The sequence below is a fragment of the Allobosea sp. 117 genome (assembly GCF_000702305.1).
Lineage (GTDB): Bacteria > Pseudomonadota > Alphaproteobacteria > Rhizobiales > Xanthobacteraceae > Ancylobacter.
On sequence record NZ_JNLC01000010.1, the window covers coordinates 788964 to 846634 of the forward strand.

The 57671-nt window shown below is 68.1% G+C and carries 50 protein-coding genes and 1 pseudogene (2 of these 51 cut by a window edge); 17 read left to right on the top strand and 34 right to left on the bottom strand.

The genetic code is table 11. The annotated features are described in order from the left end of the window. The 8 genes from U742_RS0105810 to U742_RS0105845 all read right to left on the bottom strand — a co-directional run. Positions 1–1158, bottom strand: the 5' portion of a protein-coding gene (locus U742_RS0105810) for an amidase family protein (RefSeq protein ID WP_197028182.1). The gene continues 270 nt to the left of window position 1, outside the view; the window shows 1158 of its 1428 coding nt (coding positions 1–1158); its start codon is at positions 1156–1158; its stop codon lies off the left edge, out of view. A 4-nt stretch (positions 1159–1162) separates the two neighbouring features. Beyond that, positions 1163–2548 carry a glutamine synthetase family protein gene (locus U742_RS0105815; RefSeq protein ID WP_029350956.1) on the bottom strand — a complete coding sequence of 462 codons (1386 nt, stop codon included), beginning with the start codon at positions 2546–2548 and terminating at the stop codon, positions 1163–1165. A gap of 33 nt (positions 2549–2581) precedes the next feature. Next, a complete protein-coding gene (locus U742_RS0105820; RefSeq protein WP_029350958.1) occupies positions 2582–3319 on the bottom strand; it encodes a type 1 glutamine amidotransferase in 738 nt (245 codons plus the stop codon). 64 nt (positions 3320–3383) lie between these two features. After that, entirely contained in the window at positions 3384–4493 is a 1110-nt protein-coding gene (locus U742_RS0105825; RefSeq protein WP_051660885.1) for an ABC transporter ATP-binding protein, read from the bottom strand. Continuing rightward, positions 4490–5605, bottom strand: coding sequence for an ABC transporter ATP-binding protein (locus tag U742_RS0105830; RefSeq protein ID WP_029350963.1), 1116 nt, complete (start codon positions 5603–5605; stop codon positions 4490–4492). Before U742_RS0105830 ends, U742_RS0105825 begins: the two co-directional genes overlap by 4 nt. Then, the gene (locus tag U742_RS0105835) at positions 5602–6462 is read right to left on the bottom strand and encodes a carbohydrate ABC transporter permease (RefSeq protein ID WP_029350965.1); all 861 of its coding nucleotides are present in this window, start codon (positions 6460–6462) and stop codon (positions 5602–5604) included. The genes U742_RS0105830 and U742_RS0105835 overlap by 4 nt, the downstream gene beginning before the upstream one ends. Beyond that, positions 6462–7352 carry a carbohydrate ABC transporter permease gene (locus U742_RS0105840; RefSeq protein WP_248310268.1) on the bottom strand — a complete coding sequence of 297 codons (891 nt, stop codon included), beginning with the start codon at positions 7350–7352 and terminating at the stop codon, positions 6462–6464. Before U742_RS0105840 ends, U742_RS0105835 begins: the two co-directional genes overlap by 1 nt. A 335-nt stretch (positions 7353–7687) precedes the next feature. Next, positions 7688–9256 carry an ABC transporter substrate-binding protein gene (locus U742_RS0105845; protein WP_029350969.1) on the bottom strand — a complete coding sequence of 523 codons (1569 nt, stop codon included), beginning with the start codon at positions 9254–9256 and terminating at the stop codon, positions 7688–7690. A gap of 287 nt (positions 9257–9543) precedes the next feature. Here U742_RS0105845 and U742_RS0105850 point away from each other — a divergent pair, with 287 nt between their 5' ends. After that, positions 9544–11073 (top strand): MocR-like pyridoxine biosynthesis transcription factor PdxR, encoded by a 1530-nt coding sequence (locus tag U742_RS0105850; RefSeq protein ID WP_051660886.1) that lies wholly within the window; start codon positions 9544–9546, stop codon positions 11071–11073. Between the two features lie 13 nt (positions 11074–11086). Here the strand turns inward: U742_RS0105850 and U742_RS0105855 are convergent, their stop codons facing one another. Further along, positions 11087–12001 (bottom strand): LysR family transcriptional regulator, encoded by a 915-nt coding sequence (locus tag U742_RS0105855; protein ID WP_029350973.1) that lies wholly within the window; start codon positions 11999–12001, stop codon positions 11087–11089. A 213-nt stretch (positions 12002–12214) separates the two neighbouring features. Here U742_RS0105855 and U742_RS0105860 point away from each other — a divergent pair, with 213 nt between their 5' ends. Next, positions 12215–13291, top strand: a complete 1077-nt coding sequence (locus U742_RS0105860) for a tartrate dehydrogenase (protein ID WP_029350975.1) — start codon at positions 12215–12217, stop codon at positions 13289–13291. 50 nt (positions 13292–13341) lie between these two features. On the opposite strand, the gene U742_RS0105865 is transcribed toward U742_RS0105860, so the two are convergent. From U742_RS0105865 to U742_RS0105875, 3 genes are all read right to left on the bottom strand, one after another. Next, positions 13342–14472 carry an acyl-CoA dehydrogenase family protein gene (locus U742_RS0105865; RefSeq protein ID WP_029350976.1) on the bottom strand — a complete coding sequence of 377 codons (1131 nt, stop codon included), beginning with the start codon at positions 14470–14472 and terminating at the stop codon, positions 13342–13344. A gap of 71 nt (positions 14473–14543) precedes the next feature. Then, positions 14544–15362: a shikimate dehydrogenase family protein gene (locus U742_RS0105870; RefSeq protein WP_029350977.1), complete on the bottom strand. Its 819-nt coding sequence runs from the start codon at positions 15360–15362 to the stop codon at positions 14544–14546. 50 nt (positions 15363–15412) lie between these two features. Continuing rightward, positions 15413–16216 carry a 3-ketoacyl-ACP reductase gene (locus U742_RS0105875; RefSeq protein ID WP_029350979.1) on the bottom strand — a complete coding sequence of 268 codons (804 nt, stop codon included), beginning with the start codon at positions 16214–16216 and terminating at the stop codon, positions 15413–15415. A gap of 652 nt (positions 16217–16868) precedes the next feature. On the opposite strand from U742_RS0105875, the gene U742_RS0105880 reads away from it, so the two are divergent. Genes U742_RS0105880 through U742_RS0105890 form a run of 3 tightly spaced genes read left to right on the top strand, consistent with a single transcriptional unit; the run spans position 16869 to position 19737 of the window. Beyond that, positions 16869–17867, top strand: a complete 999-nt coding sequence (locus U742_RS0105880; RefSeq protein WP_029350981.1) for a TRAP transporter substrate-binding protein — start codon at positions 16869–16871, stop codon at positions 17865–17867. 60 nt (positions 17868–17927) lie between these two features. After that, a complete protein-coding gene (locus U742_RS0105885) occupies positions 17928–18446 on the top strand; it encodes a TRAP transporter small permease (RefSeq protein ID WP_029350983.1) in 519 nt (172 codons plus the stop codon). Next, positions 18433–19737, top strand: a complete 1305-nt coding sequence (locus U742_RS0105890) for a TRAP transporter large permease (protein WP_029350985.1) — start codon at positions 18433–18435, stop codon at positions 19735–19737. Before U742_RS0105885 ends, U742_RS0105890 begins: the two co-directional genes overlap by 14 nt. A 52-nt stretch (positions 19738–19789) precedes the next feature. Here U742_RS0105890 and U742_RS0105895 read toward each other — a convergent pair whose 3' ends face one another. Continuing rightward, positions 19790–20815, bottom strand: a complete 1026-nt coding sequence (locus U742_RS0105895) for a LacI family DNA-binding transcriptional regulator (RefSeq protein WP_029350986.1) — start codon at positions 20813–20815, stop codon at positions 19790–19792. A 9-nt stretch (positions 20816–20824) separates the two neighbouring features. After that, positions 20825–21694, bottom strand: coding sequence for an enoyl-CoA hydratase/isomerase family protein (locus tag U742_RS0105900; RefSeq protein WP_248310269.1), 870 nt, complete (start codon positions 21692–21694; stop codon positions 20825–20827). Between the two features lie 74 nt (positions 21695–21768). On the opposite strand from U742_RS0105900, the gene U742_RS0105905 reads away from it, so the two are divergent. Genes U742_RS0105905 through U742_RS0105915 form a run of 3 tightly spaced genes read left to right on the top strand, consistent with a single transcriptional unit; the run spans position 21769 to position 24983 of the window. Continuing rightward, entirely contained in the window at positions 21769–23319 is a 1551-nt protein-coding gene (locus tag U742_RS0105905) for an acyl CoA:acetate/3-ketoacid CoA transferase (protein WP_029350990.1), read from the top strand. Between the two features lie 21 nt (positions 23320–23340). Then, complete coding sequence (locus tag U742_RS0105910) at positions 23341–24534, top strand: dihydrodipicolinate synthase family protein (RefSeq protein ID WP_029350992.1); 1194 nt, start codon at positions 23341–23343, stop codon at positions 24532–24534. A gap of 11 nt (positions 24535–24545) precedes the next feature. Next, positions 24546–24983, top strand: a complete 438-nt coding sequence (locus U742_RS0105915) for a MaoC family dehydratase (protein ID WP_029350994.1) — start codon at positions 24546–24548, stop codon at positions 24981–24983. 30 nt (positions 24984–25013) lie between these two features. Here U742_RS0105915 and U742_RS0105920 read toward each other — a convergent pair whose 3' ends face one another. The 17 genes and pseudogenes from U742_RS0105920 to U742_RS0106010 form a co-directional block, all read right to left on the bottom strand. Beyond that, positions 25014–25697, bottom strand: coding sequence for a response regulator (locus U742_RS0105920; RefSeq protein WP_029350997.1), 684 nt, complete (start codon positions 25695–25697; stop codon positions 25014–25016). Further along, entirely contained in the window at positions 25694–28390 is a 2697-nt protein-coding gene (locus U742_RS0105925; RefSeq protein ID WP_029350999.1) for a sensor histidine kinase, read from the bottom strand. The genes U742_RS0105920 and U742_RS0105925 overlap by 4 nt, the downstream gene beginning before the upstream one ends. A gap of 12 nt (positions 28391–28402) precedes the next feature. Beyond that, positions 28403–29029 (bottom strand): potassium-transporting ATPase subunit KdpC, encoded by a 627-nt coding sequence (gene kdpC / locus U742_RS0105930; protein WP_029351001.1) that lies wholly within the window; start codon positions 29027–29029, stop codon positions 28403–28405. A gap of 11 nt (positions 29030–29040) precedes the next feature. Then, a complete protein-coding gene (kdpB, locus tag U742_RS0105935) occupies positions 29041–31110 on the bottom strand; it encodes a potassium-transporting ATPase subunit KdpB (protein WP_029351003.1) in 2070 nt (689 codons plus the stop codon). Between the two features lie 21 nt (positions 31111–31131). Continuing rightward, positions 31132–32841: a potassium-transporting ATPase subunit KdpA gene (kdpA, locus tag U742_RS0105940; RefSeq protein WP_029351005.1), complete on the bottom strand. Its 1710-nt coding sequence runs from the start codon at positions 32839–32841 to the stop codon at positions 31132–31134. A gap of 358 nt (positions 32842–33199) precedes the next feature. Then, positions 33200–35764, bottom strand: coding sequence for a magnesium-translocating P-type ATPase (gene mgtA / locus U742_RS0105955; protein ID WP_029351007.1), 2565 nt, complete (start codon positions 35762–35764; stop codon positions 33200–33202). A gap of 148 nt (positions 35765–35912) precedes the next feature. Further along, the gene (locus U742_RS0105960) at positions 35913–36773 is read right to left on the bottom strand and encodes a D-amino-acid transaminase (RefSeq protein WP_029351009.1); all 861 of its coding nucleotides are present in this window, start codon (positions 36771–36773) and stop codon (positions 35913–35915) included. A 78-nt stretch (positions 36774–36851) separates the two neighbouring features. After that, a pseudogene (locus U742_RS0105965) lies at positions 36852–37058 on the bottom strand (4-oxalocrotonate tautomerase); the annotation flags it as partial. A 96-nt stretch (positions 37059–37154) separates the two neighbouring features. Continuing rightward, entirely contained in the window at positions 37155–38195 is a 1041-nt protein-coding gene (locus U742_RS0105970) for a DUF3616 domain-containing protein (protein WP_081852867.1), read from the bottom strand. A gap of 226 nt (positions 38196–38421) precedes the next feature. Beyond that, on the bottom strand, positions 38422–40245 hold the full coding sequence (locus U742_RS0105975) for a DUF3857 domain-containing protein (RefSeq protein ID WP_029351015.1): 1824 nt from the start codon (positions 40243–40245) through the stop codon (positions 38422–38424). A 224-nt stretch (positions 40246–40469) separates the two neighbouring features. After that, the gene (locus U742_RS0105980; protein WP_029351017.1) at positions 40470–41240 is read right to left on the bottom strand and encodes an SDR family NAD(P)-dependent oxidoreductase; all 771 of its coding nucleotides are present in this window, start codon (positions 41238–41240) and stop codon (positions 40470–40472) included. A 39-nt stretch (positions 41241–41279) separates the two neighbouring features. Further along, complete coding sequence (locus U742_RS0105985) at positions 41280–41963, bottom strand: ABC transporter ATP-binding protein (RefSeq protein WP_081852846.1); 684 nt, start codon at positions 41961–41963, stop codon at positions 41280–41282. Continuing rightward, the gene (locus U742_RS0105990; protein ID WP_029351021.1) at positions 41935–42774 is read right to left on the bottom strand and encodes an ABC transporter ATP-binding protein; all 840 of its coding nucleotides are present in this window, start codon (positions 42772–42774) and stop codon (positions 41935–41937) included. Before U742_RS0105990 ends, U742_RS0105985 begins: the two co-directional genes overlap by 29 nt. Further along, positions 42774–43772: a branched-chain amino acid ABC transporter permease gene (locus U742_RS0105995; RefSeq protein WP_248310270.1), complete on the bottom strand. Its 999-nt coding sequence runs from the start codon at positions 43770–43772 to the stop codon at positions 42774–42776. Before U742_RS0105995 ends, U742_RS0105990 begins: the two co-directional genes overlap by 1 nt. Continuing rightward, entirely contained in the window at positions 43762–44703 is a 942-nt protein-coding gene (locus U742_RS0106000; RefSeq protein ID WP_029351026.1) for a branched-chain amino acid ABC transporter permease, read from the bottom strand. Before U742_RS0106000 ends, U742_RS0105995 begins: the two co-directional genes overlap by 11 nt. Positions 44704–44860: 157 nt before the next feature. Continuing rightward, positions 44861–45967 carry a branched-chain amino acid ABC transporter substrate-binding protein gene (locus U742_RS0106005; protein ID WP_029351028.1) on the bottom strand — a complete coding sequence of 369 codons (1107 nt, stop codon included), beginning with the start codon at positions 45965–45967 and terminating at the stop codon, positions 44861–44863. 72 nt (positions 45968–46039) lie between these two features. Further along, complete coding sequence (locus tag U742_RS0106010) at positions 46040–46714, bottom strand: GntR family transcriptional regulator (RefSeq protein ID WP_029351029.1); 675 nt, start codon at positions 46712–46714, stop codon at positions 46040–46042. 184 nt (positions 46715–46898) lie between these two features. Here U742_RS0106010 and U742_RS0106015 point away from each other — a divergent pair, with 184 nt between their 5' ends. From U742_RS0106015 to U742_RS0106055, 9 genes are all read left to right on the top strand, one after another. Further along, entirely contained in the window at positions 46899–47426 is a 528-nt protein-coding gene (locus tag U742_RS0106015; RefSeq protein ID WP_029351031.1) for a cupin domain-containing protein, read from the top strand. 57 nt (positions 47427–47483) lie between these two features. Then, a complete protein-coding gene (locus tag U742_RS0106020; protein WP_029351033.1) occupies positions 47484–48251 on the top strand; it encodes an SDR family oxidoreductase in 768 nt (255 codons plus the stop codon). A 70-nt stretch (positions 48252–48321) separates the two neighbouring features. After that, a complete protein-coding gene (locus U742_RS0106025; protein WP_038360475.1) occupies positions 48322–49137 on the top strand; it encodes an aspartate dehydrogenase in 816 nt (271 codons plus the stop codon). 18 nt (positions 49138–49155) lie between these two features. Next, positions 49156–50382, top strand: a complete 1227-nt coding sequence (locus tag U742_RS0106030; RefSeq protein ID WP_029351037.1) for an NAD(P)/FAD-dependent oxidoreductase — start codon at positions 49156–49158, stop codon at positions 50380–50382. A gap of 11 nt (positions 50383–50393) precedes the next feature. Continuing rightward, a complete protein-coding gene (locus tag U742_RS0106035) occupies positions 50394–51395 on the top strand; it encodes a 4-hydroxyproline epimerase (RefSeq protein ID WP_029351038.1) in 1002 nt (333 codons plus the stop codon). 10 nt (positions 51396–51405) lie between these two features. Continuing rightward, complete coding sequence (locus U742_RS0106040; protein ID WP_029351039.1) at positions 51406–51720, top strand: NIPSNAP family protein; 315 nt, start codon at positions 51406–51408, stop codon at positions 51718–51720. 15 nt (positions 51721–51735) lie between these two features. Next, positions 51736–53517 (top strand): cobalamin-dependent protein, encoded by a 1782-nt coding sequence (locus U742_RS0106045; protein WP_029351040.1) that lies wholly within the window; start codon positions 51736–51738, stop codon positions 53515–53517. A 17-nt stretch (positions 53518–53534) separates the two neighbouring features. Next, the gene (locus U742_RS0106050) at positions 53535–54584 is read left to right on the top strand and encodes a proline racemase family protein (protein ID WP_029351041.1); all 1050 of its coding nucleotides are present in this window, start codon (positions 53535–53537) and stop codon (positions 54582–54584) included. A gap of 11 nt (positions 54585–54595) precedes the next feature. Continuing rightward, entirely contained in the window at positions 54596–55393 is a 798-nt protein-coding gene (locus tag U742_RS0106055) for an alpha/beta fold hydrolase (RefSeq protein WP_029351043.1), read from the top strand. A 131-nt stretch (positions 55394–55524) separates the two neighbouring features. Here the strand turns inward: U742_RS0106055 and U742_RS0106060 are convergent, their stop codons facing one another. The 3 genes in view from U742_RS0106060 to U742_RS0106070 are tightly spaced (at most 9 nt apart) and all read right to left on the bottom strand, a layout consistent with a single transcriptional unit that may run on beyond the window. Continuing rightward, a complete protein-coding gene (locus U742_RS0106060) occupies positions 55525–56229 on the bottom strand; it encodes a fumarylacetoacetate hydrolase family protein (protein ID WP_029351045.1) in 705 nt (234 codons plus the stop codon). Then, the gene (locus U742_RS0106065) at positions 56229–56981 is read right to left on the bottom strand and encodes an ABC transporter permease (RefSeq protein ID WP_029351047.1); all 753 of its coding nucleotides are present in this window, start codon (positions 56979–56981) and stop codon (positions 56229–56231) included. Before U742_RS0106065 ends, U742_RS0106060 begins: the two co-directional genes overlap by 1 nt. A 9-nt stretch (positions 56982–56990) precedes the next feature. After that, positions 56991–57671 carry the 3' portion of an ABC transporter ATP-binding protein gene (locus tag U742_RS0106070; protein WP_029351049.1) on the bottom strand. The gene runs 129 nt beyond the window's last position, so only the last 681 of its 810 coding nucleotides appear in the window; its start codon lies off the right edge, out of view; the stop codon is at positions 56991–56993.

A 57671-nucleotide genomic window follows, 5' to 3' on the forward strand; every position in this document is an offset into this window, starting at 1 on the left:
TCCGACCAGCAGGTCGTAGCGGGTGAAGAACGCCTTCGAGGCGGCCGCGATCGCCATCCGCTGTTCCATCGCCCGCATATAAGCGGTGAGCGACACCCGTGCGCCCGTGGCGCCGACCTGGAGGATCAGCGGATCGAGCAGCCGGCGCTTCTCTGCCGGCGTTCCCTCGACGCAGGCGAGGCAGGCGGTCTCCCAGAACACCCTGAAGGGCAGGAACGGGTCGACCGGCCACGCCGGTGCGGCCTCTTCGACCACCGCCCCGGCATCGGCGAGCAGCGGCGTAGCCTGCGCGACCAACGCGTCGCTTTCGGCATCGACGAGCGGCGCGGTGCAGCCGAGCCGGGCCGAAAACGCGATCCGCAGGTCCGACAGATCCGGCATCGCGAGATCCGCCGGCGGTGTGAACGGCACCGGCCACATATAGGGATCGCGCGGTTCCGGCTGGCTGATCACCGCGAGCATGATTGCCGCGTCCCGCACCGTCCGAGCCATCGGCCCGACCACCGAATGCGGCATGTCGATGTCCGGCGGGAAGGCCGGCACCCGGCCGAAGCCGGGCTTGAGGCCAAACAGGTTGGTGTAGGCGGCAGGGATGCGGATCGAGCCCGCCCCGTCGCTGCCCAGCGCCACCGGGCCGAAGCCCAGCGCCAGCGCCGCCGCCGCCCCACCCGAGGAGCCGCCCGGCGTCCGGGTGAGGTCATAAGGGTTGGCCGTGACCCCGTGAACCGGGCTGCGCGTCACCACCTTGCAGCCGGCTTCCGGCGTCGCGGTCTTGGCGAGGAACACCGCGCCGGCCTCGCGCATCCGCGCGACGCAGGGCGTGTCCTCGCCCACCGGCTCGCTGCCGAAGGCGAGCGAGCCGCGGCGCTTCGGCATGCCGGCGACGGCGGACAGGTCCTTGATGGTCACCGGCACGCCGTCCATGGCGGAGAGGGGGCGCCCCTCGCGCCAGCGCGCGAGCGAAGCCTCGGCCATCGCCAGCGTGTAGGCCTCGTCCAGATGGACGATGGCGTTCACGACTGGGTCGAGCATGCGGATGCGCGCGATCAGCGCCCGCGCCACCTCGATCGGCGACAGCGCGCCCGTCCGATAGCCGGCCGTGAGCTGGTCGATGGAGAGCCAGCAGACATCCGCGCCCGGATGGCCGGTCTGGCTCACGGGCTCAGTAGTACTCGAAATATTCATTGATTTCCGCCGCCGGGATTTCGTCGCGCAGCCGCGCCGTCTCCTGCCGCTTCATGGCGAGATAGACCTTCACGAACTCCTCGCCGAGCAGGTCGCGCAGCGCGGTGTCGGCCTCGAAGGCATCGAGCGCGTCGTCGATCTCGGTCGGAAGCTTGGCGTAGCTCGCATCGTCCTCCTTCGGGCCGCTGCCGGAGGGCATGAGCTCGCGCTGCTGCATCAGGCCGAGCAGGCCGGAGGCGATGACCGACGCGGCGACGAGATAGGGGTTGGACATGGCGGCGGGAACGCGCACCTCCATGTGGGTGGACTTGTCCCGGCTCGCCTTCACCCGCACCGAAGCCGAGCGGTCCTGAATGGCCCAGGAGATGTTGGAGGGCGCGTAGGTGCGCGGGCGGATGCGGCGGTAGCAGTTCGGCGTCGGGCTCCAGATCGCCATCGAGCCGCGCGCATGGTCGAGCACGCCCTGGATGAAGCTCTTGAAGGTGCCGGACAGGCCGTCCGGGTCGTTCAGATCAAGAAAGGCGTTCTCGCCCGTCTCCTTGTCGAGCAGCGAGATGTGGAAGTGCGAGCAGCTTCCGGACAGGCCCTTGTAGGGCTTGGTCATGAAGGTCGCGAGCAGTCCGTGCCGGGCCAGATACTCCTTCACCGTGCTTTTGAACACGAAGGCCCGGTCGGCCGCCTCGACGCCGACCATGGCGGAGTAGTTGATCTCGACCTGGCCCGGGCCGTGCTCGACATTGTAGGTGATGATGTCGATGCCCTGCGCCTGCAGGACCTTCACCAGTTCCTCGATCGCCGGATGCTGATGGGTGCGGGCGGTCGCGAAGATCGGCTGGCCGCCGAAGATGGGCTGTCTCGTCTGCGCGTCGACCACGTAGAACTCGTATTCGTGGCCCATCATCACCTTGAAGCCGAAGGTTTCGGCAACCGACAGCATCTTCTTGAGCAGCATGCGCGGGGCGGCGAGCTGCACCTCGTTGCTGTACCACATGGTGTCGCAGATCACCCGGCCGGTCTTCTCCAGCCACGGCACAGGGGAAAGCGTGTCCTGGTCGACGACCATCACGCAATCCTGGTAGTTCATCTCCTCATTATAGCCGGAATTGCGCACCGGGATCGAATAGCTGTCGAGCGCGACCGTGCCGCCGTAGAGATTGAGGCCGGATCTCATGTAGCCGGCGACATGGTTGAGCGGAATGGTCTTGCCCCGGCTCATGCCGGCCATGTCGGGCAGTTCGAAGCGCAGGAACTCGTAGCCTGCCGCCTTGACCTTCTCGACGAAAGCCTCGGCTTCGGCCCGCGTCGCCAGCTCCAACGGCGGTACGTGACGCCGCTGCGTACCTTCGTCAAATACCTTCAGCATATTGCAACCTCTCTGGTTTTCTTGGCGCGTCGATCAGGCCGCGGTGCGGCCGGGACGAGGCGCGAGGATCGTCGTGAAATTGGCGTGGAGCGCCCGCGCGGTGGCGGCGAAGGCGCCCAGCCGGGGCGCGACCGTGGCGCCGAGACGCGCGGCCTCGGTGCGGCCGAGCGCGACCTCGAGGCTCGCCCGGTAGGCGGGAATGGCTTCCCAATCGGCCACCGTTGTCGGGGTGATCTCGACATGGAACTGCACGCCATAGGCATGCCGCCCCCAGCGGATCGCCTGCGTTCCACAGGCCGCATTGCCGGCGAGCGTGATCGCGCCCTCGGGAAGGGTGGCGATCTCGGCGCCGTGCCACTGGAAGGTCGTCATGCCGGTGCCGAGCCCGGCGAAGATCGGGTCGGCGCGTCCCTCGGCAGTGAAAGCCACATCGGCGAGCCCGACCTCCGGTGCCCGCATGGGGGCGACCTTGCCGCCCAGCGCCTCGGCGAGTAGCTGATGGCCGAGGCACACGCCGAGATAGGGCCGGCCGAGCTCGACCACCCACCGCCGGATCGCCGCCTTCTCCGGCGCGAGCCAGGGATGGATGCCCTCCTCCCACACATCCATCGGACCGCCCATGACCACCATCAGCTCATAGTCGTCGAGCGGCGGGATTGGGTCGCCGGCATCGAGCTCGACGACGTCCCAGCTATGGCCGTCCTCCCGCCAGAACTCCCGGAAGATGCCGGGATGCTCCACGGCCAGATGCTGGAAGACCAGAATGCGCATGTCGTTTCCTCAATGTGACGGGGCAGATCGCCCAACTCCGTGCGCCTGATTCCGTGCGCGGTCGTCAGGCAAGACGCGTTCCGCTGCGGGGATCGAAGGCGGTGATCCGCTCGGCGGCGATGGAGAGACCGACTTTGGTGCCGGGGGCGAGCGAGGCGAGGTCGGCCGCACCGGCCACCAGCCGCAGCTCCGCTTCGCCGGCCGTGACGGTGACGGCGGCCTGCGCGCCGAGCGGCTCGATGTCGGACACGGTGCCGGAGATCGGCGCGGCGTCAGCTGGAGCAAGGCCTATGGCTTCCGGCCGGATGCCGGCCTCGACCGCGACCGGCCCGGAGCCGGCCAGCGCCGCCAGCCGGTCGGGCAGCGGCAGCACGCCGCCGGCGATATGGAGACCGTGCCCCGGCTCGATCCGCGCGGGAACGAGATTGATCTCCGGCGCGCCGACGAAACGCGCGGCGTCGCGGTCGACGGGGGCGTCGTAGAGCGTCTGCGGATCGGCAATCTGCACGATCCTGCCGGCTCGAAGCAGGATCACCGTATCGGCGATCGCCATCGCCTCGGCGAAATCGGGCGTCGCCATCAGGAAGGTGTAGCCGAGCTCGCGCTGCAGCCGGCGCAGCTCCGCGCGCAGCTCGATGCGCAGCATGGCATCGAGGCTCGACAGCGGCTCGTCGAGCAGGAACAGCGACGGGGTGCGGACCAGTGCGCGTCCGAGCGCCACGCGCTGGCGCTCGCCGCCGCTCATTGTCTTCGGCTTGCGCGCCAGTATGTGGCTGATCCTCAGCCGCGCCGCGACCTCCTTCACCGCCGTCTCGATCTCCGCGCGGCTGTCGCCGCGGATTCGCAGCGGGCTGGCGATGTTGTCGAAGCCGGTCTTGTCCGGGTAGAGCGCGAGATTGTCGAAGATCATCGCGAGGTTGCGGTCCTTCGGCTCACGGCCGGCGACATCCCTGCCGCCGAGCAGGATCCGGCCGCGATCGGGCTGCTCGAGGCCTGCAATGCTCCGCAGCAGAGTGGTCTTTCCCGCTCCCGCGGCGCCGAGCACCACGGTGAGCGCACCCTTCGGCACCATGAAGCTCACGTCGTCCAGCGCCGGCTGGTGGCGAAAGCTCTTGGTCAGATGCTCCATCGCGAGGGTGGGCACCTCGATCGTCGCGTGCATCAGCGCGTTCATGCCGCCTCCTTCCCGCGGAGCGGCAGGCGCAGGTCGGTGCGGCCGCTGAACAGCACGAGCGTCATCGGGTCGACCGCGATGTTGACCTCGGCGCCTTCCTCGGGGCGTCCATGAGCGGGAACGACGGCCTTGAGCGGCTGGCGCGCGCAATCGAGCGTCACCACCGCATCGGGCCCGCGCGGCTCGACCAGCCGCACCCTCGCGGCGAGGGTCGTCGCGCTCGCGGGCGCGAGCCGGATCGCTTCCGGCCGGATGCCGAGGATCACCGGCCCGGCGGCATCATTGGCGCCGATGGCGGCGTGTTCCGGCAGTGCCAGCGAGAAGCCGTCGCTCACGAAGCGCAGGCCCGTGCCGTCATGCCGGAGTGCGCCGCGCACGAGGTTCATCGGCGGCGATCCCATGAAGCTCGCCACGAAGATGTGGCCCGGCCATTCGCAGATTGCGGAGGCGCGCTCCACCTGGCGGATCTTGCCCGCACTCATCACCGCGATGCGGTCGGCGAGCGAGAGGGCCTCGACCTGGTCATGCGTCACATAGATGATGGTGAGGCCGGCCTCCTTCTGCAGCCGCCGCAGCTCCTTGCGCATGGCGAGCCGTGCCGCCGCCTCGAGATTGGAGAGCGGCTCGTCCAGCAGCAGGATGTCGGGCTTGGTGACGAGCGTCCGGCCGATGGCGACGCGCTGCAGCTCCGAGCCGCCGAGGTCCTTCGCCCTCGCGTCGAGCCTGTCGCTCATGCCGAGCAGCTCGGCGACCTCGCCGACGGCGCGCGTGATCTCCCCCCTGCCGATCCCGCGTACCGCGAGGCCGAAGGCGAGGTTCTGTCGCACCGACATGGAGGTGAAGACGGCGTAGTCCTGGAATACGAGGCCGACATTGCGCCGACCCGGCGGCACGCCGATCACCGAGCGCCCGTCGATGCGGATGTCGCCGGAGGTCGGCTCTTCCAGGCCGACGATCATGTTCAGCGTCGTCGACTTGCCGCAGCCGGACGAGCCGAGCAGCGCGACGGTCTCCCCCGCCGCCACGGTGAGGTCGATGCCGTCCACGGCGGCGACGGACCCGTCGGCGAACTCCTTGTGGAGGCTGACCAGCTCGAGCTTCGGCGTGCTCATCGCTTCACCGCTCCGAAGGTCATGCCGCGGGCGAGATGGGACTGGATCATGAAGCCGCCGATGACGAGGGGCAGCATGGCCAGCACGGCGAGCGCGGCCTGCACGCCATAGAGCGTGCCGGCGGTCGCGGTGACGTATTTGGCGAGCTGCACCGGGATGGTGGTGACGTTGGTGTAGGACAGCACCAGCGCGAACATGAATTCCGACCAGTTGAGGATGAAGATGAGCATGGTGGTGGCGAACAGGCCGCCGCGGATCAGCGGGATGGTCACGGTGAGGTGCGCCATCAGCCGCGAGCGCCCGTCGATCATCGCCGCCTCCTCGATCTCGCGCGGAAGGTCGTCGACGAAACTCTTCAGCATCCAGGTGGAGAAGGGCAGCGTGACCGCGACATAGATGGCGATCAGGCCGCTATAGGTGTCGATGACGTTGGTCGCTGAGAAGATGATCACAAAGGGCACGGCGATCGCCGCCGGCGGGAACATGCGGCCGGAGAGGATGACGAGCGGTGTCGCCTTGCTCATGGTGGCGTAGCGCGACAGTCCGATGGCGGCGAAGAGGCCGATCAGGATCGAGAAGAACGTCGCCGTCACCGAGGCGAAGATCGAGCCGAGCACCGATGCCGTCGCCGCCTGGCTGACGCCGCCGACGCCGTATTCGCGGATGGCGTTCGGGTCGAACAGCGTGCGGAAATTCACCAGCGTCGGCTCGTGCGGGATCCAGATCGCCGGGGCGGCGTTCCAGTCGGTCGGCGGCTTGATCGCCGTCATCACGATCCAGAACACCGGGAACAACGTAAATACGAGCGCCAGCGCCATGAGAAACGCGAGCGGCCAGGTGAGCTTGCGGACGAGCATCAGCGTCGCGCCTCCAGAAGCTGGTCGCGGACCGGGAGCAGCATGAAGTTGATGATGACCAGCGTGCCGATGAGGACGAGGAAGGCGGCCGCCGCGCCATAGGCGAGCTGGAAGTCGTTGAAGGCGAGCTTGTAGATGTACAGGCTGATCGTCTCGGTGGCGGTGCCGGGGCCGCCGCGCGTCAGCATGAACACCTCGTCAAACAGCTTGATCACCTCCATGCCGCGGATGACGAAGGCGACGATGATCACCGGCTTCAGCATGGGCAGCACGACGCGCCAGAACACCTGCCGCGGCGAGGCGCCGAGGATGACCGCGGCGCGCACGGGGTTCTCCGGCACCGCGTTGAGCCCGGACAGCAGGATGAGGAAGAACAGCGGGGTCCAGTGCCACACCTCGGTGACGATCACGGTGGCGATCGCGAGCGGCGCGCTGCGGAACCATTCCGGCATGGCGCCCTCGCCGGCGACGAGCGCGATCACCTGGTTGATCGGCCCGTTCGACTGGAACAGCATCCAGAACGTGTAGCCGACCACCACCGGCAGGATCATCATCGGCGTGAGGAACGCCGAGAACAGGATCGCCTTGCCGCGGAACTCGCGCAGGAACAGCACGGCGAGGCCGAGGCCGAGCGTGAATTCGAACGCGAGGCACACCACCGAGATCAGCACCGTGCGCGTCACCGCCTCGAGGAAGCGGCTGTCATAGATCAGCAGCTCGCTGTAATTCTCGAAGCCCACAAAGGACGCGTCGAGCAGCGAGCCGCGCGTCGGCGTCCAGTCGGTGAAGCTCATATAGAGCGCCACCAGCAGCGGCATCACCAGCACCAGCACGGAGACGATCTGGCCCGGCACCGCGAAGAAGCGGGCAAGGCCCAGATTGCCCCTCATGGGAGCACCGGGACGTGCCGGGGCGTGCGCGCCCAGCATTCTGTCTTCGGTTTCCGTCTGGCCGTCCCGTGAGAGCCGGGTGAGCGCGGCATCGGCAGAAGAGGTCATCGGGTTCTCGTTGCAGGCTGCGGCTCGCCGCCGGCGCGGGACGAGCCCGGCGCGATGGCGGCGGTGAGGGGAGCGGCGGAGCCGGGGAGGGCGCCGCCGCTGCGCTGGCGGGGCTAGAGCCCTTTCCGATCAGGTGGAATCACCTGATCGATAAGAAAGTGCCCTCGATTCAATTGGCTGGAGCATTTTCTGATCGCGAAAGTCTCTCAACTTTCGCGGAAAATGCTCTAGCCCCACTGATCGGCGCCGGATGCCTTCTTGATCGGCTCGGCGAGGTTCTTGGCGAGGACCAGCCAGGACTTCTGGACCTTTTCCCTGCCGACGCGGCGGGTGATGCGGTCGAAGGACCGCGCCGCGTCGTCCAGCGCCTTCTTGGGCGCCTTCTCGCCGGTCATGCAGGCGTGGATTTCCTTGTCGAGCGCGTCCTGATATTCGAAGCCGCCCGGCAGGCAGAAGTCCGGCACCGTGTTGACGATGTTGTTGTACAGCGTCTCCAGATACTCCGGAGAATAGGTGTCGATCATCCGCTGGGTCGGCTGCTTCATGTGGTTGATCCGGTAGGGATCGGAATAGCCGCCGAGATAGGGGATAGCATCCATCGAGATGGTCGGAGAGGTCATCCACTGCGCATAGGCATAGGCCAGCTCGGGATTGGCCGAATACTTCGAGACGGCGTAGCCGTAGCCCCAGCAGAACATGCCGGCATAGAGCAGCGTGCCGTCCTTGAGCTTGTCGGCAGGCATCACGGTGGCGGCGATCTTGCCGCTGGTGGCGGGACCCGTGGACGGTGCCTTGGAGTATTTGAAGCCCGAGGGCCAGCAGATGTTCATGAAGCCTTCGCCGCGGCCGAAGGCGTTGTAGTTCGACGACCAGGTGAAGGAGAACGCATCCGGATGGAGGTACTTGTTCATCTCCATCATGTCGTCCAGCACCGCCAGCCCTTCGTCGGAATTGAAGGTGGGGTTCATGTCCTTGTCGAACCACAGCCGTCCCTTGGAGGCGAGGCGCTGCATGAACATCCACTTCACATAGTAGCGGGAGCGATATTCGAGGCTGCCGAAGAACTTGTTCGCGGGATCGTGCATGAAGGCCGCGATATCGCGGTACTGGCTCCAGGTCTTCGGCGTGGAGAGCGCATAGCCGTGCTTGTCGGCGAAGGCCTTCGCCTTGTCGGGATTCCTGATGTAGTCGTCGCGACAGAGCAGGGTGATCTGGTCGCCGTCGCACAGCAGGCCCGCGACACGGCCGTTATAGAGCTGGGCGTGGTGGCTGGCGGGGAATACGACGCCCCATTGCGGGTCGAAGATGTCCGGCTGGTACTTCTCGGTCCAGGGCGTGAGATCGTAGATGACGCCGGCGTCGATCCAGTCCGGATAGGACATGGCGGTCGGCATCAGCACGTCATAGGCGCCGGTCTTGGCGACGGCTTCCTGCATGCCCTTGGTGTGGACGACCTCGTCCGGCTCCTCGATGAAGGTGATGTCGATGCCGAGCTCGTTCTTCCACTTGCCGACATAGGGCGTCATGTTGCCGATGGAGCCGGTCGGGATCAGCACGGTCAGGCTCTTCTTGGTGGCCTTGGCCGCCGCTTCCTTGGCGAGCGCCCAGGCGCGTTCTTCCGAGCCCATGATGGCGGCGAAGGCCTGGCGGGCGCCGAATGGCGACTGCACGATGATGTTCGCGACGGCGGCCGATACCCCGAATGCGGCCATGCGGCGAAGAAAGCCACGACGGCTGACGCCGCCTGCGTCGAAATCGGTCAGAAGGGATTCGATCTCGGTTCTATTGTTCTTCATGGTGACCCTGGAAGGTTGTTGTTGAGTTACAAAACCTCACGAATTGACGTAGAGGTTGTAAATTTTAGGCAATCGTCTGCTTTCCAAGATTGTTGATAAATCTTGAATTGCTTGGGTCGATGGCGAATTTGTCTAGTTTATGTGAAGAATTATTTTGCTTATTGACGATAGGCGGACCATATTGGCGTCGTTAGTGCCATTTTGAATTTTTCCGGAGTACCAATTCCGATTGGCACCATTGCCGCCGGACGAGGTGCGAGGATTTCGGGCAGGCCGAGGGAATATCGATGCCGAAGACCGCCATCACCGGCTCGCTTGTCGCGGTCGAGTTCGACAAGTCGTCCGATGTCCCGATCTACCGGCAGATCACGGAGGCAATGAAAAGCGCGATCCTCTCGGGCCGCCTCGCCGTCGGCAGCAAGCTGCCGTCCACGCGCATTTTCGCGAACGAACTCGGCGTGTCACGCAACACGATCGTGCAGGTTTTCGAGGTACTTACGGAGGAGGGGCTGCTGGCGAGCCGGGTCGGTGCCGGCACCTTCGTGGTCGATGCCGCGCCGCGACGGGACGCGATGTCGGCGCCGACGATGACGGAGGATCAGCCCAATGGCAGCTACCCCTTCCGCTCGCTGTCGCGCCGCGGGAAAAGCCTAGTGGTCTCCTCGACCGGCGAATTCTCCGAGCGGCCGACGCCCTTCATGCCCGACCTGCCGGACCTGCGCGAATTTCCGATCCGCACCTGGCTGCGGCTGCTCAACGAGACCTCCGGCCGGCTGACCGGGCAGATTCTCGCCGAGGCCTCCAGCGCCGGCTACGAACCGCTGCGCCGCGCGGTGGCGCAGCATCTCAGCGCCTCGCGCGGGGTGGTGTGCAGCTATGAGCAGGTGATCATTACCACCGGCTCGCAGCAGGGGCTCGACCTCGTCTGCCGTATGCTGCTCGACGCCGGCGACCCCGTCTGGCTCGAGGAGCCGAGCTATGTCGGCACCCGCTCGGTGATCCGCGCCAATGGCGGCGTGGTCTGCCCCGTGCCGGTCGACGAGCGGGGCGGGCGCTTCGACGAGGCCATCTCGCTTCACCCGGCGCCGCGGCTGATCTTCACCTCGCCGGCCCGCCATTATCCGCTCGGCAGTCAGCTCGCGCCGGAGCGCCGGGACGCGCTCGTCGCCATCGCCAGCCGCTGCGGGTCGTGGATTCTCGAGGACGACTACGACCACGAGTTCATCTACGACCCCAATCTGGCGATGCGCTCGCTCCATGCGCAGGATGGCGACCAGCGCACCATCCACATGGGCACCTTCTCCAAGACGCTTCTGCCGTCGTTCCGGCTCGGCTATCTTGTGGTGCCGGCCGATCTCGGCGAGCATTTCGCCAAGGCGCGCGCCGTGGTGGACCGGCATGCCTCGCTGATCGAGCAGATGGTCCTGTCCGAATTCATGAACCGCGGCCTGTTCGTCTCCCACATCCGCCGCATGCGCAATCTCTACCACAGCCGCAGGACGCAACTCGTCACCGGTCTGGAGGATATCTTCGGCCGGGACTGCTGCCGACCGATGACGCTCGGGGGCACGCACGTCATCCTGCCCCTCGCCGAGACGGCGAGGGATCAGGTCGTCGCCCGGCGGGCGGCCGAGAGGGGGCTCGTCTTGCGGCCCCTCTCGCCCTACTACATGACCGGCAGCCGGGCGCAGGGCCTTCTGGTGGGCTTCTCGGCCTTCAACAGCCACGAGATCGCGCGCGGGCTGGAGGTCATTTCCGCCATGCGGGACCATATCGGCGTGGAGATCGCCCGGCCGGAACCCGCGCTGCCGGCGTGATGGGTTTCCCGCCTCACGCCTCGCTGCGATAGGCGGGCAGGCGCTCCGCCAGAAGGGCGAGCATGGCGTCGCGGGCGGGATCGCGCGATCCCCGCATCCAGGCGGCGGCGAGCGGGAGCACGTTGAGTTCCTCGGCGCCCGAGACGGAAACCGGGACATAGCGCACCCCGGAGACGGACATGCGGGCGGTCCACCGCGGGACCAGCGCCACCCCCAGACCCGCCGCAACGAGACCCACGATCGTCTGCTTCTCGCCGGCGATCTGCGCGATGGCTGGCTGCAGGCCCGCCTGCGCGAACAGCTTGGTCGTCAGATCGTGGCTGTGGGGACGGGAGCGGCGGTCCGGGACGATGAGCGGCTCGTCCGCGAGATCGGCGACGGTGACAGACCGGCGCCGCGCAAGGCGGTGGCCGCTCTGAACCGCGACGACCACGCTTTCATGGAAGAGGGGCAGCAGCTCGACCTGCCGCCCGATCTCGGCGGGAGGGCGGATGATAGCGAGATCGAGCCGGCCGGACAGCAGGCGGGGCAGCAGGCGATTGGTCTTGTCCTCCACCAGTTCGACGGTGATCCCGAGGTGCTGCGCGCGGAAATCGTGCAGCAGGAGCGGGACCAGCCCGGCGGCCGCAGTGTCCACGGCACCGAGCCGCAGCGTCGTCGCCCTGGTGCGCGTGCGCTCGCGGAAGCGCTGGGCCAGCCCATCGGCCGTGGCGAGCAGCGCCTGGGCTTCCGGCACCAGTGCCGCTCCTTCCTCCGTCAGGGTGACGCTGCGCGTGGTCCGCGCGAACAGCCGGCCGCCGAGCGACTCTTCGAGCTGCTGCACCTGCCGGCCGAGCGCCGACGGCATCAGCTCGAGCCGCCGGGCGGCGCGGCCGAAATGCAGCTCCTCGGCGACGGCGAGGAAGCACCGTAGTTGGTAGAGGTCCACGCGGATCACCCGGCGTCGTGCGAGGAGAGCATTCCCGCTTCGGAGCTCACTCTGCATTATTCTATTTTTTTATACAATTGGCTGAGATTGGTTTCGCGCAAGCTTGCCCCTACGGTCTGCCGCCATTGCGCTGGCGCGCTCGTCCGGCCTGATCCGGTCGCAAGGCAGGCGCCTCCCGCTCCCGAGCCATCTCAACCCATCCGGAGACTTGCCATGAAGACCTACAAGATTGCCGCGATCCCGGGGGACGGTATTGGCGGCGAGGTGATATCCGCCGGCGTCGAGGTTCTGCACGCCCTTGCGAGCCGCGACGGCAAATTCTCCTTCTCCGTCGACGAATTCGACTGGGGCGGCGAATATTACAAGAAGCACGGCCGGATGATGCCGGAGAATGGCCGCGACCTGATCCGCGACCATGACGCCATCCTGTTCGGCTCGGCCGGGCACCCGGAAATTCCGGACCACATCACCCTGTGGGGTCTTCGGCTCGCCATCTGCCAGCCCTTCGACCAATACGCCAATGTACGCCCCACCCGTATCCTGCCCGGCATCACCTCGCCGCTGCGCCGGGTGGACGGTCCCGAGCTCGACTGGGTCATCGTTCGCGAGAATTCGGAGGGCGAGTATGCGGGCGTCGGCGGCCGCGCGCATCAGGGTCATCCGATCGAGGTCGCGACGGATGTGGCGATGTTCACTCGCACCGGCGTGGAGCGCATCATCCGCTTCGCCTTCCGGCTGGCTCAGTCCCGCCCGCGCAAGCACCTCACCGTGGTGACGAAGTCCAACGCCCAGCGCCACGCGATGGTAATGTGGGACGAGGTGGCGACCCAGGTCGCCGCCGAGTTCCCTGATGTCACCTGGGACAAGATGCTGGTGGATGCCATGACCGTGCGCATGGTGATGAAGCCGGAAAGCCTCGACACCATTGTCGCCACCAACCTGCACGCCGACATTCTCTCGGACCTCGCGGCGGCGCTCGCCGGCTCGCTCGGCATCGCCCCGACCGCGAACCTCAATCCCGAGCGCGCCTATCCCTCGATGTTCGAGCCGATCCACGGCTCGGCCTTCGACATCATCGGCAAGGGCATCGCCAACCCGGTCGGCACCTTCTGGTCCTCGGTGATGATGCTGGATCACCTCGGCGAGAAGCCGGCCGCGAACCGGTTGATGGCCGCCATCGAGCGGGTGACGGGCGACCGGCGGTTCCATACGCCGGACCTCGGCGGCACCGCGCGCACCGCGGACGTCACCGCCGGCGTGATCGACGCCATCCACGGCGCCAATGCCTGAGGTAGTTCTGCCGCCGTCCGCTCCTCCGGGGAGGTGGCGGCGGAGGGCTCCTACCGCAGCAGTTCGCGGGCGATGATCGTGCGCTGGATCTGGTTGGTGCCCTCATAGATCTGGGTGATCTTCGCATCCCGGTAGAGCCGCTCGACCTCGAAGCCGCGGATATAGCCGCTGCCGCCGAAGATCTGCACCGCGTTGGCGGTCTGGGCGACGGCGATGTCCGAGGCGAAGCACTTGGCCATGGAGCAGGCCATGGTCGCGGATTCGCCGGTATCGAACCGCTGTGCGGCATCGTGGATGAGCAGGCGCGCGGCAGCGATGTCCTTGGCCATGTCGGCGAGCATCCACTGGATGCCCTGGAAATCGGCGATCGCCTGGCCGAACTGCTTGCGGGTCTTCGCATAGTCCAGGCTGGCGTCGAGGCCGGCCTGGGCGATGCCGAGGGCGAGGGCGGCGATGCCGATGCGCCCCTTGTCGAGCACGCTCATCATGATGTGGAAGCCGCGCCCTTCCGTGCCGAGCACCGCGTTGGCCGGCAGCCGGACATTGTCGAAGGTGAGCCCGCCGACCTGGGAGGCGCGCTGGCCCATCTTGTGCTCCTTCGGCCCGCGCGTGACGCCCGGCAGGGAGAGGTCGACGACGAAGATGCTCATGCCGCGCTTGCCGGCGCTCTTGTCGGTGCGCGCCAGCACGAAGCCGACCTCGGCGAGCGGCGCGTTCTGGATCCAGAGCTTGCCGCCATTGAGCACCCAGCCGTCCTCGGTCCGGTCCGCCGTGGTGCGGATGCCGGAGACGTCGGTGCCGGCCTCGGCCTCGGTGATGCAGTAGGCGACGCGCTTGCGCCCCGCCATGACGTCGGTGAGCCAGGTGGCGCGCTGGGCCTGCGTGCCGTGCACCGAGAGCAGGGTGCAGCCGAGCTCGACGAGGCCGCACTGGTCGGCGACGGAGGCATATCCGCGCGAGAGCTCCTCCATGACGAGCGCGTAGCCCAGCGCGTCGAGGCCGGACCCGCCATGCTCGACCGGCACGGTGATGCCGAACAGGCCGAGCTGCCCCATCTCCTCATAGATCTCGGCCGGAAAACGCTCGTCCCGGTCGAGTTCCTCGGCGAGCGGACGCACCACCTCGCTGGCGAAGCGGCGCGCCATGTCGCGGATCTGGGCATGGGTTTCGGATAAGGACATGGCGGTCTCCCGACGGTTCGTTCGCGATCAAGGGGCGGCCGCCTGTCGAGCCAGGCGGCCGCATCGGGCTGTCAGTTGAAACCGAAGAAGCTGAAGTTCGCCTCGGCCTGGCCGACCAGTGCCTGATAACCGACCTGGATCGGGCAGCCCTTCTTCTCCGCCGCCTGCAGCAGCGGCGTGACCGGCGGCTTCATGATCATGTCGGTCACCAGCTGGCCGGGCACCAGCGTCTCCGGATCGATCGGATAGGGGTCTCCCGCCGCCATGCCGAGCGGCGTCGCGTTGGCGACGATGTCGAACTCGGCCGGCACCACCGCACCGGTGTCGATCGCGATGGCGGGATAGGCGCCCTGCACCGCCGCCACCACGCGTTCCGCCTTCGCCGTCTCGACATCGACGACCCGCAGGCGCGCGGCGCCCGCCTCGGCCAGCGCCACGGCGATGGCGGCACCCGCGCCGCCGGCGCCGACGAGCAGCACCGAGCGCCCCTTCGGGTCGCGATTGGCGGTGACGAGACCGTTCACATAGCCGACGCCGTCGAAGGTGTCGCCGACCCAGGTCCCGTCCGGCTCGACGCGGATCGAATTGACCGCACCGACGAGCCGGGCCCGCGGCTCGACCTTGTCGACCACGTCCATCATGCGCGGCTTGTGCGGGATGGTGGGAATGATCCCGGCGAGGTTCTTGAAGCTGCGCAGGCCGCGCACCGCGGCGTCGAAATCGCCAGCCGCGAACTGCAGCGGCGCGAAGACGACGTCGATGCCGCGCTCCGCCGCGAGCTTGTTGTAGAGCTGCGTCGAGCGCACCTGCCGGATCGGATCGCCGATCACGAAGTAAAGGCGCGTCTCGCCGGTGACGCTGAGCAGCGCCGGTCCCGCATCGGACAACATGGTTTCCTCCTGTTTGTTGACGGCATGCCGGTCGTGCTGCCGGCGGAATTTCAGAAGCGCGGGAGCAGCAGCGCGCCGTCGATGCGGATGACCTGTCCGGTGACGTAGGGCATGCCGCCCGCCGCGATGGAGGCGGCGACCGCGCCGACGTCCGAAGGCTGGCCGAGACGCCTGATCAGCGTCAGCCCCTCCTCGTCGACCCGGCGCTGGTAGTCCGCGAGGGCGGGGCGGGACATGTCGGTCTCGATCACGCCGGGCTGCAGATCGAAGACATTGACGCCCTCCGCGGCGAGGCGCGCGGCGAAGATCTGCGCCACCATCGCGGTTGCGGCTTTCGAGACGCAGTATTCGCCGCGATTGACGGAGGCGGCGACCGCGCTGACCGACGAGACGAGGAGGATGGAATAATAGAGGCCGGGATCACGCGGCCGGGCGAGCAGCCGCCGGGACGCCGCCTGGGTGAGGAAGAAGGCCGCCTTGGCATTGTGGAGCATGCAGTGGTCGTAGCTCTCCACAGACGCTTCCAGCACGTCGCCACGCTTGAGAGCCCCGACCCCGGCATTGTTGACGAAGGTCGTCAGCGGCCCGAGCGCGGCTTCGACCTCGTCGAACATCGCCTCGTGACGCTCCAGATCGCCGATGTCGCCGGTGATCGCCGTGGTCCGCACGCCGAATGCCGCGACCTCCTCCGCCGTGCGCTGCACCTCGGCGAGGTTGGACCGGCCATGGATGGCGACGTCGAAACCCTTTGCCGCGAGCGCCAGCGCAATGCCGCGCCCGATTCCCCGGCTGGAGCCGGTCACGAAGGCGATCTGCCGGCTGGTCGGCGTTGCGGGGGTAGGGGGCTCTATCATGGCGAATCCTCACTCGGCGCGGGTTGGGGTCGCCGGTTTGTTGGTATATCGTTTGACTAAACTCGCTCGGTCCGTCAAGCCATGGAATGATCGTTCAAGCCGCAATTACGGGCAGAGGTCGGTTCGGAGATTCGCCGAAATAATCGGGCGAAAATATCCTATATTATTGTTTTTACTAACAAAAATTATCGGTGACGCGTTGCGTCGCAGAAGGGCGGCTGCCGAAGTTCGTGGAGAGGCGGCGGGCGAGGGGGTATAAAATTCATGAAATCCTCTCGAATCAGAAAAATCGTTATTTTGTAATGGTTTGACCTTTCGTTGCCATTCCTCCGGCAAAATTCGCTCGCCGAACATCTGATAAATCGTTGTACTTCCTTCATCGGTGCGTTAAGACCTGTGCCCAAGAAGGCGCAAAGCCTGCAGGAGGAAGCCATGCCCGATCGCCATTCCGCGGTTCCCCCCGACATGCCGTTGCGGCCGGTCCCATGCCGGCCTGGCCGCGCGATCGCAGCTTGCCGCGCCCTTTCCCGATTGTGAAATCTCGCCGCTGCATCCCGCCTCAGCCATGCGGGGAGGCGGCGAACGCTTGTTGCTCCGGCACGCCCCGCCAAGGGCATGTGCCGGCAAAACCGAATAGCCAGGAGGAAACCCGATGAAGCCTTTCAAGCTCGCCGCTGCCGTGCTTTCGACATGCGTGCTGCTCGCCGGCCTGCAGGGCCCGGCTTCCGCGCAGGACAAGATCGTCCTGCACGGCGCCAGCGCCTACAACAAGGAACACATCTTCAACCGCACGATGGCGAAGTTCGCCGAGCTTGTGACCAAGTACTACGGTAAGCCGGTCGAGTTCGTGATGCACGAGAACGGCGAGCTCGGAAACGAGGCGGGCTATTTCGGCCTGATGACGCGCGGTACCTCGGTCGACTTCGCGGTGGTGGCGCCGGCGCATATGACGCCGATCTCCAAGCGCGCCGGCCTTCTCGACACGCCGTTCCTGTTCAAGGATGTCCCGCAATGGAAGAAGGCGGTTTCCGGCGACGCTTTCAAGCCGATCGTCGACGACATCGAGAAGCGCGGCAATGTGAAGATCCTCGGCCTCGGCGGCGGCGCCGAGCGCAACATCCTGTCCAAGAAGCCGGCCGATACGCTCGCCGGCCTGCACGGGCTGAAGATGCGCGTGCAGGGCACGCCGATCCACGCCAAGGCCTTCGCTGCAGTCGGCATCGTGCCGAGCGTCATCGCCTATAACGAGATCTACAACGCCATTCAGAGCGGTGTCATCGACGCGCTGGAGAACGAGGCCTCCACCAACGCCCAGATGCGCTTCTACGAGGTCGCCCCGGAGGTGATCCGCACTCGCCACATCATCACCGTCCGGCCGCTCGTCTTCAGCGGCACCACCTTCAATCGTCTCCCGCCGGACCTGCAGGCCGCCATCCTGAAGGCCGGCGCCGAGGCCGCCGCCTTCTGGCGCGAGACCGAGACCGCCGAGGATGTCGGCGCGCTCGAGAAGATGGCCGCCGAGGGCAAGGTGCGCATCCACGACTTCAAGGACGGTGAGCAGATGCACGAGAAGGTCCAGCCGGTCATCGACGCCTATGCCAAGGAGCTGGGCGCCGAGGACGTGCTCGCCCGCGTGCGTGCGATCGACTGATCATTGAGGTAAAGGCGTCGGGCCGCGGGAAAGCTCCGCGGCCCTCTCGAGGAACCGCCCATGCGACGCATATTGAGGATTTACCACCTGTTCCTCGTGCTGCTGCTCGGCGTGCTGAGCATTCTCCTGCTCATTCCCGTCGGCATGCAGATCCTGGCTCGCTACGGCGAGATCATCCCCAGCTACCTGTGGACCGAGGAACTGGCGCGCTTCACCCTGATCTGGCTGGTGATGATCGGTTCGGCCGTCGCCGTGCGCGAGAACGCGCATTTCGACATCGATCTGCTGCCCAACCCCAGGACTCCCCTCGGCGAGCTCGTCTCGAAGCTGGTGGTGCGGCTCTCGGTGCTGTTCTTCGGCCTCATCTTCCTGTGGGGCAGCATCGAATATGTCGAGTTCGGCTCCCGCCTGACCTCGGACATGTCGGATATCAACATGGCCTATGTCTACGGGGCCTTCCCCTTCGCCGCGGTCGGCTGGATCGTCTTCACCCTTGAGGCGATCTGCGATGCCGTCACGGCCTATCGTCGTTCTGCACGCGAACCGATCCTGACGGAGGTCCAGAATGGGGCCCGCTGAAGTCGCAGCTATCCTGCTCGGCACCTTCGCCGTGCTGCTCATCGTGCGGGTGCCGGTCGCCTTCGCGCTCGGCATCGCGTGCCTGCCGCCGCTGCTGTTCGATCCGCAGGTCTCGCTCTATGTGCTGATCGACCAGATGTACAATTCGTACAACTCGTTCCTTCTCCTGGCCGTGCCGTTCTTCCTACTCGCCGCGAATGTGATGAACGCCGGCGGCATCACCGACCGCATGCTGAACCTGTCGCGTTCCATGGTGGGGCACTTTCCGGGCGCGCTGGCGCAGATGAACGTGGTGCTCAGCGTGCTGTTTGCCGGCGTCAGCGGCTCGGCGACGGCGGATGCCGCCAGCCAGAGCAAGATCTTCATCCCCGCCATGGTGAAGGAGGGCTACGACAAAAGCTTCTCCGTCGCCAACACCGCGGTCTCCTCGGTGCTGTCGGTGGTCATCCCGCCCAGCATCCTGATGGTGATCTGGGCCGGCACGCTCTCCATCTCGGTCGGCTCGCTCTATGTCGGCGGCATATTGCCGGGGCTGATGCTGTCGTTGGCCATGATGATCACGGTCCATGTCTATGCGAAGCTGCGGCACTATCCGCGCTTTGCCCGCGCTACCTTCTCCGAGTTCGCGACGGCGGCCGTGGTGGCGATCCCGGCTCTCTTCATGCCGTTCATCATCGCCGGCGGGAAGATCTTCGGCTGGTTTACCGCCACCGAATCCGCGGCGATCGCCGGCGTTTACGCCATCTTCCTGGCGCTGTTCGTGTTCCGGGAAATGGGCCTGAAGATGCTCTTCGCGACCTTCGTCGACACCGGGCGCTTCTCGGCGGTGTCGCTGTTCTGCCTCGGCACGGCGTCGGTGTTCGGCTGGCTGCTCGCCTATTACAAGGTGCCGAACGCCCTGCTGGCCGGCGCCGTCGAGTGGGACATGGGCGTCACCGCCACAGGCTTCTTCGTGGCGGGCGTGTTCCTGGTAGTCGGCTGCTTCCTCGACGCCATCCCGGCGATCGTCATCGTCGGCGCGATCCTGCAGCCGCTCACCCAGCATGCCGGCATGGACCCGCTGCACTATGCCCTCATCGGCATCGTGTCGCTGGCCTTCGGCCTGGTCACGCCGCCCTACGGGCTGTGCCTGCTCATCGCTACCGCCGCTTCGGGCGAGCCGCTGAAGGCGGTGATCAAGGACACCATGATCCAGATCCTGCCGCTGATGCTGGTGCTGGTCACCGTGATCATGCTGCCGCAGCTCTATCTCTACCTGCCGCATCTGGTCGGGCCGGATATCGGCCCGTAGCCCTGGAGCGATCACTGCATGAGGGCGGCCCGTCGCGGCCGCCCTTTTCCGTTCAGCGGCTGCCGCAGGAGGACCGGACGATCAGGTTCGGGCGCAGTATGACGTTCTCGTGGACGCGGCTCGGCGCCTTGATCCGTTCGAGCACCAGTTCGGCCGCCCGCCTGCCGATATCGTGCGCATGAAGCGCCACGGTGGTCAGCGCCGGATGCGCGAGCTCGGCGTCCGACGTGCCGTCGATGCCGATGATCGCGAATTGCCGGCCCGGCTCCACGCCGCGCAGGCGCAGCCCATGCATCGCGGCGATGGCGACATTGTCGTTGTAGCCGATGGCGGCCGTCGGTGGATCCTTGAGGTCGAGCGCCTTCTGCACGTCGATGATGGCGTTGGCGCGGGTCGGCCGGCTTTCGAGGCAGAGGGCCGGATCGAATTTGAGTCCGGCGCGCTGCAGCGCGTCCCGGTAGCCGGCGATGCGGTCGATGCGCGCCGGGCTGTGCGCCTCGCCGCTGAGGAAGGCGATCCGCTTGTGCCCGAGGTCGATCAAGTGGCGCGTCGCCATGCGCCCGGCGAGCCGGTTGTCCGGCCCGACATAGTCGACGTCGGCATCGGGCGGGCGGCGCACCGCGACGCAGATGGGCGTGCCGCCGGCGGCGATGCGCTCGAGGAATTCCGGCTTGGTTTCCGAGGCGGGAAAGATGATCAGCCCGCCGATGCCGTGCTCCTCCAGCGAGCGGTAGACGCGCGACTGGCGCTCGACGTCGTCGCCGGCCTCGACCAGGAAGACGAGGAAGTCGGTGCCCTGCAGCACCGACTGCACGCCGGCCGTCATTTCCGCGAAGAACGGGTTGCAGATGTCGTTGATGATCAGGCCGATCGCCTGCGACGTCTGCCGGCGCAGATTGGCGGCGCTGCGGTTGTACTTGTAGCCGAGCCGCTGGATCACGTCCTCGACGCGCTGGCGCGTCTCGGCCGAGATCCGCTCGTTCTTCTGCAGAACGAGCGAGACGGTCGAGGGCGAGACCCCGGCCTCTCTGGCGATGTCGATGATGGTGACGCGCCGAAGAGGCGTGAGCTCGTTCATAGGCGAGGATCAGCGGCCGGCGAAGTGCGGTGCGCGCTTCTCGCGAAGGGCGCGGATGCCTTCCCGCGCGTCGTCGGTGCCGGCCGCCGCCATGCCGGCGAGGAGTTCGAACGTTGCATCACTGCCAATGCCGAGACCTCCGTTGAGAATCGATTTGGCGATCTGCGTCGATACAGGTGCCATGCGGGCGATCTCGCCGGCAACCTCCATGGCGCGGGCGAGCACGTTGCCCGGTTCGGCGATGTCGGTCGCCAGTCCCCAGGACAGGGCCGTTGCAGCATCGATCCGACGCCCCGTCAAGGCCATGAGCTTGGCGCGCGGCAGGCCGATGAGGCGGCTCAGACGCTGCGTTCCGCCCCAGCCGGGGACGGTGCCGATCGACACCTCCGGCAAGGCCACCTTGGCGTCGCGCTCGATGACCCGGATGTCGGCCGCCAAGGCGAGTTCGAGGCCGCCGCCGAAGGCCATGCCCTGGATCGCCGCCACGATCGGCAGGCGCGAGGTCTCGATACGCTGGAACACCCGATGGCCGTGCAGGATCCAGCTTTTGCGCACCTCTTCCGGGGTCAGGCTGCCCCAGATGTTCACGTCCGCGCCGACGCAGAACGCGCGCCCCGATCCGGCCAGGACGACGGCGCGAACGTCATCGGAAGCTTCCACGGCCTCGATCGCCTCGCCGATCTCGCTGATCATCTTGGGCGTCAGCGCGTTCAGCTTCTCGCTGCGCGTCAGCAGAATGGTCGCGATTTCATCGTCCTGACTGATACTTACGAATTCCATTTTTCCTCGCTCGCGGCGGGATGGCCCGCCGACGTTTCCTCGACCCTCGGCCGCGTCGGCAATTCGAAGCGCGCGGCTTGACGACAGGTCAATCGGCAAAGTAGAACGTTCTACCAAGATTGCCAAGCGCTGCATCGAAGCTGCGCGAAACGCACCCGGCGAGGATGCCCAAGATGAAAATCGTCACCAAGGAGGAGCTCCGGTCCATTCTGGCGGGGCTCAAGGAGGGCGCGACGGTCGCCACCAGCGGCGCGGGTGGCGGGCTCGTCGAGCCCGACGAGGCGCTGAGCTGCTTCGAGGATGCCTTCCTGCAGGAAGGATCGCCCCGTAATCTCACTCTGGTGCACGCCCTCGGTCTCGGCGACCGCGGACGGCGCGGCACCAACCGTTTCGCCCATGAGGGCATGGTCCGCCGCGTCATCGGCGGACACTGGGTCTGGTCGCCGACCATGCTGCGCATGGCGCAGGAGAACAAGATCGAGGCCTATTGCCTGCCGGGCGGGGCGATCATGCATCTGTTCCGCGAGATCGGCGCCGGCCGTCCCGGGCTGTTCACCCATGTCGGGCTCGGCACCTTCGTCGATCCGCGCCAGCAGGGCGGGCGCTGCAACGCGATCTCGACCGAGGACGTCGTCGAGCTCGTGCAGGTCGATGGCAGGGACGTGCTGCGCTACAAGCCGTTCCCGGTCGATGTCGGCGTCATCCGCGGCACCTATGTCGACGACGCCGGCAACATCAGCACCAGCGAGGAGCCGGCGGACCTCGACATCTATTCGGTGGCGCTCGCGGCGCGCAATTCCGGCGGCATCGTTGTCGCCCAGGTGCGCGAGCGCGTGCCGCGCGGCAGCTTCCGTCCGCGCGAGGTCGCCGTGCCGGGCAACCTCGTCGACTACGTCATCGTCTGTCCCGAGCAGCAGCAGACCTATCAGGGCGGCTATCATCTCTCGCTCGCCGGCCTCGAGCATGGCGACGTCATAAAGAACGCCGGCAAGGACGATGCGGCGCGTCGCATCGTGGCGGCGCGCGCGGCCGAGGAACTGATCCCCGGCACCACGCTGAACTTCGGCTTCGGCATGTCGGCGGATGTCGCCGAGATCATCTTCCGCACCGGCCGCCAGAACGATTTCTGGTTCACCATCGAGCAGGGCATTCATGGCGGCGACCTGCTCACCGGAGACATGTTCGGCATCGCCGCCAACCCGATGGGCATCCTCTCCTCGCCTGAGCAGTTCGACCTCTACAGCGGCGGCGGGCTCGACATGACCTTCCTTGGCCTCGCCGAGATGGACGGGGCGGGCAACGTCAACGTCTCGCATTTCGGCGGCCAGATCAGCGGCCCCGGCGGCTTCATCGACATCACCCAGCGCGCCAAGGCCGTGGTCTTCTGCGGCAGCTTCGACACCAAGGGCGCGCGGGTGCGTGCCGCCGATGGCCGGCTTGTAATCGAGCGCCACGGCGAGGTGCGCAAGCTCGTTGAACGCGTTGCTGGCATCACCTTCAGCGGCGAGCAGGCGATCGCTGATGGCAAGAAGGTCGTCTACGTCACCGAGCGCGCCGTCTTTGAGCTTACCCCGGCGGGGGTCGAGCTCATTGAGGTCGCGCCGGGCATCGACATCCGCGCCGATGTGCTGGACCGCATGGGCTTCGCGCCGATCGTCCGTACGCCCAGGCTCATGTCCGCCCGCTTCTTCGAGACGGCCGCGCGCATCGACAGCGCCGCCTGACGCAGCACAGGGATGCATCCAATGGAAATCACGCTTCCGACCTCGGGCGGCGCGCTCGAACGCTACACGTTGAAGGCCGGCGAGCCGCTGCCGCGCCGGGCCACTGGCGGCTGGAGCCGCATCGCCTATTCCGCCGCCCACGTGACCGTCGATCCGCTCGCCGGGATCGATCCGTGGCTGGAGACCGCGATCGACTGGGACGCGACGCTCGCCTATCGCCGCTATCTGTGGGACCTCGGCTTTGGCGTCGCCGAGGCCATGGACACCGCCCAGCGCGGCATGGGCGTCGACTGGCCGACCTCGCTCGAGCTCATCACCCGCTCGGCCGCCGAGGCGCGCGCCTATGGGCCGGGCGCGCTGCTGGCGAGCGGCGTGGGCACCGACCACCTCGCCGCTGACCGTGACTTCTCCATCGACGAGATCATCGCCGCCTATGAGGAGCAGTGCGCCGCTGTCGACAAGGCCGGCAGCCGCTTCATCCTCATGGCCAGCCGCGCGCTGGCGCGCAGCGCCGCCGGGCCGCAGGACTACCATCGCGTCTATGACCGCATCCTGTCGCAGAGCCCGGCGCCGGTGATCCTGCACTGGCTCGGCGAGATGTTCGATCCGGCGCTCGCCGGCTATTGGGGACATGACGACCACTGGAAGGCCATGGATGTCTGCCTCGATATCATCGAGGCCAATGCCTCCAAGGTGGCCGGCATCAAGGTCTCGCTGCTGTCGGAGGAGAAGGAGGTCGCGATGCGCCGCCGCCTGCCCGCGGGTGTGGCGATGTATACGGGCGACGACTTCAACTATCCGACGCTGATCGCCGGCGACGGCACGCATCATTCCGAGGCGCTGCTGGGTATCTTCGACGCCATCGCGCCCGCCGCGAGCGCCGCGCTTTCCGCCCTCGCGGCCGGCGACCGCGCGACCTATGACCGCATCATGGATCCGACCGTGCCGCTGTCGCGGCACATCTTCCGGGCGCCGACGCGGTTCTACAAGACCGGCGTCGTCTTCCTCGCCTGGCTGAACGGCTTCCAGAGCCATTTCACCATGGCGGGCGGCCAGGAGAGCGCGCGCTCGACGCTGCATCTGGCCGAGCTGTTCCGCCTGGCCGATCAGGCGGGCGTCCTGCTGGAGCCGGAGCTCGCCAGCGCCCGTATGAAGGCGCTGCTGGCGGTGCGCGGCGTCGATCCCGCCCGCACCTCCGCGCGCGCGGCGGCCTGAGGGAGCGGAAGGTGGGCAGCTTCCACGTCGAGGTCGGCCAGACCTATCAGTTCCGCAAGACCGTGGCGGAGGCGGACGTCTACATGTTCGCCGGCATCACCGGCGACCTGTCGCCCAACCATGTCGACGAGGCCGCCATGCGGCAGACGTCCTATGGCGGGCGCATCGCCCATGGCGCCCTGCTGGTCGGCTACATGTCGGCCTGTTCCACCATGGCCTGCGCCGACAGCCGGGACGGCGGCGAGACGCCGGTCTCGCTCGGCTATGACCGTGTCCGATTCCTGCGGGGCGTGCGGATCGGCGAAACCATCGCCGTCACCTATCGCATCGCCCGCATCGATGAGGAGAAGCGGCGCTCCTTCGCGGATGTCGAGGTGCGGCTGGCCGAGGGCGGCGAACTCGCGGCGGTCGCCGTCCACATCCTGCAATGGGTGCCGAACGCGGCTTAGTGCCCCGTCCGATCGGCCAAAGCAGGCGGTCTAATCCCCGGTCCGGTAGCCGACGCCGGGCTCGGTGATGACGAGCGCCGGGTTGGCGGGGTCGGCCTCCAGCTTGGCGCGCAACTGGCCGATATAGACACGCAGATATTGCGTGTCGTGCTCATGGGCCGGCCCCCACACCTCCTTGAGGATCTGGCGGTGGGTGACGACCTTGCCGGCATGGCGGGCGAGGAAGGCGATCAGGTCGAACTCCTTGCGGGTCAGCTTCACCTCCTCGCCGCCGCGCATCACCCGGTGGCGGGGAACGTCGATCTCCACCTCGCCGATCTTCAGTACCGGGGTCTCACCCTTCGACTGGATGTGGTGGCGCAGCGCCGCGCGCAGCCGCGCCATCAGCTCGCCCATGCCGAACGGCTTGTTGACGAAGTCGTCGGCGCCGAGGTCCAGCGCCTCGATCTTCTCGATCTCGCGGTCGCGCGCCGAGAGCACCACCACCGGCACGTCCGACCATGTCCGCAGCCGCCGGATCACCTCCTTGCCGTCCATGTCCGGCAGGCCGAGGTCGAGCACGATCACGTCGGGCTGGCGGGTGGCGGCCAGCGCGAGGCCGTCGGCGCCGTTGTCGGCGCGCAACGTCTCATAGCCGTTCGCGGTGAGCGCCGGCCCCATGAAGCGGTGGATCGCCGGTTCGTCGTCGATCACCAGCACGCGGAGGATGCTCATCGCTCGCGCTCCTCCATCGCCGGCGGCGTGTCGAGCGGCAGCCGGATGGCGATGCGGGTGCCGCGCGGCTGGCCGGGCGCGGGGCTGCGCGCCGCCACCGTGCCACCATGCGCCTCGACGATGCCCTTGGCGATGGCGAGGCCGAGTCCGGAGCCGTTGCCGCCGTCCCCCGCCTCGCGGGCGGCGCGCACGAACTTCTCGAAGACGTGCGGCAGCGTCTCGGGCGGGATGCCCGGCCCGTCATCGGTCACGGCGATGACCATCTGCGCGTCGATCACGGTCGCCGACAATACGATGCGGGCGCCGGGCCCGGCATAGCGCACGGCGTTGCCGACGATGTTGCCGAGCACCTGGTCCATCAGGCTCTGGTCGGCGAAGATCAGCGGCAGGTCGGGGGCCGGCGTGACCGCGAAGCGCTGCGGGGCGCCGCGCTTGCGCGCGGTCGAGACCGCCCGGTTGAGCATCTCGACCACGTCGATCCAGTCGCGGCGCAGGTCCAGCGCCCCGGCCTCAAGCCGGGTCATCGAGAGCAGGTTGCGCACCATGATGTCGAGGTGCTCGGCTTCCTCGCGCATCTGGTTGAGCAGGTCCCGCCGCTCGGCTTCCGGTATGTCGCCTCCATAGTCGATCAGGCTGGTCGCGGCGCCGAGGATCGAGGCCAGCGGGGTGCGAAAATCGTGGCTGATCGAGGCAAGCAGGATGTTGCGCACGCGCTCGGTCTCGGCCGCGGTGCGCGCGCTCACCACCTCGGTCGAGAGTCGCGCCCGCACCAGCGCGGCGGCGGCCTGGTCGGACAGTGTCTCGAGCACCGCCTCGCCTTCCGAATCGAGCGCTGCCCCGCCGGGCATCCGCTCGACGCCGACGACGCCGATCCGTCCGCCGGCGCCAGCGAGCGGCAGGAAGAACCAGGGCGCGCTGGGCAGCGTGCCGGTACCGGCGCCGGCCGCCTCGCCATGGTCGAAGGCCCAGCGGGCGGCGGTCATGGAGGCGGTATCCAGACGGTCCTCCGGTGGCCATGCGGCGGCGACGCCGAGTTCGCCGCCCTGCGTGCCGGCGAGGAGGATGACGCAGGAGCGGCCCAGCGCCCCCTGGATCTCGGCGGCGGTGGCCTCCGCCACCGAGGGCGCGTCCGGTAGCGCCGAGAGCTTGCGGGTGAACTCGTAGAGCCGCCGGGTGGCGCGGGTGCGCAGCGCCGCCATGCGGGTCTGCTCGCGCGCGCGGCCAGCGATGGCGGATATCAGCACCGCGATGATGAGGAAGATCACCAGCGCCAGCAATTCATGCGGCCGGGCGACGGTGAAGGTGTTGACCGGGTCGATGAAGAAGAAGTTGTAGGCAAGGAAGGACAGCGCCGAGCCGAAGATCGCCGGCCACACGCCATGGCGGATCGCCGGCACCAGCACGGCGAGCAGATAGAGCATCGAGACGTTCGGTAGCGCCACGAGCTGGGTAAGCGCGAGGCCGATCAGCGTCGCCGCCGCCACGCACAGCGCCGCCACCGCGTAGCCGGCCGCCGGGCCGACGGGGGGCAGGGACGGCCAGCCGCGGCGCGACGTCTCCGGGCTGTCGGCGGTGATGACATGGATGGAGACGCCGTCGGCGCGCTCCACCAGCGCGTCCGAGAGGCTGGTGCGGAACGGGCGCAGCCACCCCCGGCGCGCCTTGCCGATGACGATCTGCGTGACGTTCTCGAAACGCGCGAAACGCAGCAGCTCGGTCGGGATGTCGGCGGCGACCAGCGAATGCGTCTCGGCGCCGAGACTCTCGGCGAGCCGCATGCCGGCGTCGAGCCGCTGGCGCTCGCGCGCCGGCAGGATGCGGCCGGGGCGCTCCACCGTCACCGCGAACCAGGTGGCGTCGAGCAGGTCGGCGAGGCGCTTGGCCTCACGCACCACACGTTCAGCGGCGACGTCGGGGCCGACGCAGACCAGCAGCCGCTCGCCCGCCGCCCACGGTCCGCCGATGGCCGAACCCTGCATACGCTCGACGAGGTCGCTGTCGACCCTTGCCGCCACCTGGCGCAGCGCCAGCTCGCGCAGCGCGGTGAGGTTGCTCGGCTTGAAGAAGCTCTGCACCGCGCGGGTGGCGGTGTCCTCGACATAGACCTTGCCGTCGGCGAGCCGCCTGATCAACTCGTCGGAGGGCAGGTCGACGAGGATGACCTCGTCCGCCTTCTGCAGCGCCGTGTCGGGCACCGTCTCGCGCACCCGCACGCCGGTGATCCGTTGCACGACGTCGTTGAGGCTCTCGACATGCTGGATGTTGAGGGTGGTCCAGACATCGATGCCGGCGGCGAGCAGTTCCTGCACGTCCTGCCAGCGTTTGGGATGGCGGCTGCCCTCGACGTTGGAATGTGCGTATTCGTCGACCAGCAGCAGCCTCGGCCGGCGCCTGAGCGCGGCTTCGAGATCGAATTCCGGCACCAGCCGCCCGCGATAGGCGATGCCGCGGCGGGGCAGCACCTCGAAGCCCTCCACCAGTGCCTCGGTCTCGGCGCGGCCATGCGTCTCGACGAGGCCGATCACGATGTCACCGCCCGCGACCTTGGCGGCGCGGGCGGCGGAGAGCATCGCATAGGTCTTGCCGACGCCGGGCGCCGCGCCGAGGAAGATGCGCAGCTTGCCGCGCGTCTCCCGTTCGGCGGCGGCGAGCAGCGCCTCGGGCGAGGCGCGTTGCGCCTCTTCGGCGCTCATCGGCGCCGCTCCTCAGAATGCAGAGGAGACGCCGGGGACCGCGTCGCCGCCGGGCGGCTTCGCGCCGGGCATGCGGGCCGCGTTGTCGAGCGCGATGTTGAGTTCGAGCACATTGACCCGGGGATCGCCGAACAGGCCGAGTTGACGGCCCTCTATGTGCGCCGTGACGAGGCCACGGACAAGCGCCTCCTCGACGCCGCGCGCCTTGGCCACCCACGGCACCTGCGCCAGCGCATAGGCGGGCGAGATATGTGGGTCGAGGCCGCTGCCCGAGGTGGTGACGGCGTCGGCGGGGATCGGGCCGGCAAGGCCGGCCGCGCGCAGCGCATCGGCGTCGGTCTTGAGCCGTTCGGCGAGCTTGGCGCTGGTCGGGGCGAGATTGGTGCCGGAGGAGGCCGCCGCGTCATAGCCGTTGGCCCCGGCCGCCGAGGGGCGGGGATGGAAATATTCCGGCCTGGCGAAGCCCTGCCCGAGAAGGCTGGAGCCGACCACGGTACCCTGCCGCTCGATCAGGCTGCCGCGCGCCTGATGCGGGAACAGGGCTTCCGCCACCTCGGTCATCGCCAGCGGATAGGCGATGCCGGTGAGCAGGGTGAAAAACGCCAGAAGAACGATGGCGGGACGCAGTTGGGAAAGCATGTCTGTCTCCTTCAGGCCAGACCGATCGCCGCAACGACGAGGTCGATCAGCTTGATGCCGGCGAACGGCAGGACGATGCCGCCAAGGCCGTAGACCAGCAGGTTGCGCCGGAGCACGGCGCCGGCCTCCTCGGCACGATAGGCGACGCCGCGCAGGGCGAGCGGGATCAGCGCGATGATGATCAGCGCGTTGAAGATGACCGCCGAGAGGATGGCGCTCTGTGGCGAGGCGAGACCCATGACGTTGAGCAGGCCGAGCTCGGGGATCGCCGCGATGAACAGCGCCGGGATGATGGCGAAGTACTTCGCCACGTCATTGGCGATGGAGAAGGTCGTCAGCGCGCCGCGCGTCATCAATAGCTGCTTGCCGATGCCGACCACCTCGATGAGCTTGGTCGGATCGCTGTCGAGGTCGACCATGTTGCCGGCCTCGCGCGCCGCCTGCGTGCCGGACTGCATGGCGACGCCGACATCGGCCTGGGCGAGGGCAGGAGCGTCGTTGGTGCCGTCGCCGCACATGGCGACGAGCCGGCCCTGGCGCTGTTCGTTGCGGATATAGGCGAGCTTGTCCTGCGGCGTCGCCTCGGCGATGAAGTCGTCGACGCCGGCCTCCGAGGCGATGGCGGCAGCGGTGATCGGGTTGTCGCCGGTCACCATCACCGTGCGGATGCCCATGCGGCGCAGCTCGGCGAAACGGTCCTTGATGTCCGGCTTCACCACGTCCTTGAGGTGGATCACGCCGAGCAGCCGGCCGTTCTCGGCAAGGCCGAGCGGCGTGCCGCCGGAACGGGCGATCCGCTCCACCGCCGCGTCGAAGGCTGGGATGTCGGGCGCCGCGCGGTCGGTGACCTCCATCACGAAGCGCTTCACAGCGTCGATGGCGCCCTTGCGGATGCGGCGGTCCGCGATGTCGATGCCCGAGAGCCGGGTCGCGGCGGAGAAGGGGATGAAGGTCCCGCCCTCCGGCGCCCGCTCGGGAATGGCGATGCCGAAGCGCTCGCGGGCCAGCGCGAGGATCGAGCGGCCCTCGGCCGTCTCGTCGGCGAGGCTCGCCTGCACCGCGATCAGCGCCGCCTCGGCGTCGGTGACGCCGGGCACCGGGATGATCTCGGTCGCCATGCGGTTGCCGAAGGTGATGGTGCCGGTCTTGTCGAGCAGCAGCGTGTCGACGTCGCCCGCCGCCTCCACCGCGCGCCCGGACATGGCGAGCACGTTGTGGCGGATCAACCGGTCCATGCCGGCGATGCCGATCGCCGAGAGCAGGCCGCCGATGGTGGTGGGGATCAGCGTGACCAGCAGCGCGACCAGGATCGGCACCGGCACGTCGGCGGCCGAATAGCGCCCGAGGCCAGCGAGCGAGACGACGGCGATCAGGAAGATCAGCGTCATGCCGACCAGCAGGATGGAGAGCGCGATCTCGTTCGGCGTCTTCTGCCGCTCGGCGCCCTCGACCAACGCGATCATGCGGTCGAGGAAGGAGGATCCGGGGGCGGCGGTGATGCGCACCACGATCCAGTCGGAGATGACGGTGGTGCCGCCGGTCACCGCTGAGCGGTCGCCGCCGCTCTCGCGGATGACGGGAGCGCTCTCGCCGGTGATCGCCGCCTCGTTCACCGAGGCGATGCCCTCGACGATCTCGCCGTCGCCGGGAATGAGATCGCCGGCCTCGACCAGGACGAAGTCGCCGATCTTCAGGTCGAGCGCCGAGACCTTCTCGAACCGCGTGCGGTCGCGCGCGTCGCGCAGCCTCCGCGCGGTGGTGTCGGTGCGCGCCTTGCGCAGCGTGTCGGCCTGCGCCCGGCCACGTCCCTCGGCGATCGCCTCGGCGAAATTGGCGAACAGCACGGTGAACCACAACCAGGCCATGATCTGGCCGGTGAAGGCGAGCGGATTGCCGGCGATCACGTCACGGACGAACAGCACGGTGACGAGGGCGGCGACGACCTCGGTGACGAAGATCACCGGGTTGCGCATCAGCACGGCCGGGTTGAGCTTCACGAAGGCGTCGCGGGCCGCCCGAAGGATCAGCTCGGGCGAGGCGAAGGCGGATTGTGACTTCGCCGTCATGGATTTGGTGGACATGGGATCTCTCCGGAGCGGCGTTCAGAAGGTCTTGCCGGCCAGCATCTGCACCTGCTCGGCGATCGGGCCGAGGGCGAGCGCGGGGAAGAACTGCAGGCCGCCGATGATGAGGATGACGCCGGCCAGCAGGCCGACGAACAGAAGGCCGTGGGTCGGGAAGGTGCCGGAGGAGGCGGCGAGCCGCGTCTTCGCGCTGAGCGAGCCGGCGATCGCCATCATCGGCACGATATAGGCGAAGCGCCCGAGGATCATGGCGAGGCCGAGCGTGGTGTTCCACCACGGGCTGTTGGCCGAGAGCCCGCCGAAGGCCGAGCCGTTGTTCCCCGCCGCCGACGAATAGGCGTAGAGGATCTCCGACAGGCCGTGCGGGCCGGCATTGCCGAGGCCGGCGAGCGCGGCGGGCAGCACGGCGGCGACCGCCGAGAAGCCGAGGATCGCGGTCGGCAGGATCAGCACGGCGAGCATCGCCATCTTCACCTCCTTGGCCTCGATCTTCTTGCCGAGATATTCCGGCGTGCGCCCGACCATCAGCCCGGCGACGAACACGGCGATGATCGCCATGACCAGGAGGCCGTAGAGGCCAGAGCCGACGCCCCCCGGCAGGATCTCGCCGAGCTGGATGAGGAACATCGGCACCAGTCCGCCGATCGGCGTGAAGGAGCCGTGCATCGCGTTCACGCCGCCGTCGGACAGGCCAGTCGTGACCGCCGCGAACATGGCGGACGCCGCGAGGCCGAAGCGGACCTCCTTGCCCTCCATGTTGCCGCCGGCGGGGTCGAGCCCGGCCGCGACGAGCGCGGGTGTGCCGGCGCTCTCGGCCCAATAGGCGATGCCGATGCCGGCGACGAGGATCAGCCCGATGGTGGCGATGAGTGCACGGGCCTGCCGGCGGTCTCCGATCAGGCGGCCGAAGGCGAAGACCAGCGCGGTGGAGACGACCAGCATCTGCCAGATCTCCAGCGCATTGGAGAGCGCGGTCGGATTCTCGAAGGGGTGCGAGGCGTTGACGTTGAAGAAGCCGCCGCCATTGGTGCCGAGCTGCTTGATCGCCATCTGCGTGGCGACCGGGCCGAGCGCGATGGTCTGCTGCGCGCCCTCGATCGTGGTTGCGACCGTGGTGGCATCGAGCGTCTGCGGCACGCCCATCCACACCTGCACGAGGGCGGAGACGATGGCGAGCGGCAGCAGCACGTAAAGCGTCGCCCGCGTCATGTCGACGAAGAAGTTGCCGACCGTCGCCGAGCCGGAGCGGGCGAAGGCCCGCACCAGCGCCGCGGCGAGCGCGATGCCGGTGGCGGCGGAGAGGAAGTTCTGCACCGTCAGCCCGGCCATCTGGCTGAACAGGCTCATGGTGGTCTCGCCGCCATAGGACTGCCAGTTGGTGTTGGTGACGAAGCTGATCGCCGTATTGAAGGCGAGGTCGGGCGCCACGCCGGCAAAGCCGAGCGGGTTGAACGGCAGCACGCCCTGCAGACGCAGGATCGCGTAGAGCAGCGCGAAGCCGGCCGCGTTGAAGGCCAGCATGGCGAGCGTGTAGCCGAGTGCGCTCTGCTCGCGCGCCGGATCGACGCCGGCGATGCGGTAGAGCCCGCGCTCGACCGGGCCGAGCACGGGGGTGAGGAGATTGCGCTCGCCGGCGAAGATGCGGGCCATGAAGGCGCCGATCGGCACGGCCGTGACAAGGACGATGAGGAGAATGGCGAGGATTTGCAGCCAGCCGATGGGTGTCATGGCAGGACTTTCAGGGTGCTTGAAGGGGGTGTGCGGGCGTCAGAACTTCTCGGGCCGCAGCAGGGCGGTCACGAGATAGAAGGCGAGCCCGAGCGCGACAGCGCTGCCGAGAACGATGTCCAGCATGGCGTCAGGCCTTCGCGGTGAAATGCGCATAGGCGGCGAGCAGGATGAAGGAGCCGACGCCGAGCGCGAGAAAGATGATGTCGGACATGGATGAGGCCCTCCTCTCAGGGTCGGGCAGCATCTAGTGGCAGACGGATAAAGGATCGATCCAGAATGCCGCCGGCATGTGTAAGGGCGGCATAAAGATCGTTATCTGCCAATGGGTTGTTGGAGGGGCGGCCTTGGGGCCCCGTCAGCGGGCCGGCTGCCGCCGCCTTCCACGATGGCTGCGCGGATGTGTGCGCTCGCGCATCGCGATCGTCTTGAGCGCTTCGGCTGTGGCCAGATAGATCACGACGAGCAGCCCGAGCGCCCCCATCATCGCCGCGTCCGGCGCCTCGAAGCCGATGAGGCCGGCGAAGGGCAGGAAGGGCAGGAGCATCGCGGCCGCGAGCCCGGCGAGCGCCGTCACGACCAGCGCCGGGTGAGGACGGTCCTGCCAGAACGGCGCGGCGGTGCGGATGACGAAGACGACGAGGATCTGGCTCGCCATGGATTCGATGAACCAGGCAGCGCGGAAGGTCGCGACATCGACGTGGAAGAGCCCGAGCAGCACGGCGAAGGTGGTGATGTCGAAGAGCGAGGACAGCGGCCCCATGATCAGCGTGAAGCGCACCAGCCCGGCCATGTCCCAGCGGCGCGGGGTGGCGACGTCGCGCGCGCTCGCCCGGTCGAAGGGGATGCCGACCTGCGACAGGTCGTAGAGCAGGTTGTTGAGCAGCACCTGCGCGGCAGTCAGCGGCAGGAAGGGCAGGAACAGCGAGGCGAGCGCCATGGTCAGCATGTTGCCGAAATTGGAGCTGGTCCCCATGCGGATGTATTTCATGATGTTGGCATAGGTGCGCCGCCCCTCGCCCACGCCGTCGGCCAGCACGTTGAGGTCGGAGGCGAGCAGGATCATGTCCGCCGCCTCGCGGGCGACGTCGGAGGCGCCCTCGACCGAGAGCCCGACATCGGCCTCGCGGATGGCCGGCGCGTCGTTGATGCCGTCGCCGAGGAAGCCGACCGTGTGCCCGCGCCTCCTGAGCGCCCGCACGATCCTGAGCTTCTGGTCGGGGGTGACGCGCGCGAACAGATCGACGCGCTCGATGCGCGCGGCGAGCGCCGTGTCGTTGAGGCGGGCGATCTCCTCGCCGGTCAGCACGCCCTCGACCGGCAGCCGGAGTGTCTCGACGAGGTGCCGCACGACGATGGTGGCGTCGCCGGATATGACCTTGATGCGCACGCCCGCGGCCTCCAGCCGCGCGACTGCGCTGGTGGCGCTCGCCTTGGGCGGATCGACAAACACACAATGTCCGGCGAAGACGAGGCCCGCGTCGTCATCCGTGGCAATGCGGGTGCGGCCGGCGGCCTCCTTCCACGCGACACCGAGCAGCCGCAGCCCGCGGGCGGCGAAGCCGTCGTGCTGCGCCGCGATCCGGGCGCGCAGCGCGGTATCGAGCGGCACGATCCGCCCGGAGGGCTCCTGCGCCCGGTCACAGAGCCCGAGGATCGTCTCGGGTGCGCCCTTGACCACCTCGATCCGCTCGCCGTCCTGCGCGGCGAGGACGCTGACGCGCCGGCGCTCGAAGTCGAACGGGCGCTCGTCGAGCTTGGACCAGCCCTCGAGGGAGCGGCCCGCCGCATGGGCCAGCAGCGCCTCGTCGAGCGGACTCTTAAGGCCCGTCTCGAAACGCGCGTTAATGGCGGCGAGCTCCGCCGCCCGCTCGCTGTCGGCCCCGTCGATGCCGGGGTGCGCGATCATGGTGATGCGCGCCTCGGTCAGGGTGCCGGTCTTGTCGGTGCACAGCACGTCCATCTGGCCGAGGTCGTGGATCGCCGACAGACGCTTCACCACCACCTTCGCCTCGGCCATGCGCTGCGCCCCGCGCGCGAGAGCGACGGTGACGATCATCGGCAGCAGCTCGGGCGTCAGCCCGACCGCCAGCGCGACGGCGAAGAGGAAGGACTGCAGCGGCGGCCCGCCCATCGCCAGATGCGCCAGCAGCACGAACAGCGTCAGGAACAGCGTCAGCCGGACGATGAGGATGCTGAGCTGCCGGATGCCCCGCTCGAAGGCGGTCGGCGGCTGGTCCTGCTGGAGCGAGGCGGCGATCCGACCGAAATGGGTGCGCGGACCGGTCTCGACGACGAGCATCGTCGCCGTCCCGCTGACCAGCGAGCTGCCGTGGAGCAGCAGGTTCGGCGCCTCGCCCATGCCGCTCCCCGCCACCGGCTCGGGACGCTTCTCGACCGGGTAGGGCTCGCCGGTCAGCGCCGCCTGGTTCGCCTGGGCGGCATTGGCCGCCATCACCAGGCCGTCGGCGGGAACGAGGTCGCCGGCCGACAGGTGGATGACGTCGCCCGGCACCAGCTCGCGCACCGGCAGCTCCTTGAGTTTTCCCGCGCGCAGCGTCAGCGCGCTCAGCGCGATGGAGCGCTTGAGTGCGTCCGCCGTCGCTTCCGCCTTCCGCTCCTGCACGATGTCGAGCCCGGTGGAGAGAAGGATGACCGCCACGATGATGACGAAGCTGGTCAGGTCGCCGGTGGCGCCGGCAACGGCGGAGGCGACCAGCAATATGGCGACCAGCGGATTGGCGAGGCGGCGGAGCAGATCGGCCAGAAGGTGGCGCCGCCTCGTCTCCAGGATCTCGTTGGGTCCGCAGCTCGCGAGGCGCCGGGCCGCCTCCTCGACGGAGAGGCCGTCGGCGGAACCCTGCAGGGCGGCCAGGACCTGTGTGGCCGGGCACTGCCAGTACTCGGAGGGAAAATCCGTCATCGCGTCCCTGCGGTGATTACCTTCGCAACGCCATCAGCCGTGCGGCCATCACACAGAATGGCCGGGGCGCGAGGCTCGCGTCCGTGATCACGATCAAGCAACGGATGTCTTGACAGGCCGATGGCAGCCGCCGGCCGCCGGCGCGCCTTCAGATCGCGGTGCGCAGGCTCTCGGCGATGTAGATGTCGCGCAGGCGGCGTGTGGCTTCGCCCGGCGTGCCGGTGCCGACCGGCGAGCCGTCGATCGAAACGACCGGGGTGACGAAGGAGGAGGCCGACGTGATGAAGGCCTCCGTCGCCGCCTTCGCCTCGGGGACGGTGAAGCCGCCCTCGTCGATGGTGTAGCCTTCCTCGGCAGCGAGCCGCACGACGCTCGCGCGGGTGATGCCGTGCAGGATGTCCTGCGAGAGCCGGCGCGTGACGATGCGGCGGTCGGGCGTGATGATATAGGCGTTGTTGGACGAGCCCTCGGTCACGCGCCCCTCGGTGTCGACCAGCCAGGCGTCGTCGGCGCCGCGCGCCTTCGCCTCCATCTTGGCCATGGAGGGATAGAGGAGCTGCACGGTCTTGATGTCGCGCCGTCCCCAGCGGATGTCCGGCAGCGTCGCGACCGAAAGTCCGCGGCGCACGCTCTCGCGCTCCAGCACCGCCATCTTCTGGGTGAACAGGACGAGGGTGGGGCGGGTGTCAGCCGGCGGATAGAGGAAGTCGCGGTCGGCGACGCCGCGCGTGACCTGCAGATAGACGATGCCCTCGTCCAGCTCGTTGCGGCGGACCAGCTCGCGGTGGATGGCGAGGAGTTCCTCCTCGGTCGCCGGCGGGCGGATGGCGAGCTCGGTGAGCGAGCGGATGAGCCGGCGCATATGGCCGGCGAAGTCGACCAGCCGGCCCTCCAGAACCGTCGTCACCTCATAGACGCCGTCGCCCATCAGGAAGGCGCGGTCGAACACCGACACCTTGGCGTCCGCCTCGGGCAGATAGGCGCCATCGACATAGACGATGCGGCTCATGGGAGGGCTCTTTCCGGGGGGCTTGCCGGCGGCTGAAAGGTGACCTCGCGCCGGGATCGGGGGTGGAAGCGCGGGTGGTCAGCTTTCCGCAGCGCCCTCGGGGTCGCTGTGGAGCTGGCCGGCGGTCGCCCAGTTCTGGCGCGCAACCTCGACGAAGATGATGTCGAAATCCTCGGGCGGCGCGTTCAGGATGCGGGAGCCCTCGCGGGTCACCAGCCGGGCGAAGTCGCGCTTCTGCTCGTCGGTGCGGCCCTCGAACAGCTCCACATGGATCGTCGGCATCGAATCGTCCTCCTCGACGCGTCATGGACGCGCCGGACCTTTGCGCCGGCAGCGGCCGCGAGGCAAGGGGAGACCTGCTTCGTCAGAGGTTGTCCGATGTCACTGCGGGGTGAGGATCAGCGTGCGGAAACTGCGCGCGGCAGGTGAGGGGAGTTCCTTGCAGGGCGTGCCGCCCGCCATCACGCGATCGCCGTCGTCGCTGATCAGCGTCACCGTGCGTCCGTCCGCGCTCACGATCAGGCCCTCGGGATGCAAATCCGGCTGCCCGGCGATCGCGTCCCGCGCTCCCTGCACGGGAACCGGAGCGTCGGACGCCTTGCCCGACCAGCGATAGAGGTCGAAAGGACCGGTCGAGCCGGCCGGCCCCGCCACGATGTAATAAGTGCCGGATGCCGGCGCATATTCCATGGCTCGGATACCGCGTCCGTCGAGGTCGAGCGCGACGGGCGCGAGGAGCTTCGGCACGGCGCCGTCGTCGACCACCTGTGCCGGATTCTCGAACGGGACGACGAGGGCCCTGCCGTCCGCGCTGAGTGGATTGCGCAGGCCGATGAGCATCTTGCCGTCCGGCCGCGCCGCCAGCGCCTCGATGTTCAGGCCCTGCTTCTCCGGCGCCAGCGCCTCGACTCGCTCGTCGGGGCCGATGGCCGCCTTCAGGACGGGGTCGAGCGCGGCAAGCGCGTCCGTGAGCGAATGCGCCGACCCCGCCGGCCTGATGCGGAAGCCGTCCGTTCCGGTGGATGCGGTGAGCGCGAAGAACTGCTGCCGGGCCTCACGCACCCGGCCCTTGGCGCTGCGGCTGTGCGAGCCGATAACGTAGATGCGCCCGCCGAGCTCGGTGACGGCTTCGAGGTCGGCCTTGTCGTCCTCGTCGGAAGGGTCGAGCTGGAGGAAGCCATTGAGATCGGCGTCGGTGACGGCGAGCGCGCCGCCGTCCCGCCCCGCCGCATAGACGCGCAGCACATTGTCCTCGTCGTTCACCACGATGAAATCCGCTCCGCCGGCCAGCGGCACGGCGCCGGAGGCCTCGCACATGCCGGAATGGGTGAACGGTCCGGCTATCGAGAGGCTCTGCGCAATCGCCGGACCGGCGAGGAACATGGCGATGGCGATGGCGACGGCGGGAAGGAAGCGGGTCATGCTGCTCTCAAGCTGGATGCGGCGGCGAAAGGTCATACGCCAGCCCTGAACTGGCCGTCTCGTGCGGCTCGACGAGCTGAACCTTACGGGTACTGGCATCCCTGCAGCACGGATACAACTCTGCCGTAGGATAATCCTGTATGCAATCTATAGGAGCAAAAAGGGGTGATGCAATCGGAATGACGGGCCTGCGTACAGGCTGGCGGCGGCGTGCAGGGGCGCGGCTTCAGGGGGCCGGGTTGTAGACGAGGATGGAGCGCTGCGCGTCGAGCTGCGCGTAGAGCAGAGCCTCAAGCGCGGGGTAATCCGTCGCGGCGTAGATGTCGCGGTCCAGCACCAGCCGCCAGGTGACGGCGACCTGTTCGCCATCTGCCTGATAGTTCGCCGTGAATCGGCCGGCAGCATTGGCGATGTTCACCGGCGGCGGCAGCCGGGTGATCGTTGCGCCGTTCGGGGGCGTGATGCGGTAGGTCCAGCCGAAGTCGGCCGCACCCATCATCAGCGGGAACCGCCGCTCGCCATCCGGCGAGATGTAGCCGCGCATCGAGCCGGTCGGCTGCGGATTGATGCCGAAGGGAACCGCCATATAGGTCGAGGGCGTCGAGACCACGACCCCGTGCGGGCTGGTCCACTCTCCCTGCGCGCGCAGCGGCTCGGCGAGGTTGCGCGGGTCGGTCGAGCGCAGCGTGCCGTAACCGCCCTCCTGCGTCGGCGCGAGCAGCTCCTGCCCGAGTGCGGCGGGCACGCCCACTTGCGCGATCATGCGGCGGATCGGCACGTCGGTGCGGCTGGAGGCGGCGATGCGGCTCTTGCCGGTGATGGTGCCGGCGGCGTCGACGGAAATGTCGCCCTCGAAGCGGTAGAGATTGTCCTGCGGCTTCGAGGCGGGGGTGTGCCGCACTTCGCCGGTCGTGGTGGCGATCACCACCAGCTTGTCCGACAGCATCATGTCCAGCACGCCGAAGGCGGCGAAGGGATCGGTCGTGTTGGTGTAGGTGTCGAAGTCCGGCAGATAGGCCACCACGTGGTTGAACGAGCCGCTCGACCAGGAGGGCAGCGGCTGCATCCGGTTGTCCCAGTTCACCAGCGCGGCCTCGGCGCGGACGCCGAGCGCGGCGAGCAGCGCCTGCACCAGCACCACGTGGTCCTTGCAGTCGCCATAGCCGTTGCGCAGCACGCTCGCCGCGTCGTGCGGCACGTAGTCGTCGCCGGCGCTGAGATAGACCGCGACATAGCGGATGTGCCCCGCCACCCAGTTGTGCACCCGCCGCGCCGCCTCGAGGCCGGTGGCGCCATTGGCGATCGAGGCGGCGAGCGTCTGGATCTCGGGCGTCACCGCCGCCTTGCCGGCGGCCTGCCGCGCATAGATGGCGCCGAACTGCTCGTATCCGGTCAGGGTGGAGGCGACGAAGCCGGGACCGACGTCGATCGGCGAGACCATATGCGGCTCGGCGGGATAGGTCTCGCCGGTGCGGATCGAGGCGGTGATCGTCCGGGTGGCGCCGGTGGTGGTGTCGCTGACGGCGAAGCCCCCGCGCTGGCCGAAGGCGATGGGCAGGCTCGCCGGCGCCGTGATCGTCACGTCGACCGCCATGCGGCCGTTCAGCTCGGGCAGGAAATTGGCGTTGAAGCCTAGCAACTGCGGCGTGTTGATCGAGTGCCGCCACTTGCTGTGCACCACGCTGCCGCGCTGCACCTGCGGGAAGACGACGGTGGTCGTCTGCGTGTCGACGAAGCCCGGCGTGCTCTGCGCGGCGGCGCTGGGGCGGGTGAAGATGCTGGCGGCCGGCACCTCGATGCGGGTGCCGTCGGCATGGGTGATCCAGGCTTCGAGCAGCTCCAGCTTCTCGTCGGTCGGGTCGAAGTCGAAGGACGTGGTCGCAGCCTCCGCCACCAGCCGGTCATTGACCAGCTTCGCCTCGAAGGTGCGGGTTTCGACATAGGTGGTGTCGGCGTTGACCACGATCTCGCTGGTGATCGCCTGCACCATGCCGTCCGGCAGATCGGCGGCAGCGGGAGCCGTCGTCAGGAGGATGAGGGCCGCCGCCATCCACCCGTTCCCGCGGAGAGGCGCGAAATGCCGCCGGGGAGCAACATCGTTGAAGGATCGGCGGCGCTGCATCTCTCGTCTCCGGCCTGCGCTCATGCCCGCTGCCGCAGAGGCAGGGCATGTCCCTCCTAGCACGCGGATCGCACCCTGTGCCGGTATCGTCGCAGCGGAAAAAGAGAAGGTGTAGCGGATGGTTACCGCGAAATGACCGGGGAGGTGGCGCCTCAGTTCATCCACAGCCCGCCGGTGACGTTGATCGCCTGCCCGGTCATGTAGGACGACTCGTCCGAGGCCAGGAAGGCGACGACGCGGGCGATGTCGTCCGGCACGCCGACGCGGCCGATCGGGATCATCGACTCGCGCTCCTTGGCGGTCGGCAGGCCCTGCTCGCGTGACATCCTGTCGGCGTCCTCGCGCATCCTGGTGCCGACGATCGAGCCGGGGCATACGGCGTTGACGGTGACGCCGAGCGGCGCGACCTCCGCGGCAAGCCCCTGGGTGAAGGCGATCACCGCCGCCTTGGAGGCGGAATAGGGCGCGTAGCTCGGCTTGCCGATCTTGCCGAACCAGGAGGCGATGTTGACGATCCGCCCCGCGCGCCGCTCGATCATCTCGGGCAGCACGGCCCTGGAGACGTTGAAGACGCTGTCGGTGTTGATGGCGAACACCCGCCGCCATGCGGCGACATCGACGTCGACGACCTTGCCGACCATGGTGATGCCGGCGTTGTTGACGGCGATGTCGACCTTGCCGAATGCTCCGCGCGCGGCGCCGACGGCCGCCTGCACCGCGTCGTGATCGGCGACGTCGACGCCGAGCGCCACCGCGCGGCGGCCGAGCCCCTCGACCATATGCGCGGTCTCCTGCGCTCCGGCGGCGTCGAGGTCGAGGACGGCGACGTCGCAGCCCTCCTCGGCGAGGCGGGTGGCGATGCGCCGGCCGATGCCGACCGCGCCGCCCGTGACGAGGGCGCTTCTTCCGTCAAGCTTGTACATGGCGATACCGGATCGGGAACGAGGGTTGGAGGGCGCGCCTCACGGCGCCGCGTGGGCGTCGGCGGTCGGGAGGAAGATGTCCTTGATGCGCGCGTCGGTAGCCATCTTCGCCGCCGGTCCGGAGCACTGCAGCGAGCCGTGCTCCAGCGCATAGACATAGTCGGCGACCTGGAAGGACAGATCGATGTTCTGTTCGACCAGGATGATCGACACGCCGCTCTCGGCGAGCTTCAGCACGATCTCGAAGATCTGGTGGATGATGAGCGGGGCGAGGCCGAGCGAGGGCTCGTCGAGCAGCAGGAGTTCGGGGCTTCCCATCAGCGCGCGGCCGATGGCGAGCATCTGCTGCTGGCCGCCGGAGAAGCGGCTCGCCGCCTGGCTGCGCCGCTCGCCGAGAACCGGGAACAGCGTGAACACCTCCTCGCGCAGTTCCTCATAGCTCTTGCCGCGGCCGGCCACGTAGCCGGTGATGAGGTTCTCCTCGACGGAGAGCTGCTGGAAGACCCGCCGTCCCTCCGGGCAATGGCCGATGCCGCGCCGCGCCATGCGGTGCGGCTTCAGGCCGGTGACGTCCTCACCCTTGAAGTGGATGGAGCCGTGACCGGGGCGGTTCAGCCCGCTAATCGTGCGCAGCAGCGTCGTCTTGCCGGCGCCGTTGGGGCCGATGATGCAGACGACCTCGCCCGGCAGGACCTTAAGGCTGATGCCATGTAATACCTTCACCCTCCCGTAGCCGGACTCGATTCTGTCGACCGCGAGCAGCGGCTTCGATGTCGTCGGTTGCTCCTGGGTGGCCAAGGTAAGCCTCCTGCACTTCGGGGTTCGCGCGAATCTGTGCCGGCGTGCCCTTCGCCAGTACCGCGCCGCGGTTCATCACGATGATCCGGTCCGAGATGGACATGATCAGCTTCATGTCATGCTCGATCAGCACCATCGCCATGCCGGGCGTGCGCAGTTCGAGGATGTGCTTCTTGAGCTCTTCCGTCTCGCCGTGGTTGAGGCCGGCCGCTGGCTCGTCGAGCAGCAGCACGCGCGGCTCGGCGACGATGGCACGGGCGAGCTCGACCAGCTTCTGCTGGCCATAGGCGAGGCTGCCGGCAAGGCGCTGCGCGTAGGGCGCGAGGCCGAGCCGCTGTAGCACCGCATGGCAGCGGGCGCGACGCTCTTCCGCCGCCGCGCGCGAGGCGAGGCCGAAGCTGTCGGCGATCAGCGTGCCGATATGCGGGGGCACCAGCACCACCTCGAGGTTCTGCAGCACGCTCATGCCGTCGAACAGGCGGATGTTCTGGTAGGTGCGCGAGAGCCCCGCATGGGCGATGCGGTACTTCGGCAGCCTCTGCAGTTCGATGTCGTCGAGCAGGATGCGCCCGGAGGTGACGCTGTAGGAGCCGGCCGCCATGTTGACGAGGGTCGACTTGCCGGCGCCGTTCGGGCCGATGATCGCGGTGATCAGCCCCGGCTCGACGTCGAAGGTGACGTCGTTGATCGCGTTCAGCGCGCCGAAGCGCTTGGTGACGTGCTCGAACCTCAGCATCAGCCGCCCCCCAGCTTGCGGACCAGCCAGCGCGGGCCGTAGTCGCGCGAGATGAGGCCGCGCGGGCGGGCGAGGATGATCACCACCAGGGCCATGCCGTAGAGCAGCAGCCGGTAGTCGGCATAGGCGCGCAGCAGCTCCGGGATCAGGATGAGGATGGTGGCACCGAGCAGCGCGCCGAACGGATTGCCGAGGCCACCGACGACGATCACCAGCACGATGACGAGCGACTCCCAGAAGGTGAAGCTCTCCGGCGAGACGAAGCGCTGCATGGCGGCGAAGATGACGCCGCCGGCCCCGCCGATGGTGGCGGACAGCCCGAACGCGACCAGCTTCACCCGCGTGGTGTCGATGCCGCAGCCGCGCGCGGCGTCCTGGTCCTCGCGCACCGCGGAAAGCGCGGTGCCGAGCGTGCTCTCCTGCACCCGCCAGACGAAGAGGAACACGACGATCAGCAGGGCGACGAGCAGGTAGAGGAAGTCGAGCGGATCGGTCAGCGTCCAGCCGAAGATGCGCGCCTCGTCGATGCGGGCGATGCCCTGCGGGCCGTTGGTGAGCCCGTCGAGGTTGTTCATCAGTACGCGGATGATCTCGCCGAAGCCGAGCGTGACAATGGCGAGATAGTCGCCGCGCAGCCTCAGCACCGGGATGCCGAGCAGCACGCCGGCGACGCCGGCCGCGGCGGAGCCGATGATCAGCACCAGCCAGAACGGCAGGTGGATGTCGAACTGCCCCGAGGCGAGCAGCGCATAGGCATAGGCGCCGATCGCGTAGAAGGCGACGAAGCCGAGATCGAGCAGCCCCGCATAGCCGACCACGATGTTCAGCCCGAGGCCGAGTATGGCGTAGAGCAGGATCATGTCGAGGATGCGCAGCGGATAGGTCGGCAGGAACTGGCCGACCACCAGCGCCGCCGCCGGCACGAGCAGCAGGACGAGCGCGCCGCGCCAGATGTGCAGCGGTGCCGCCGGCTGCAGGGAGGGGGCGTCAGAAGTCACTCTTGTACACCATGGTTTCTTCGCTGACGTGCTCGCCGAGGAGCCCCGCCGGGCGGAACAGGAGGATCAGCACCAGCACCGAGAAGGCGAAGATGTCGCGATATTCGGTGCCGATCAGCCCGCCGGTCAGCACCGGCATCCAGGCGGTCGCGAAGGTCTCGATGGCGCCGAGCAGGAAGCCGCCCAGCACCGCGCCGGGGATCGAGCCGATGCCGCCGAGGATGGCGGCGGTGAACGCCTTCATGCCGATGACGAAGCCCATGGTGAAGCTCGCCACGCCGTAGAAGGACGAATAGAGGATCCCCGCCACCGCGCCGAGGCCGGGGCCGATGAAGAAGATCAGCGAGATCGCCATGTTGGGGTTGATGCCGACCAGCGAGGCGGTCTCCGCGTTCTCGGCCACCGCGCGGATGCGTACGCCGAGATTGGTGCGGTTCACGAACAGCTCGAGCCCGACCATCAGGATCACCGCGACGAGGAAGATGGTGATCTGCTTGTAGGTGATGATGGCGCCGAACAGGTCGATGATCCCCGACGGCAGGAAGGAGGGATAGATCTGCGGCCGGCGGCCGGCGATCAGCATCACCGCGTTCTGGATGACCACCGCCATGCCGAGCGCCGAGAGCATCGGCGCGAGGCGCGACGTGCCGCGCAGCGGCCGATAGGCGACGATCTCCACGCTGACGCCGACCAGCCCGATCACCACGAAGGTGATGAGGCCGACGATGATGCCGCCCATCGGATGGCCGGTCACGCCGAGCGCGCCGGCGAGCCCGAGGCCGATGAAGGCGCCGGCGGTGAACAGCTCGCTATGGGCGAAGTTGATCAGGCGCAGCACGCCGTAGACCATGGTGTAGCCCAGCGCGATCAGCGCGTAGATCGAGCCGACGGTCAGGGCGTTGATCGTCTGCTGCAGGATGAGGGAGCCCATCGGAATCTTCCTTCGCGGGATATTCCTTCGACGGTGTGGCGCGGACCGGCACGCCCGGCGCTCGCCGGACGGGCGGTCTTGGCGCGGCAAGCCGCACGGTGGAACGGGAGGGGCTTCCCCGGCAGGTGGCCGCCGGGGAAGGATCAACCGTGGCGGCTCACTTCACCAGGGCAAACTTGCCGTCCTTGACCGCGTAGAGGAACAGGAAGGGCTTCGTCAGCTCGCCATTGGGCGCGAAAGCGACGTGGCCGAGGATGCCGTCGAAGTCGCTCTTGGCGATCTCGGCGACGATGCCCGCGCGGGTCAGCGGGGCCGGCGCCTTCTTCATCGCCTCGATGATGATGGCGGCTTCCTGGTAGCCATAGGCGGAATAGGGGCCGGGCTCCTCGCCGAAGGCGGCCTTGTAGTCGGCGGCGAACTTCTGCAGAGCCGGCGAGGAATCATAGGGCGGCGCCTGGAAGGAGACGATCGCGCCTTCCGAGGCCGGGCCGGCGCCCGAGACGAAGTCCGGCGTGAAGGCGCTGTCGGCGCCGAAGAAGGTCGCCTTGATGCCGAGCTCGCGGGCCTGCTTCACGAACAGTCCGACTGCCGGCATGATGCCGCCGAAATAGATCACGTCCGGGTTCTCGGTGCGGATCGTGGCGAGCAGCGCCGAGAAGTCGACGTCGGTCTGGGCGACGCCGGAGAACGAGGTGACGGTGCCGCCGCCCTTCGTGAAGTTGTCGCGGAACACCTCGGCGACGCCCTGGCCGAAGGCCTGCTTGTCGTGGACGATGGCGGCCTTCTTGGCCTTCAGCGTGGTCAGCGCGTATTCGGCCGGCGCCGAGCCCTGCGAAAGGTCGTTGGCGATCGGGCGGAACAGGTTCTTGTAGCCGGCCTTGGTGACCTTCGGGTTGGAGGAGTTGGTCACCTGCGGCATGCCGCAGCGGTTGTACACGTCCGAGGACGGGATGGTGACGCCGGAGTTGAAGTTGGCGACCACGCCGAGCATGGCAGCATTGTCGCAGTGCTTCTGGGCGATCAGCGTGCCCTGCTTCGGGTCGCCGCTGTCGTCGTCGCGCACCAGCACGAGCTTCTGGCCCTGGACGCCGCCAGCCGCATTGGCCTGCTTCACGGCGAGCTCCATGCCGTTCTGCCAGGTGGTGCCGAACAGCGCCTCGGCGTTGCTGGTGGGGCCCGCGGTGCCGATCAGCACGTCCGCATGGGCGGTGCCGGCGAGCAGCGCGACGGCCGCCGCGGCATAGGCTAGGTTCTTGAGACGCATGTCAGTTCCCTCTGTTCACGCCCGTTCGGGCGGTTTGGTGGGGGCGGGTGCCAACATGCGCCGGCAGCCGCCCTAAGCGATGTGTCGCGCCTTGCCGACCCGGCCCTCGGCCAGCGACGCAACCAGATTCCGGCACACGCGCTGGATGTGCGCGCGCAGCGTGTCGACCCCGCGCCGGATGTCGCCCAGCCGAGCGAAGGCGATCAGCGCCCGGTGGTCGGAAAGCTCGCGCTCGACATCCTCCGCCACCGCGATCTGCAGGTTCACGTAGCGGTTGGCGTTGTCGTGCACGGTGCGCAGCAGCCGGAGCGCGATGGTGTTCCCGCTCGGCCGGTAGAGCACCTCGTGGAAGCGCCAGTTGAAGTCGCCCCAGTTCTCGACGCTGCCGCTCGCCATCGCCTCGTCGGTGATGGCCTCGGCGAGGGCGAAGTCGGCTTCCGTCAGGCGCGGGATGGCGGCCTCGAACAGCCACGTCTCCAGCCGCAGGCGGATCTCGAAAAGCTCCTCGATCTCCTCCAGTGAGAGGGACGACACCACCGTCCCCTTGTGCAGTTCCGAAACGACGAGGCCCTCCGCCTCGAGCTGGCGGATCGCCTCGCGCAGCGGGACGCGCGACACGCCGAGCTCGGCGGCGAGCTTCTCCTGGCGCAGCGGCGCCCCCTCGGGGAGCTGGCCGGTGATGATCTGATGCCTCAACTGCGTGACAATCTGATCCGTCAACGATTGGCGGCCAATCTTCGCCATCATCCCTCTCGCTCCATATTGAATACGATATTCAGTTAAGTTTGATCAACAAGCCTAAATAGTGGACATAATTTGTACACAAATGCCTATTTTTTGTGCTTTCATTCGATCTGTGGCGGGAATAGCCTGAATATTGTATTCAATTGTCTCCCGGCCTCCGGTCGTGGCGAGCAGTGGGAAAAGGCACATGGCAGAGCAGGCAAACGCGGTCTCCACGGTCGCCGGCGAGATCCTGGTCCGTCAGCCGGGCGAGGCCGTCAGCTACTGGCAGCCGGTACCGGCGAACGGCCATATCGAGGTGATCTTCGCGCCCGAATCGGTGCCCATGGAGCACCCCATCGGATTCGGCACCCAGACGGTACCCCCGGGCGGCTATGTGCGCGAGCATGCACATGACCGCAACGAGGAGGTCATCTACGTGCTGCGCGGCAAGGGCCGTGCGGTGGTCGATGGGGTGAACCATCCGATGCAGCCGGGCTCGGCCTTCTTCATCGGCAAGAACCGCCGGCACATGTTCATCAACGAGGGCACCGAGGATATCGTCTGGACCTGGCTCATCGTGCCGAACGGCCTCGAGGACTTCTTCCGCCTCATCGGCCGCGACCGGGTCGACGGCGAGCCGGCCCCCGAGCCGTTCCCGCGCCCGGAGAACGTGCTGCAGATCGAGCGCGACACCGTCTTCGCGGCGCCGCCGGTCGACCAGCGCCAACCCTGACTGCGGCGCCGGGCCTCTTCCGTCCGGCAGCGTTCATCCATCGAGGTCGAGGACACTATGCGTCTGAAGGATAAGACGGCCATCATCACCGGCTCGGCGGCGGGCATCGGTGAGGCGGCGGCGGAGCTGTTCGTGCGTGAGGGAGCGCGGGTTCTGCTCGCCGACCGCAACGGGGAAGGCGTCCGCGAGCTCGCGCAGCGGCTCGGTCCGCAGGCGGCGGCGATCGAGGCCGACGTCAGCAGCAGCGCCGAGGTGAAGCGGATGGTGGATACCGCCGTCGAGCGCTTCGGCCGCCTCGACATCCTCGCCAACAATGCCGGCTACGGCATTCCCGGCACGGTGGTCGACACCGAGGAGGACGCCTGGGACGCGCTGATGGCGGTGAACCTCAAGGGCGTGTTCCTGTGCAGCAAATACGCCATCCCGGTGATGGCGGCGCAGGGTGGTGGCACCATCGTCAACACCGCCTCCAACGTGGCGAACATGGGCATCTACGACCGCGCCGCCTATTGCGCCTCCAAGGGCGGCGTCGCGGCGCTCACCAAGGCCATGGCGCTCGACCATGCCGACCAGAACATCCGGGTGAACTGCGTGGCGCCGGGCGTCACCTGGTCGACCTATTTCGACGGGATGGTCGCCACCCACCCCGATCCGGAAGGCTTCAAGCACAAGCTCAAGGCGCGCTCGCCGATGCATCGCTGGGCGCAGCCGGTCGAGATCGCCAACGCGATCCTCTGGCTCGCCTCGGACGAGGCCTCCTTCGCCACCGGCGCGATGTTCACCGTGGACGGCGGCATGTCGTCCTGGTGCGGCGCGCCGCGGTGACCGACGGGCCGGAGGCCGCAAGCGGGGCAGGGCGCGGGATGGAGCAGGGACGGCGCGGGGGGCGGGTCGGATGACGGGGTTGCCGGACGCACGGCCGCCCGCGAGGCATGTCGGGCTGATCGGCTTCGGCGCGATCGGCCGCGACGTGTATGCGCGCCTCGCCGCCGACGCCTCCCTCCGGCAGACGGTGCTGATCCGCCGTTCCACCTCGAGGCAGATCGCTGCGCCCGGCGCGGCGGTGGTCGGCGACGTCGCCGCCCTCGTCGCGGCGCGCCCCGATCTCGTCGTCGAGGCGGCCGGGCAGTCGGCGGTGGCGGAATTCGGACCCGCCATCCTCGCCGCGGGCATCAGCCTCATCGTCGCCTCGTCCGGCGCTCTCGGCGATGCCGGCCTCATGCAGGCGCTGGCCGGGGCGGCCGAGCGGGGCGGGGCGCGGCTGATCGTGCCCTCGGGCGCGATCGGCGGGCTCGACTATCTCGCCGCGCTCCACGACGAGCCGGATGCGCGCGTCGTCTACACCTCGCGCAAGCCGGTCGCCGCCTGGGCCGCCGAGCTCGCCGCGCTCGGGCAGGATCCGGCGGCGCTCGCCGCGCCCTTCACGCTGTTCGAGGGCGGTGCCGCCGAAGCGGCGCGGCTCTATCCGCGCAACCTGAATGCAGGCCTCACCGTGGCGCTCGCCGCCGGCGCGCAGCGCACTACGGTGCGGGTGATCGCCGACCCCGCGGTCGCCCACAACACCCATGAGATCGAGGTGGAGAGCGCCTTCGGCACCGCCGCGATGCGCTTCGCCAATCTCCCCTCGGCGATCAATCCGAAGACCTCCGCCCTGACCGCGCCGAGCCTCGTCGCGGCGGTGCGGCGCTTCTTCGCCACCGTGGTGATCTGAAAGGAATTGCTCCCGGCCATGTCGCGCATCCTCATCATCGGCGCCGGGATCATCGGCCTGTGCTGCGCGCGCGCCCTGCGCGCCGACGGCCATGACGTCGTCGTGCTCGACCGCGATCCGCCGGGCGACAAGTGCTCCTTCGGCAATGCCGGCGGCCTCGGCATCACCGAATTCATCCCGGCCTCGGTGCCGGGCCTCGCCTGGAAGGTGCCGGGCTGGCTCGTCGATCCGCTCGGGCCCCTGTCGCTGCGCGTTGCGCATTTCCCCAAGCTGGTGCCGTGGCTGCTGCGCTTCCTGAAGTCCGGCACCTGGCCGGGGGTCGGGCGCATCACCGCCGCCCTCGCGCCGCTCGCCGGGCGGACCTATGACGACATGCTGCCCCTGCTCGCCGAGCTCGGGCTGATGGACGATCTGCATCGGGTCGGCGCGCTCTGGGTCTACGACACGGCGGAAGGCTTCGCGGCGGATGCGCGCTTCCGCGAGCTGCGCCGGCGCTACGGCGTCGTCTGCGAGGAGATCGACGGCGCCGAGGCGCGGCGCATGGAGCCGGCGCTGAGCGCGAGCGTGCAATACGCGATGTTCACCCCGCAATGGTCGCACGTCTCCGACCCGAAGCGCATCGTCGACCGGCTGCGCGAGCATGTCGAGCAGCGCGGCGTGGCCATCATCCGCGGCGAGGCCGAGGCCATCGCCGGCACCGAGCTGATGCTCGCCGATGGCCGGCGCCTTGCCTTCGACCGGCTGGTGGTCGCCGCCGGCGCCTGGTCGAGCCGCTTCGCCGCCCAGCTCGGCGACCGCGTGCTGCTGGAGAGCGAGCGCGGCTACAACACGACGCTGCCGGAACCGGGGATCACGCTCGGCCGCGAGATCATCTTCGCCGAGCGCGCCTTCGTGGCGACGCCGCTGGATATGGGCCTGCGCATCGGCGGCGCCGCCGAGTTCGCGGGGCTCGACGCGCCGCCCAACTATGCGCGCTCCGACGCCCTCGCCGAGCTGGGACGCCGCTATCTGCCGGGGCTCAACACCAAGGGCGGCACCCGCTGGATGGGCCACCGCCCGACCACGGCGGATTCCATGCCGGTGATCGGCCGCTCGCCGAAGCGCCCCGACATCGTCTACGCCTTCGGCCACGGCCATACCGGGCTCACCTTCGGCCCGACCACGGGGCGGCTCGTCGCCGAGCTGATCGCCGACCGTCCGACCGCCGTCGACGTCGCTCCCTTCTCGATCGCCCGCTTCCAGTAGAGGTCCGCCCGATGAACCCGCATACCTTCCTCTGCGTCGACGCCCACACCTGCGGCAACCCGGTGCGTGTGGTCGCCGGCGGCGGTCCGCTGCTGCCGAACGTCTCGATGGCCGAGAAGCGGCAGATATTTCTCCGCGACCATGACTGGGTGCGCCAGGCGCTGATGTTCGAGCCGCGCGGCCATGACGCGATGTCCGGATCGATCCTCTATCCGCCTTCCCGCGAGGATTGCGAGCTCGGCGTGCTGTTCATCGAGACCTCGGGCTGCCTGCCGATGTGCGGGCACGGCACCATCGGCACCGTGACGGTGGCGCTGGAGCAGGGCTTCGTGGTGCCGCGCACCGAGGGCCGCCTCGCGCTGGAGGTGCCGGCCGGCAAGGTGGAGGTCGAATACACGCGCAACGGCCGCTTCGTCGATCAGGTGCGGCTGTTCAACATCCCGTCCTACCTGCACGCCGAGGGCGTGACGGTCGACGTGCCGGGCTTCGGCGAGCTCATCGTCGACGTCTCCTATGGCGGCAACTACTACGCCATCGTCGAGCCGCAGAAGAACTGGGCCGGCCTCGATTCCATGAACGCCGAGGCGATCCTGAAATGGAGCCCGGTCGTGCGCGAGGCCGTTCAGAAGGCGGTGGCGCCGGTCCACCCCGAGGACCCGCGCATCAACGGCGTCAGCCACGTGATGTGGGCGGACGGGCCGAAGCATCCCGAGGCGCATGCGCGCAACGTGGTGTTCTTCGGCGCCAAGGGCATCGACCGCTCGCCCTGCGGCACCGGTACCTCCTCGCGCATGGCGCAGCGCGTCGCCAAGGGGCTTTTGAAGGTCGGCGACGACTTCGTGCATGAGAGCATCATCGGCACCCTGTTCCACGGCCGGGTCGAGAGCGCCGCCGAGGTCGCGGGACGCCCCGCCATCCGCCCGAGCATCGGCGGCTGGGCGCGGATTCACGGCCACAACACCATCACCGTGGACGAGCGCGACCCGCTCGCCTTCGGCTTCCAGATCGCCTGAGGAGGGCGTCGTGATCGTTGAGGAGCGCGACTACCACATCGTGCCGGGCCGCATGGGCGATTTCCTGAAAGCCTATGAGACGCTCGGCCTCGACATACAGAAGCGGTTCCTTGGTGAGTTCATCGGCCATTTCGTCACCGATATCGGCGAACTCAACCACGTCGTCGCGCTGTGGCGCTACGAGAGCATGGCAGACCGCGAGGAGCGCCGCGCCCGCATGCTCGCCCATCCGCCATGGCAGGACTATCTTGGCGCCATCAAGGGCATGATCGAGCGCCAGCAGAACCGCATCCTCGTGCCGACCTCGATCTCGCCGATGCGCTGAGATGGGCCGCCCGCGATGACCGCCCCGCCTCCCTCCCGCGACGAGCTGATCCCGCCGGATTTGCGGCCGGGCCGCGAGCTGCTGGAGGAGGGGCGTCGCCTCGCGCGCGACTGGAGCGTCGGCCGCAACGCCTTCCTCGATGAGAAGGGCGTCGCCTGCGAGGCGGACTACAAGCGGCGCATGGCGGGCGAGGGCCGCATCATGCAGCACGCCCATATCGGCTTCCGCTCGGTGGAGCGCACCGTCACCGCCATCGCCGAGGTGCACGAGACCTGCGCGAAGCGCGGTGTCGGGGTGGACCGTTTCGGCATCACCCTCGACTGGTCGATGGGCTACCCGCCGGAGATGCGCAAGGGCAGCCGGCGCGGCACCGGCATCGTGCTCGATGCGCCAGAGGATTTCGCGCGCATCACCAATGCCGCGCCCGCCGCCGCGCATTTCGGCGATTTCATGCTCGGCCTGCCCGGCGCGCTGGCCAATGCGAAAGGTGCGATCGCCGCCGGCGCCACCGCGATCGGCAATCTCGGCCAGTATTTCACCTTCCGCATGCCGGACTGGGATGACGACGTCGCCACCACCGAAGCGACCGTCACCGCGCTAGGTCTCATCGCCGCCCAGCCGGTCGAGATCCTGGTGCATTCCAATCTCGACGACGGTTTCGCCGGGCTGTTCGCCGACATGGCCTCGGCGCTCGGCATGGTCATCGTCGAGAAGCACATCGTCGAGACGCTGATCGGCGCTCGCGCCTCCCACTGCTTCGGCCACCACTACACGGCGCCGCGCGTGCGCATGGCGTTCCACCGCGCGCTGACGCAGGTGAGCGACACGCCGGGCACCATGATGTTCGGCAACACGGTGAGCTACAAATCCACCCCCGCCGGCAATTATGCGAGCCTTGCCTCCTATCTGCAGGCGGATGTGTGGGCGCTGGCGCGGCTGAATTCCGGCCATGCGGTCAATCCGGTGCCGGTGACCGAGAACGAGCGCATCCCCGACATCGACGAGATCATCGACGCACAGACCTTCGCCGCCCGGCTCGCCGAGCACGCTCTGGCCTCGCGCGACCTCGTCGACCTCGCTCCCGTCGACGAAATGGCCGGGAGGCTGGTCGAGGGCGGCCGGCTTTTCGCCTCCCGCCTGCTGGCAGGATTGCAGGAGATCGGCATCGACACATCCGACGCCGCCGAGCTGATGCTCGCCTTGCGCCGCATCGGCCCGAAGCGGCTCGAGGCCGCCTTCGGCGCCGGCGCGCCGGACCCCGCCGCCTGGAGCGGGCGCAGCTCGGTGGCGCTCGCCGAATGGGTTGAGGAACTGGAGCACGAGGCGCGTCGCTGGGCCGACGCCGTTCCGGATCTGGCCCGACTCGCTATTTCCAGAAGCCGGCTAAAGGTCTGTGTCGCTTCCAGCGACGTGCACGAGCACGGCCGGAACCTGATCGCCCGCACGCTTAGCCATCTCGATGTCGAGGTGGTCGATGCCGGCACGTCGGTCGATGCCGACGACCTCGTCGCCGTTGCGCTGGACAGCGGCGCCGACGTCATCGCCATCTCGACCTATAACGGCATCGCGCTCCGCTATGCCGGCGAGGTGAAGCAGACGCTGGCCCGGGCCGGTCAGCGCCTGCCCGTATGCATCGGCGGCCGGCTGAACCAGGTGCCGGACGATACCAATTCCGGCCTGCCCGTCGATGTCACCGCCGACATAGAGAAGCTCGGCGTCGTGCCCTGCGCCACGCCGGCGGCGCTCGTCGACGTACTCTCGTCTCTTGCCGCCCGCCTCGCCGAACGATCCTCCTGAACGAAGGGATTCCCGCAATGCGCTTCAGCCGTATGATCAATGTCGTCGGCGTCCACGCCGCCGGCGAGCTCAACGAGGTCATCACCGGGGGCGTGCGCGATGTGCCCGGCAGGACCATGTTCGAGAAGATGCAATATGTGCAGAAGCACCAGGACGAGCTGCGCAAGTTCCTGCTGAACGAGCCGCGTGGGCGCGTCACGCAATGCGTGAATCTCGTGCTGCCGCCGACCACGCCCGAGGCGGATGCCGGCTTTGTTATCATCGAGTCCGACTATTACGTGCCGATGTCCGGCACCAACACGATCTGCACGGTTACCGCGCTGCTGGAGACGGGCATGATCCCGATGCAGGAGCCGGTGACCACGCTGACGCTGGAGGCGCCGGCGGGCCTCGTGAAGGTCACCGCCCAGTGCCGCGACGGCAAATGCGTGAATGTCACCTTCGACAATGTGGCGGGTTTCGTCTTCGCGCTCGACGCCAAGGTCGACGTGCCGGGCCTCGGCACCATCACCGTGGATGTCGCCTATGGCGGGATGATCTACTGCATCGTCGACGCCGCAAGCCTCGGCTACAAGCTGGAGCTGAAGGAGGCCGGCGATCTGGTCGAGGTTGGCGAGCGCATCAAGAAGGCGGCGGCCGAGCAGATTCCCTGCGTGCATCCGGAAAATCCGGAAATCCACACCATCAACCAGACCCAGTTCGCCGGGCCGCTGGAGCGCACCGAGCGCGGGCTGACCTCGAAGAACACGGTGATCGTCTCGCCGGGCCGGCACGACCGCTCGCCCTGCGGCACCGGCACCTCGGCGCGCATGGTGGTGCTGAACGCCAAGGGCCAGCTCGGCATTGACGAGACCTTCGTGCACCGCTCGCTGATCGGCACCGAGTTCATCGGCCGTCTGCGCGGCACCGCCGAGGTCGGCGGCAAGCCGGCCGTGCTGCCGACCATCACCGGGCCCGGCTGGATCACCGCCTTCCACCAATATGTGCTCGACCCGACCGACCCCTTCCCCGAGGGCTACCGGCTCGGCGACACCTGGCCGGGCTATACGGGCGAGCAGCCGATCTGAAGGACCGGACCATGAGCGAGATCGTCGCCTCCGATGACTGCCGCATCCATTACGAGGTCGCCGGCGCCGGCGAGCCGGTGGTGCTGATCCCCGGCCTCGGCGGCGACGGGCGCTTCTGGGAGCCGGTGGCGGCGCATCTCGCGGACCGCTTCCGGCTGATCATGGTCGACCATCGTGGCGCCGGCCGCAGCGACCGGCCGCCCGGGCCTTACACGATCGCCCGCATCGCCGCGGATGTGCTGGAGATCATGGACGCCGAGGGCTGCGAGAGCGCCCATCTGGTCGGCCACTCGACTGGCGGCACGGTGGTGCAGACGATCGCCCTCGACGCGCCCTTGCGCGCGCGGCGCATCGTCATCTCGGGAAGCTGGCCGGGGCCGGATGCGCGTTTCCGCGCGCTGTTCAGGGCACGGCTCGCGCTGCTGGAGGCGGAGCAGGCGGAAATCTATCAGGCCTTCACTCATGTGCTGGGCTACGACGCGGACTGGATCGACGCGCACGAGGCCGAGTTGGAGGCCGCCGTGGCGCGCGCGCCGCAGGGTCTAGCCCCGCTCGACGTCGCCGCCGCCCGCATTCGCATGCTGCTGGAGTTCGATCGCAGCGCCGACATCGCCGGCATTCGCGCGCCGACGCTGGTGATCGGCGCGCGCGACGACGAGATGACCCTGTTCCGCCAGTCCGAGCTGCTGGCGGCGGCGATCCCCGGCGCGCGGCTCGCCGAGCTCTCCGGCGGGCACTTTTACCCGCGCACCCGTGCGAGCCAGATGGCCGCGCTGCTGGCCGGGTTTCTCGGTGAGGGCTGCGGATAAAGCGGCAACCCTCATCCCCGGGCTTTACCCGGGGACCCAGTAGCCTGGCGCCGACCAACTTAAGGCTGGGTGGCCGGGTCAAGCCCGGCCATGAGGGGAAACGGTGCCCCCTCTGATAGAAGCCAGGCGCCTCACCCCACCGTCACGTCGAGCGTCGCGACGCCGTCGACCGCGCCTTCCATCCGGTCGCCGCGCTTGATCGCGCCGACGCCGGCCGGCGTGCCGGACATGATGATGTCGCCGGGCTTCAGCTCGAACAGGCCGGAGAGGTAGGAGATCATCTCCGGCACCTTCCAGATCATCTGGTTGAGGTCGCCCTGCTGGCGCAGCTCGCCATTCACCTTCAGCCACACCTTGCCTTCGGCCGGGTGGCCGATCTTCGAGGCGGGGACGAGGCCCGAGCAGGGGGCGGAGGCCTCGAACGCCTTGCCGACCTCCCACGGGCGGCCGAGCTTCTTGGCCTCGCCCTGCAGGTCGCGCCGGGTCATGTCGAGCCCGACGCCATAGCCCCACACATGCTCGAGCGCCTTCTCGACCGGGATGTTCACCCCGCCTTTCGACAGCGCCACCAGCATCTCGATCTCGAAATGCACGTCGCTCGACTTGTCGGGATAGGGGAAGGTGCCGGTGGTGATGACGTTGTCCGGGTTCTTCTGGAAGAAGAAGGGCGGCTCCTTGTTCGGATCATGCCCCATCTCGATGGCGTGCTCGGCATAGTTCCGGCCGACGCAGTAGATGCGATGGATCGGGAACAGCTTGTCCGAGCCGATGATCGGCAGGGTAGGGATCGCCGGGGGGGCGATCACATAGGCGGAGGTGTCGGTAGGCGCGTTCATCAGCGGACTCCTGCGTAATATTCAACTCGTTTTTCGATTGCTTCGATGAGTGCCGACACCAGCATCGCGAAGGCGAAGAGGATGATGGTCAGCGCCCAGAAATTGTCCATGTCGAAGTTGCGCGAATAGAGCTCGAACAGCTCCCCATAGCCGATGATCGAGACCAGCAACTGCCCGATCACCACACCCTTCACGCCGCGCACCAGCCCGAGCCGGATACCGGCGAGGATTTCCGGCAGCGCCGCGAGCAGGATGATCTTGCCGTAGAGCGCGGCGCGAGAGGCGCCATAGCTCCTGCCCATCTCGACCAGCGAGGTCGGCACATGCTGGATGCCGGCCCGCGTGTCGAGCACGATGATCCACACCGCGAACAGGAAGACGGTGACCACCACCGTCGTCTCTCCCATGCCGAAAAGGATCATCAGCACTGGCACCAAGGCCGAGAGTGGGGCGGACACGAAGATGTTCACCCAGATGCCGAGCAGGTTGTCGACCGCCGGGACGCGCCCCATCAGCACGCCGAGCACCACGCCGATCACAATGGCGAAGGCCATGCCGATCAGGAAGCTCGACAGCGTGGTGATCGCCGCCGCCTGCCAGGTGCCGGTCTGGACGAGGTGCACCGCGGCGAGGAACACCTCGGAGAGCGGCGGAATGAGGAAGGTCACGTCGAGCTGGCCGACGATCTCCCAAATGAGGCACCAGACGATGAGCGAGGCCATCATCGGCACCCTGTAGCCGAACAGGGTCATCATCGCCTCCTAGTCGACATAGCGCTTCAGCCCCTGCCAGATCTCCTCGACCGTATCGAGATAGGACTGGTCGCGACGGATGGCGTCGGGCGAGGCGGTGCGGTCGATCTCCGGCTCGATGATCTGCGAGACCCGGCCGGGGCGGCGCGAGAGGATCACGATGCGGTCGGAGACATAGACCGCCTCCTCGATGGAGTGGGTGACGAAGATGAAGGTCTTGTTCTCCAGCGCGACGAGGCGCAGCAGGTCCTCCTGGAACTTGCGGCGGTTCTGCTCGTCCACCGCCGAGAAGGGCTCATCGAGCAGCAGCACGTCGGCATTCACCGCGAAGGCGCGGGCGAGGCCGACGCGCTGGCGCATGCCGCCGGAGAGCTCGTGCGGATATTTGTCCTCGAAGCCGGAAAGCCCGACCTCGCCGATATATTTGCGGGCGATCGCCTGCCGCTCGTCCTTGCCCATGCCTCGCAGCTCGAGGCCGAAGGCGACGTTGCGCATGACCGTTGCCCAGGGCATCAGCGCGAAATCCTGAAACACGAAGGCGCGTTCCGGGCCGGGACCGGTGACGACCTTGCCGTTCACCCGCACCTCGCCGGCGGTCGGCTGGTTGAGGCCGGCGATGATCTTCAAGAGCGTGGTCTTGCCGCAGCCGGAAGGGCCGAGCAGCGTCGTCAGCTTGCCGGCGGGGAAGTC

Bases quoted from the DNA above. Each gene is read 5' to 3' on its own strand.
- U742_RS0105815 (WP_029350956.1), bottom strand. From the start codon at position 2,548: ATGCTGAAGGTATTTGACGAAGGTACGCAGCGGCGTCACGTACCGCCG.
- U742_RS0105820 (WP_029350958.1), bottom strand. From the start codon at position 3,319: ATGCGCATTCTGGTCTTCCAGCATCTGGCCGTGGAGCATCCCGGCATC.
- U742_RS0105825 (WP_051660885.1), bottom strand. From the start codon at position 4,493: ATGAACGCGCTGATGCACGCGACGATCGAGGTGCCCACCCTCGCGATG.
- U742_RS0105830 (WP_029350963.1), bottom strand. From the start codon at position 5,605: ATGAGCACGCCGAAGCTCGAGCTGGTCAGCCTCCACAAGGAGTTCGCC.
- U742_RS0105835 (WP_029350965.1), bottom strand. From the start codon at position 6,462: ATGCTCGTCCGCAAGCTCACCTGGCCGCTCGCGTTTCTCATGGCGCTG.
- U742_RS0105840 (WP_248310268.1), bottom strand. From the start codon at position 7,352: ATGAGGGGCAATCTGGGCCTTGCCCGCTTCTTCGCGGTGCCGGGCCAG.
- U742_RS0105845 (WP_029350969.1), bottom strand. From the start codon at position 9,256: ATGAAGAACAATAGAACCGAGATCGAATCCCTTCTGACCGATTTCGAC.
- U742_RS0105850 (WP_051660886.1), top strand. From the start codon at position 9,544: ATGCCGAAGACCGCCATCACCGGCTCGCTTGTCGCGGTCGAGTTCGAC.
- U742_RS0105860 (WP_029350975.1), top strand. From the start codon at position 12,215: ATGAAGACCTACAAGATTGCCGCGATCCCGGGGGACGGTATTGGCGGC.
- U742_RS0105865 (WP_029350976.1), bottom strand. From the start codon at position 14,472: ATGTCCTTATCCGAAACCCATGCCCAGATCCGCGACATGGCGCGCCGC.
- U742_RS0105870 (WP_029350977.1), bottom strand. From the start codon at position 15,362: ATGTTGTCCGATGCGGGACCGGCGCTGCTCAGCGTCACCGGCGAGACG.
- U742_RS0105875 (WP_029350979.1), bottom strand. From the start codon at position 16,216: ATGATAGAGCCCCCTACCCCCGCAACGCCGACCAGCCGGCAGATCGCC.
- U742_RS0105880 (WP_029350981.1), top strand. From the start codon at position 16,869: ATGAAGCCTTTCAAGCTCGCCGCTGCCGTGCTTTCGACATGCGTGCTG.
- U742_RS0105885 (WP_029350983.1), top strand. From the start codon at position 17,928: ATGCGACGCATATTGAGGATTTACCACCTGTTCCTCGTGCTGCTGCTC.
- U742_RS0105890 (WP_029350985.1), top strand. From the start codon at position 18,433: ATGGGGCCCGCTGAAGTCGCAGCTATCCTGCTCGGCACCTTCGCCGTG.
- U742_RS0105895 (WP_029350986.1), bottom strand. From the start codon at position 20,815: ATGAACGAGCTCACGCCTCTTCGGCGCGTCACCATCATCGACATCGCC.
- U742_RS0105905 (WP_029350990.1), top strand. From the start codon at position 21,769: ATGAAAATCGTCACCAAGGAGGAGCTCCGGTCCATTCTGGCGGGGCTC.
- U742_RS0105910 (WP_029350992.1), top strand. From the start codon at position 23,341: ATGGAAATCACGCTTCCGACCTCGGGCGGCGCGCTCGAACGCTACACG.
- U742_RS0105920 (WP_029350997.1), bottom strand. From the start codon at position 25,697: ATGAGCATCCTCCGCGTGCTGGTGATCGACGACGAACCGGCGATCCAC.
- U742_RS0105925 (WP_029350999.1), bottom strand. From the start codon at position 28,390: ATGAGCGCCGAAGAGGCGCAACGCGCCTCGCCCGAGGCGCTGCTCGCC.
- kdpC (WP_029351001.1), bottom strand. From the start codon at position 29,029: ATGCTTTCCCAACTGCGTCCCGCCATCGTTCTTCTGGCGTTTTTCACC.
- kdpB (WP_029351003.1), bottom strand. From the start codon at position 31,110: ATGTCCACCAAATCCATGACGGCGAAGTCACAATCCGCCTTCGCCTCG.
- kdpA (WP_029351005.1), bottom strand. From the start codon at position 32,841: ATGACACCCATCGGCTGGCTGCAAATCCTCGCCATTCTCCTCATCGTC.
- mgtA (WP_029351007.1), bottom strand. From the start codon at position 35,764: ATGACGGATTTTCCCTCCGAGTACTGGCAGTGCCCGGCCACACAGGTC.
- U742_RS0105960 (WP_029351009.1), bottom strand. From the start codon at position 36,773: ATGAGCCGCATCGTCTATGTCGATGGCGCCTATCTGCCCGAGGCGGAC.
- U742_RS0105970 (WP_081852867.1), bottom strand. From the start codon at position 38,195: ATGACCCGCTTCCTTCCCGCCGTCGCCATCGCCATCGCCATGTTCCTC.
- U742_RS0105975 (WP_029351015.1), bottom strand. From the start codon at position 40,245: ATGGCGGCGGCCCTCATCCTCCTGACGACGGCTCCCGCTGCCGCCGAT.
- U742_RS0105980 (WP_029351017.1), bottom strand. From the start codon at position 41,240: ATGTACAAGCTTGACGGAAGAAGCGCCCTCGTCACGGGCGGCGCGGTC.
- U742_RS0105990 (WP_029351021.1), bottom strand. From the start codon at position 42,774: ATGCTGAGGTTCGAGCACGTCACCAAGCGCTTCGGCGCGCTGAACGCG.
- U742_RS0106000 (WP_029351026.1), bottom strand. From the start codon at position 44,703: ATGGGCTCCCTCATCCTGCAGCAGACGATCAACGCCCTGACCGTCGGC.
- U742_RS0106005 (WP_029351028.1), bottom strand. From the start codon at position 45,967: ATGCGTCTCAAGAACCTAGCCTATGCCGCGGCGGCCGTCGCGCTGCTC.
- U742_RS0106010 (WP_029351029.1), bottom strand. From the start codon at position 46,714: ATGATGGCGAAGATTGGCCGCCAATCGTTGACGGATCAGATTGTCACG.
- U742_RS0106015 (WP_029351031.1), top strand. From the start codon at position 46,899: ATGGCAGAGCAGGCAAACGCGGTCTCCACGGTCGCCGGCGAGATCCTG.
- U742_RS0106020 (WP_029351033.1), top strand. From the start codon at position 47,484: ATGCGTCTGAAGGATAAGACGGCCATCATCACCGGCTCGGCGGCGGGC.
- U742_RS0106025 (WP_038360475.1), top strand. From the start codon at position 48,322: ATGACGGGGTTGCCGGACGCACGGCCGCCCGCGAGGCATGTCGGGCTG.
- U742_RS0106030 (WP_029351037.1), top strand. From the start codon at position 49,156: ATGTCGCGCATCCTCATCATCGGCGCCGGGATCATCGGCCTGTGCTGC.
- U742_RS0106035 (WP_029351038.1), top strand. From the start codon at position 50,394: ATGAACCCGCATACCTTCCTCTGCGTCGACGCCCACACCTGCGGCAAC.
- U742_RS0106045 (WP_029351040.1), top strand. From the start codon at position 51,736: ATGACCGCCCCGCCTCCCTCCCGCGACGAGCTGATCCCGCCGGATTTG.
- U742_RS0106050 (WP_029351041.1), top strand. From the start codon at position 53,535: ATGCGCTTCAGCCGTATGATCAATGTCGTCGGCGTCCACGCCGCCGGC.
- U742_RS0106055 (WP_029351043.1), top strand. From the start codon at position 54,596: ATGAGCGAGATCGTCGCCTCCGATGACTGCCGCATCCATTACGAGGTC.
- U742_RS0106060 (WP_029351045.1), bottom strand. From the start codon at position 56,229: ATGAACGCGCCTACCGACACCTCCGCCTATGTGATCGCCCCCCCGGCG.
- U742_RS0106065 (WP_029351047.1), bottom strand. From the start codon at position 56,981: ATGACCCTGTTCGGCTACAGGGTGCCGATGATGGCCTCGCTCATCGTC.